The following is a 51,456-nucleotide window of genomic DNA, read 5'->3' as shown; positions in this document are numbered from 1 at the left end:
ATGCATGTCACGCCAGGGACAGCCGGTCCGCAGAACATGCAGCATGCCATTGAGAAACAGGCGGTTGTCTCCGGCTGGACGGGCCCAACGTCCACGCTCAGAAGGCAGAAGCGGGCCAATCACCGCCCATTCATGATCCGTCAGATCGCCTCGTGCCATGCCTGTTCTCTCTGCTCCTGACCCCACAGGCAGGAAGTGAATCAGATCTCAGGCAGATCGTATAGATCTTTTGTCAACTCGACCTAGGTCATGATCTGAGCGAGAGCACGCAGCTGGGAAGCAATAGTTGGGCGGCTTTAAGTTGCCTGCGTAGCCTTAGGCAATGTCTGTTAAGCTATGGGCGGATGCTGCCCCCATACGCATGAAGATTGGGCGGTTAGAAATTATCTGACGCGGATTTGCGGCGGCCGCCCAAGCTGTAACGGTTGCCTGGATAGGTGAAGATCCCCTTCATGACGACGCGGCCTTTGACCCATGTGCGACGTACGAGCTGGAGGCAGGGTTCGTGGGCACCGATGTCCAGCAGCGATTGTAGATCCGGGGTTGGGGAGACGGCGAACACGACGTGTTCGATCTCGTCGGGGCCGGAGATATGGTAAAGGTGCCGGTGAGGATGGGTAAGGGTGAAGTCCTGCTGGAGGTATTCGGGCGCGAATGCCGGAGAGACGAAACGCTCTTCCACCTGAAGCGGGATCTCGTCTTCGAAATGGACGATCACGGAATGGAACAGCTTGCTGCCGGGGCGCATGTCGAAGGAAAATGCGAGATCGATGTCGGCGCGAATGGCTTCCAGTGTGATGACCCGCGCCGTGTGAATATGGCCTGAACTCAGGATGTCATCGGCGATATCATGAAGTTCCAGCAGGTCGGCTTTCGGTGAAGGGCGGGATACGAAAGTTCCCACACCCTGCGCACGGACCACGACTCCTTCGGTCATCAGTTCGCGAAGCGCCCGGTGAACCGTCATGCGGGAGACGCCGAGGAGTTCGACCAGTTCGCTCTCGGAAGGAAGTTTCTGGCCTTCTTTCCACTCGCCGTCCTGAATGCGCTCGGTAATGTAGAGTTTGACCTGTTCGTACCGAGCGGGAGAGCGTTCCCGGGAGACGTCCATTTTCATGTCGCGGGCTGTCCTTCAGCTGGGAAGCGGCAATCCAAAAAACATCCTGGCGAAACGGTTATTTAGACAAGAGGTTGTATGGATGAGAATATGCAACTTTATACCACAGGACGTCATTTACCGTCAAAAATTCGCTGAACTGGCCTTTTGCCGCCGATCCAGTACGAAAGTTCGTGTGGGCCGGCGATGTCCCACAGAAGCATGTCCGCGGCCTGTCCGGCTGTCAGGCTGCCGGTTACGTTCTGAAGCCCCAGAGCTTGGGCCCCGATCCGGGTTGTGGCCGAGAAGGTTTCTTCGGGAGTCATGCGGAACAGGGTGCAGGCCATGTTCATGATGCCCGTAAGGCTCACGCTTGGGGAGGTTCCGGGATTGCAGTCTGTGGCAAGTCCCATGGGAACATTGTGTTTTCGGAACAGGTCTACGGGCGGTATGCGCGTTTCACGGATGAAATAGAAGGCTCCCGGAAGCAGCATAGCGACTGTGCCGGCATGGGCCAGGTCAATGACGTCGTCTTCCACGACATATTCCAGGTGGTCGGTCGAGAGGGCGCCGTAACGGGCGGCCAGCTTGGTGCCGCCGCTGTTCGAGAGCTGCTCGGAATGGAGGCGGACAGGGATTTTCAGGTCGTTTGCCGCAATGAATAGATGTTCGATCTGATCAGGGGTGAAAGCAATGTTTTCACAGAAGCCGTCAATGCTGTCGATCAGCTTTTCTTCCACGGCCTGAGGGAGAATGTCAGCGATGAGGTGGGAGACATAATCGTCCTGCCGGTCTTTGAATTCCGGCGGCAGGGCGTGGGCGCCTAGAAAGGTTGCGTGAACGCGCACAGGCAGGGCGGTGTCGATGGCTCGGGCTACGCGGAGCTGCTTGAGTTCGTCCTGCAGGGTCAGGCCGTAGCCGGACTTCATCTCGAGGGTCGTCGTGCCCTCGGCGATCATGCGGTGCACGCGTCGGGCCGTGACGTCAAAGAGTTCGTCTTCGGAAACGTTGCGGGTGGCATTGACCGTGGAGATGATGCCGCCACCCTTACGTGCGATTTCCGCATAGGAGACGCCATTGAGGCGTTCCGCGAATTCCAGGCTGCGGTCGCCGGCGTAAATGACATGGGTGTGCGCGTCCACGAGGCCTGGCGTCATCCAGAGGCCGTTTCCCGAGTGAATTTTATGCGCTAGGTTTTGCGGAGCATCTGGAAGGTCACGGGCCGCTCCGATCCAGCTGATCCGTCCGTTTTTAATGCCGATAGCGGCATTGTGGATGCAGCCATAGCCGTCCTGGTCCGAAATGAGCGCCGGGTCGGCAGTCGCGACATGAATGTCTGTCCAGAGCGTATCCCACATTCGCGTTCTTCCTTGCGCCATCAAATCTGTCGTGGTGGTATATACAAGTCTTACAATTCCATTATCATCATGCAACCAACGGGAAAAGCAAAGACTTTCCGCGTGATGAGGGAAGGAATGTCGAGGTTATGGAACTGTTTGCAGAGCAGGCCCTGCTGCCGGACGGTTGGCACCGGAATGTGCGGATTACCGTTTCTTCTGACGGCCGTTTCGAATCGATTGTCCCGGATGCCCGGATATCTGCGGGTGTCGAGCGGAAAACGGTTGTTGTTCCGTCGCAGCTGAGTCTGCATTCCCATGCTTTTCAGCGGGGTATGGCGGGACTGGCGGAGAGCCGTCAGAATCCGGCGGATACGTTCTGGACCTGGCGGCGGCTGATGTATCAGCTCGCGCATCGCATTTCGCCCGAACAGATGCAGGATATTGCAAGCTACCTGTATATGGAAATGCTGACGGCCGGATATACGCAGGTCGCGGAATTTCATTACCTGCATCATGCACCGGGTGGAGCGACTTACGGGCAGGTGGCGGAGATGTCCCTGAGGGTTGGTGAGGCAGCTCAGGCGGTCGGCATTGGTCTGACGCTTTTGCCAACGCTTTACGAGCGTGGGGGCTTTGACGGGCGTCCTCTTCAGGAAGCGCAGGAGCGGTTCGCGACGACGCCGGAACTCATCGGCAGGATCATCAGCGAGACACGATTGGCCTGGGCAGAAACGCCGCTGCTCTCCGTTGGGCTGGGTTTGCATTCGCTGCGGGCGGTTGATCTGAAGACGGTTCCGGATCTTCTGGCTGCGCAGACAGCCCCCGTGCATATCCACGTGGCCGAGCAGCAGAAAGAAGTGGAGGAGTGCGTCGCCTTCGTGGGGGCACGGCCTGTGGAATATCTGCTGTCTGAGGCGGATGTTGATGAGCGGTGGTGTCTGGTACATGCGACCCATCTTTCCGATTCCGAAATTGCGGGGATGGCGCGTTCCGGAGCTGTGGCGGGGCTTTGTCCGATCACGGAAGCCAATCTGGGAGACGGACTTTTCCCGCTTGCCCCCTATGTGAATGACGGGGGACGCTTCGGGATTGGAAGCGACAGCAATGTGCTGATCAGCCCGTGGGAAGAGCTGCGCACTCTGGAATACGGGCAGAGGCTTTTTACGCAGACGCGATGTGCGGCTCTGCCGGCGGAGACGCTGGGGTCCACGGGAGGATGGCTGTACCGGCAGGCTCTGGATGGCGGGCGGTGGGCCTGCGGGCTTGAGTCCTGGGGGCTGGTTGCTGGAGCACGGGCTGATCTGTGTGTGTTGGACGAGGATCTGCTGCCGCTGCCGTATCTGCAGGATGATGCCGTTCTTGATGCGGCCATTTTCGGATCACGCCAGCCTCCCGTGAAGGATGTGCTGTGTGGTGGTCAGTGGCGCGTGCGCGATGGACGGCACCTCAATCATGACGCTGTGACGGCTGCGTTCCGGCGCACCGTGCGCACGCTTCTTGATCTCTGATCTCAAAAGGAAACCCTGATCATGACGGATGTTTTTTCCTTTGTTCGCGGGACGATGCCCGTGCTTGTGACCCTTCCTCATTCCGGCTGTCATCTGGCGCCCGGGATGGAAAGGCGGATGACGGAACGCGGGCATCAGTTGCCTGATACCGACTGGTATATGGAACATCTCTATGCCGGTGCGTTGGCGAGAGGCATGGGAGTGCTGAAGGCCAATCATTCCCGTTACGTGGTGGATCTGAACCGTGGCGCTGATGATGCGGCGCTTTATCCGGGGCGGCCCAGCACGGGACTTGTACCGTCACTGACGTTTGACGGGCAGCCCATTTACCATGAGGGGCAGGCACCGGACGAAAGCGAGATCGCCGAGCGGCGGGAGGCTTACTGGCGTCCCTATCATGAAGCTGTTGCGGAAGAGCTGGAGCGGCTTCGTCAGAAATGGGGATGGGCGGTTCTGTGGGACGGGCATTCCATCAAGTCGACCATTCCCCGACTGTTTGAGGGGACGCTTCCGGACCTGAACCTGGGGACCAATAGCGGACAGTCCTGTGACGGGGAACTGCAGACGCTTCTGGGGCGCCAACTGGCTGGAAACGTGGCCTACAGCCATGTCGTCAATGGTCGTTTCAAGGGCGGATACACGACGCGGCATTACGGCCAGCCAGAGCGTGGAATCCATGCCATCCAGCTTGAAATTGCGCAGTCCACCTATTTGAGGCGTGAAGAAGCGCCTTGGCCGATCGATCTGGAGAAGGCGGTGCGTCTGTCCCGGATGATCGATGGCCTGCTTGAGACAGCGCTGTGCTGGCGGCCAGAGGCGGGGTGTTCGGGAAAATAAATCCCGATGTCATTTCATAAATGGATTGACAATTCCGCAGAGCGATTTGAGTATTGGTATATACAAGTTCATACAGGATGAAGCCCATGAGTGATCCCGGCAACCGCCTTTCGAATGATCGTGTCATCCGTGCCCCGACCGGGCCTGAACTCTCGGCGAAGAGCTGGCAGACGGAAGCGCCGCTCCGGATGCTGATGAACAATCTGGATCCTGACGTCGCGGAGAAGCCGTCCGAGCTTGTTGTTTATGGTGGCATCGGTCGCGCAGCGCGGAACTGGGACTGCTATGACAGGATCGTCGAGGCGCTGCGTGATCTGGAAGAGGACCAGACACTTCTGGTACAGTCCGGCAAGCCGGTTGGCGTGTTCCGGACGCATGCCGATGCGCCGCGTGTCCTGATCGCGAACTCCAACCTCGTGCCGCACTGGGCCACCTGGGAGAAGTTCAACGAACTCGATCGGGCCGGGCTCATGATGTACGGGCAGATGACGGCGGGATCGTGGATCTATATCGGCTCGCAGGGCATTGTTCAGGGCACGTATGAGACCTTCGTGGAAATGGGGCGCCAGTATTATGGCGGCAGCCTGAAAGGGCGCTGGATCCTGACGGGGGGTCTGGGCGGCATGAGTGGGGCGCAGCCTCTGGCCGCGGTCATGGCCGGTGCGTCCATGCTGGCCGTCGAATGTGAGCCGTCCCGTATCCGCAAGCGTCTGGAGACGGGGTATCTGGACCGGCAGGTCGAGACGCTCGACGAGGCGCTGGAAATCATTCAGGACGCCTGCGCGAAAGGCGAGGCCGTTTCCGTGGGCCTTCTCGGGAATGCCGCTGAAGTCTTCCCGGAGTTGGTGCGCCGCGGCATCCGTCCGGATGGTGTGACGGATCAGACATCCGCCCATGATCCGCTGAATGGCTATCTGCCGGCGGGATGGTCGCTGGAACAGGCCGAGAAAATGCGCATCACCAATCCTGCGGCGGTCGAGAAGGCGGCGCGGGAGTCCATGCGGCTTCAGGTCGAAGCCATGGTGGCATTCCATCGTCAGGGTATTCCGACCTTCGATTACGGCAATAACATCCGCCAGATGGCCTTTGACGAAGGGCTTGAAGACGCTTTTGCTTTCCCGGGCTTCGTGCCGGCCTATATCCGCCCGCTGTTCTGCCGGGGTATCGGTCCGTTCCGCTGGGCAGCACTTTCGGGAGATCCGGAAGATATCTTCAAGACGGACCAGAAGGTCAAGGAACTGCTGCCGGACGACAAACATCTTCACAACTGGCTCGATATGGCGCGGGAAAAGATCCATTTCCAGGGACTGCCTTCGCGCATCTGCTGGGTTGGTCTGGGGGATCGTCATCGTCTGGGACTGGCGTTCAACGAAATGGTGGCCAGCGGTGAACTCAAGGGGCCGATCGTGATCGGGCGTGATCATCTGGACAGTGGTTCGGTGGCGAGTCCGAACCGTGAGACCGAGAGCATGCGTGACGGTTCGGATGCCGTGTCCGACTGGCCGCTGCTGAATGCGCTTCTGAATACGGCGTCTGGCGCGACCTGGGTGTCGCTGCATCATGGCGGCGGCGTCGGCATGGGCTTTTCCCAGCATTCCGGCATGGTGATCGTGGCGGACGGCACGCCGGATGCGGCGCGGCGTCTGGAGCGGGTGCTGTGGAACGACCCGGCTACAGGAGTCATGCGGCATGCGGATGCCGGTTACGACATTGCCACGAAGTGTGCCCGCGAGAAGGGCCTCGACCTTCCCATGATCACGCGCGGAGCCTGAGACCATCATGACAACCAGCATTTTTACACTCACGCCCGGCACGATCACGCTCAGCGACCTGCGGGAATTCTATTTCGGCCAGCAGGATGTCCGTCTGGACGACGGGACCTTTGAGACCCTTCAGCGTGCGGCAGAGTCCGTGGAGCGTATCGTCGGGCGTGGCGAGCCCGTCTATGGTGTGAATACGGGTTTCGGAAAACTTGCGAAGACCCGGATTCCCGATGACCGTCTGCGCGATCTTCAGCGCAATCTGGTGCTGAGCCATGCTGCGGGGATCGGCCAGCCGATGCCGGAGCGTGTGGTCCGCCTGATCCTGCTGCTCAAGGCCAATGGTCTGGCGCGCGGCTATTCGGGTGTGCGTCCGCAGATCGTGCAGCTTCTGCTGGACATGCTGAACCGGGGCGTCGTGCCCGTTATTCCGGAAAAGGGATCGGTCGGCGCTTCGGGCGATCTGGCTCCGCTGGCCCATATGTCGGCCGTGGTAATCGGTGAGGGCGAGGCATTCTATCAGGGCAAGCGCCTCAAAGGCGACGAGGCCCTGAAGGCGGCCGGGCTTGAGCCTCTGGTTCTGGGCGCCAAGGAGGGCCTGGCCCTTCTGAACGGCACGCAGGCTTCCACGGCGCTGGCGATTGCAGCTCTTCTGGATGCCGAGCGGCTGTTTCATGCAGCCCTTATCACGGGTGGCCTGACGCTTGATGCGGCGCGCGGCACGGATGCGCCGTTCGACCCGCGTCTGCATGAACTGCGTGGTCAGAAAGGGCAGATCGAATGTGCGGCGGTCTATCGTGCGCTGATGCAGGGTTCTGCAATTCGGGCATCGCATCTTGAAGACGACGAGCGGGTTCAGGATCCGTATTGCCTGCGCTGCCAGCCGCAGGTCATGGGCGCCTGTCTGGACAATCTGCGGCAGGCGGCTCGGGTTCTGGTGATCGAGGCGAATGCGGTTTCAGACAACCCGATCCATTTCCCGGACACGGATGAGATGATCTCGGGCGGCAACTTCCATGCGGAACCTGTGGCGATTGCCGCGGATCTCATGGCGATTGCCGTCTCCGAGGTCGGGGCGATTGCGGAGCGGCGTCTGGCGCTGCTGGTCGATGCGCAGATGAGCGGCCTTCCGCCGTTCCTGGTGCAGGACAGCGGGCTGAACTCCGGCTTCATGATCGCGCAGGTTACGGCTGCGGCTCTGGCGTCCGAAAACAAGACGCTGGCCCATCCGGCGAGTGTGGACAGTCTGCCGACTTCGGCCAATCAGGAAGATCACGTCTCAATGGCGACGTTTGCCGCGCGTCGTGTTGGCGATATCGTGGACAATGTCCGGACGATCATTGCGGTTGAATATCTGGCGGCCGTGCAGGGGCTTGATTTCCTGGCGCCACTGGAAACATCCGCTCCGCTGCTTGAAGTCGCGAAGACGTTGCGGAAAACTGTGCCCTTCTTTGCTCAGGACCGGTTGTTCACGCCGGACATGGAAGCCGCCCGCGCGCTCATCATCGACGGCGCTCTGGGAGGCTGTGTCGGGTCGGGCGTTGCCCTGCCTGCTCTTGAGGGCTGATCGGGACGGGAGAAGAACGGGGAATGAACCATCACGGCATCGCGGCTCTGCATCGGCGGGCTGACAGGGCTCTTCCCCATATTTTCCGCGATTATGTAAACGGTGGCTCCCATTCGGAGCGCACCATCCGGGCCAATCGCCGGGCCTTTGACCGCTGGGCGGTTGTTCCGAAATGTCTGGTGGATGTTTCGGAGTGCGATCTGTCCGGCTCTTTTCTGGGAGCCACGCATCGGCTCCCGTTCATGTTTGCGCCGCTGGGTTTTGGTGGCCTGATGTGCCCGGACGGCGAAATCCGGGCTGCGCGGGTTGCGGCTGCGGCGGGTCTGCCGATGGCGGTGTCCACTTTCGCCATTCAGTCGCTGGAGACGCTCTCCCGCGTGCCGGGTGTGACGCTTGCGGCGCAGATCTATGTCTTCCGCGACCGGGGCATCACCCGCGACATGCTGCGCCGGGCGCAGAGCTGTGGCATCCGGAATATCATTCTGACGGTTGATACGCCGATTACGCCGCTCCGGCTGCGCGATGTGCGCAACGGCTTTCGCAATCTGACGCGCCCGTCTTTGCGGCATGTGCTTTCCATGGCCGCACATCCACGCTGGACGGCAGGGATGCTGCGGAACGGGATGCCGAAAATCGGCAATCTGGCGCCTTATGGCATGGGCGGAAATCTGATGGAGCAGGCCAGAAATGCGGCGTCCCAGATCGATCCGACGCTGACCTGGAAAGATCTGGACTGGCTGCGCTCCGTCTGGCCGGGGCAGCTTGCCGTTAAGGGAATCATGGACGCGGGGGACGCGCTGGCCTGCCAGAAAGCGGGGGCACAGACGGTGATCGTTTCCAATCATGGGGGGCGGCAGATGGACCCGGCCCCGTCGTCGCTTTCCGTCCTGCCAGACATCGTTGAGGCTCTGAAGGGCGAAACAGACGTCATTCTTGACGGCGGTGTCCGCTGGGGCGGGGACGTCGTGACCGCGCTGGCGCTGGGCGCGAAGGCTGTGGGGATCGGGCGTCCCTGGGCCTGGGCTCTGGCGGCGGGTGGCGAGAGAGGCGTTCGCAGTCTGGTGGACGGGCTGGGTGGTGAGATCCGCGATGTGTTGCGTCTGGGCGGTATGGTGGATCTTGCGTCGCTGCGGGCGCAGGGAGCGGCAGCGCTCCGGCCTGTCAGTTGACGGCGTAGGCGATCTGACCCGCTTTCAGAATGGTGAGTTCAAAGGGGATTTCACTCAGAAGGATGTCTCCCGCTGCGAGCGTGTAATGCTGTTGTCCTGTCATGACGTCCCAGTGCCCGTCTACGGCGATAAAACCCAGCAAAGCACCTGAAGGAAGATTTTCGGGCGTGATGGCGGTCAGGTTCGGGCCTGTCCTGTTCGCGGGGCGCATCAGGTTCAGGACTTCGAGCAGGCCGTCCAGAGGTACGCCTGTCAGGGGCAGGTCGCCACTGAACCGGATCACGCCGCCGGGCTGATCCAGCAGGAGAGGCGGAGCGCCCGAAACGGGAAGAAGCCGGACGCCATTTCCCGCCAGAAGCCCCATCTGTCTGAACAGACCCGCAAAGCTGGAGAACGGTGCGGGCCTGGTGATGCTGGCGACACTGAGACGCCATTCCGGCTGTTCGGTCAGCAGACGGGTGGTGCCGGCGCCATTTTTCCATGGGCTTGCCAGCACGCTATGCAGACGGATGTGCCGGAGGGTCATTGGGCGTCTGCGGGAACGAGTTTTCCGGGGTTCAGGATGTTCTTCGGGTCCAGTGCGGTCTTGATGGCGCGCATGACGGACAGGGCGGCAGGCTCGTGTTCTTCGGTCATGAAGATCTGTTTTGCGAGGCCGATCCCGTGTTCGCCACTCGCAGAGCCACCGAGCGAGAGGGCGCGTCGGATGATTTTATGGTCCAGTTCGAGGGCGCGCTTTTCGGCATCCGCGTCATTGGGGGGGATCAGGATGACGGTGTGGAAATTGCCGTCGCCGACATGGCCGACAATGGGGGCCAGCAGACCCGAAGCGTCGATATCGGCCCTGGCGCCGGTCATGAGTTCCGTCAGTGCGGCGATGGGAACGATGGCATCGGTGGTGATGCCCCTGTAGCCGGGGCGATAGGCCATGCAGGCCCAGAAGGCGTCATGGCGCGCCTTCCAGAGCGTGTTTCGTTCTTCGGTTGCGGTAGCCCAGCGGAAGGACTGCCCGCCCTGACCTTCCACGAGATCGCGCAGCACCGTTTCCTGTTCCGCGACACTGGTGGGGGAACCTGTCAGTTCGAAGAACATGGTGGGGAGGGCTTCGTAGCCCGTGAGATGGGAGTACTGGATGCAGGCGTCCATCTGGATGTCGTCGAGCAGTTCCATCCGGCCGACCGTCAGGCCGCACTGGATCACGAGGACGGCTGTCTCCACGGCGCTGGCCAGCGTGGGGAACTGGCAGACTGCGGCGCCGACGGCCTCGGGGATGGGATGGAGCTGGGCCTGCACTTCCGTGATGACGGCCAGCGTGCCTTCCGAACCGATGAGCAGTCCTGTCAGATCGTAGCCTGTGGCGGCCTTGCGGACGGCGCCACCCGTATGAAGAATGCGTCCGTCGGCCAGAACGGCCGTGAGGCCCAGCACATTGGCGCGCATGGTGCCGTAGCGCATGGCTCCGGTGCCGGATGCCCGGGTGGCGCACATTCCGCCAAACGTCGCCTCGCCGCCGGGATCGACCGGGAAGAACAGGCCCTGTGTCCGCAGATGGAGGTTCAGGTCCTGCCGCGTCACGCCAGCCTGCACGCGGCAGGTCAGGTTCTCGGGCGAGACGTCGAGAATGTCCGTCATCATGGAAAGATCGAGGCTGATGCAGTCCGGAACGGGCGTCAGCTGGCCTTCAAGGGAGGTGCCACCACCGAAGGGAATGACGGGAACATTTTCCTCGTGGCAGATCCGCAGGGCGTCGGACACGTCCTGTGTGGTGCGGGCGAACAGGACATAGGCCGGCAGCAGGCTCTGATCCGGGTGGCGCCATCCTTCGCCATGTGCGTGATGATCACGGACCGTCTCATTGGCGGTCAGGCGATCTCCGAAAAGAGGAGCGAGACGCCGGGCGGCGCGTTCGGCGGCAGAGGGGCCGGTCATGGCGCGTTCCTTCTCAGGCTGCGGAGGAGTGTGAGGGCTGACGGACGCGATTAAGGGCGGCAAGGAAGGCCTGGCTGTCTTCGGGGCGCGCAATGCTGACGCGGATCCATGTCTCGTAGCCTTTTTCCTTCCAGGGTTTGACGATGACGCCCTGTTCGAGAAGACGCTCGGCGAGAGCTGACGCGGATTCTCGGGCGTTGAAGAACAGGAAATTGGCGAAGGACTGTGCGACGAAATAGCCGCGTTCTTCCAGAGCCGCTTTCAGCGCTTTGCCTTCGGTCAGGGTTGCGTCCACCGTCCTGTGCATGTGCTTCTGGTCGAGCAGGCTCAGCCGGGCCATTTCCAGCGCGGCGCTGTTGCTGTTGAACGGATCGCGGACGCGGGTCATGACGGCGGTGAGGCCGGGATCAGACGTCAGTGCGTAGCCGACCCGCAGCCCGGCCAGACCGTAGGCTTTCGAGAAGGTTCTCAGGACCATCCAGGGACGTGACTGGTTTTTGAGGATGGCGAGACTGTCGGCATAGTCCGGGCTGGAGCGTGCATATTCCCAGTAGGCTTCGTCGATGACGATCAGCGTGTCTTCCGGGGAGGCGTCGACCAGGCTCTGCATGGCGTCGCCTGTCATCATGCAGCCGACGGGATTGGACGGGTTCGAAAACATCAGCACCTTGAGGGGACCGGATGTTACAGCCTGATGCAGCTGCGGCAGGTCGAAACGGGCATCTGCTGTCATGGGAATGGCTTCTGCCTTGGCGCCCATCATCTGGGGCCAGATCAGATGCAGCCCGAAGGACGGCAGAACCGTGACGAGGCGGTCTCCCGCGGACAGGAAGGCTTCACAGATCATGCGGATGATCTGTTCGGAGCCGTTTCCGATAACAATCCGGTCCGTGTCGATTCCGGTCTGACGGGACAGCTCTTCCCGAAGCCCCTCGGCGGAAGCATCCGGATAGCGGAACAGGCTTGAGGCTATTTCGGTCCAGTGCTCCAGAGCCGTAGGAGATGGTCCGTAAGGGTTTTCATTGCTGCCCAGCTTGGTGATCCGCGGAATGCCGTATTTTGCCCGCACGGCGTCTTCTGACAGGCCCGCATTATAGACCGGTAACTGACGGACTTCAGCCCGGGCCAGGGAGAGGGGAGAGGTCCGGCATTCGGGGGCGGTATTCATGCGATGGCTCCACGGGAAGAAGGGGCTGGGGCTGTGTGGGGAGAGAGTTATTCAGCTTGTAAATACAACCATAGATTCTTTGGGATATCCAGAGGCTGAAGGGGCTCTGGAGGTGTTTTTCAGGCCTTTTCATACGCTTTTTTCAGGGGTGTTTTCCTTTCCGGTCAAGGGCGCGATCGGAGAGAGAAGGATATTGATAGAAGGGGATATTTTCAGGAGTTCCGGGCGAAAAGTGATGCCGGTATGGTGTCTGCCAAGGGGGGAGAATTCCCAAAAAACCAGTTCGATATCAGAATAGATATAGACAACCTTTTTCCGGAATGACATGGTCTATCCCGAAAAGGCCGCATGCCTTTCGGTTTCCTCTGTAGCCTGTCAGTGACTGATGGTGTCTCCTTCAAACGACTGCTTTGGGAAAGTACGGGAATATGATGTCCAAGAATAACATTCCATCACCGGATCAGGATGCCTGTTGTTTTCCCGTCTCAGGAAGCAGATCTCAGCCGGATCTGAAGCGAAAAGGTGCATCCCCGTTTCTGGTCTGGGTCCTTGCAACGACTGCATTTTCCTGCTGCGCGGCGCAGGCCGCAGATCCCAGGAAGCAGACCCGTCCCGTCGTCCATCACAATACTGGCAAGGCTGCTCCGGGAGCACCTGTCCGCTCGAAAGCTGCTCGGCCCCGTCGTGCAACGGCGCGTGAGGCGCTGGAAAGCGAGAGCATGCAGGTGACAGCCCATCATGTTCCTCATGGTGCCGTTACGACCGTATCCTCTGAAGCACTGGCGGACGCGGTGCCGGGCACCAATCCGCTCAAGGTTCTGGCGCGTCAGCCGGGTGTCATGTTCCAGTCCGATGATCCGCAGGGCATGGATACCTGGTCGACCCAGTTCTATATGCACGGCTTCCTGCAGAACCAGATCGGCATGACGCTGGATGGTATTCCGCTGGGTGATCAGGAATTCCATACCTTCAATGGTCTGAACTCCGTCAATGCGATCTCGGCCGAGAATGTCGGGCGGATGGATGTCTCCATGGGGGCCGGGGCTGAATCCGTTGCCAGCACCAGCAATCTGGGTGGTGCTGTCGAGTATGTTTCTTCCGATCCCAAGCACAAGGCTGGCGGTCTCGCATCGCAGACATTCGGCTCAAACAGCGGATTTCATACGTTTCTGCGGATGGATAGTGGCGATCTGAACAAGAGCGGCACGCGGTTCTACGTCTCCTACATGCGCAATTCACAGGACAAGTGGAAAGGAGGCGGGGACCAGTTCGGTCAGCAGGTCAACGCCAAATTCGTGCAGCCGATTGGTGAGCGCAGCAGTATTTCTTCTTTCTTCGATTACAACCTGACGCAGAGCTATCTGTATCAGGACATGTCCTTCGACATGCTCAAGAATGGCGGATACGGGATCGACAATTTTTACGGTACGCCCAACGCCTACAAAAAAGCCTATCTGTCCGCGCTTTCGGCAAATGGTCTTCCAGGTGGCGCCCTGCCAGCGGGTTATTCCAAGATGTCCGATCCGTGGGACGCGTCCTATTACGATGGCGCACTGGTCGAGCGTGATTATCTGGGCGGTCTGAAAGCCAATCTGGCCCTGACGGATCGACTGCGGTGGGAAAGCGTGGTGTACGGGCATGGGCAGTATCTGCGCGGAACCTGGGCGAACCCGTATGTTTCCTCTCCCAATGGTGCGCCGTTGATCGATCAGGCGACCGTGACGCATTCCCAGCGCTTTGGCTTCACGTCCGCTCTTCATTACCAGATCGCACATAATGATATCAGCGGTGGCGTCTGGTATGAGAACTTCCATACGGATGTGGGACGTTTCGGTTATGAGGAGCCCCTGCTTTCGGATGTGGAATCCGGGAAGGCCAAGCCTGTCAATTCGGTCGGGGAACTTCCCGATCCTTACGCCACGCTGTGGGGGCAGAACCTTAATTCCAACAGCTTTACGGCTTTTGTGCAGGACACGTATCACGTTCTGCCCAACCTTTCCCTGCATTTCGGCTTCAAGTCGCTTCTGCAGACGGTGCGGGGCGGGCAGTATGCCAACGACGAGAGCTATACGGGCGTTGGTCAGATCGCAGGTGGCAGCATCACGACGGCCAAGGCGTTCCTGCCGCATTTCAGCGGAGACTGGCATTTCCTGAAGCATCACGAACTGTATTTCGATATCGCGGAGAACGTGAAGTCCTATCCTGTTCAGGCCTTCAAGGAAGGGGCGTCGCCTTTTTCCGTCTCGCAGTCCGCATATAACCAGTTGTTGCAGAATGGTGGTCTGAAGCCTGAGACGGACTGGAATTTTGCGGTCGGCTATCGTTTCACGCACAAATATGCTCTGGCGTCCGTGCATGCTTACAGAACGAATTTCCACAACCGCCTGCAGCAGGTGACGTCGGGCTCGATCGTCAATCCGGTTTCCACGGTTGCGAACGTAGGTGGCGTGACCATGAACGGGGTGGATGCCGGTCTGACGCTGATGCCCGTCAAGGGACTCTCGCTGTATAACAGCATCAGTTACAACCACGCGACCTATGACAATAACGTTACGGAATCCGGAACGACCTATCATACCAAGGGTCAGCAGATCGTTGCTTACCCGCGCTTCATGTACAAGGCGAGCCTTGCGTATGAGTGGCGGAACTTCTCCGCGCATCTCGATACCCAGTTCCTTGGCACGCGCAATTACAGCTATACAGGGGACATGAAAATTCCCTCTTACTGGATCGAGACGCTGGGTGCGCGGTATCGCTTTGGCAGCCTTGGGAAATATTCCAGAAGCCTGGGTTTCGTGCAGAACCTGACCTTTGAGTTCAATGTCTATAACCTGACGAACACGAAATATATTTCTACGATGGGTGAAAACGGTGTGCCGATGTCGGGTGACTATCAGTCCTTCCTCGTGGGTGCGCCGCGTCAGTACTATGGCACGCTCAAGGCGGAATTCTGATGACGGAACAGGTGCGCAGGGCTGAATTCCATCAGTCCGTCGAGGTTCATACGATCTATCGGATCCCGACGGAACACCGGCATGGACGTGTCCGCGACCTGTTTACGGTCTGGTTCAGTACGAACATGACGCTCCTGACGATCGTAACCGGGGCGCTGGGACCAAAGATTTTCGATCTGTCCCTGATCTGGGCGATTGTCGCCGTGATTGCCGGCAATCTGGTGGGCGCGATTTTCATGGCGCTCCATGCCGCGCAGGGGCCGGTTCTGGGTGTGCCGCAGATGGTGCAGAGCCGCGGTCAGTTCGGCGTCTGGGGTGCGGTTCCGATCATTGTTCTGGTCGTGTTGATGTATATCGGGTTCGCGGCTTCGAACTGTGTCGTAGGTGGTGAGGCGCTGGACGATGCCCTGCCTGTGCTGGGGCGGGTTCCGGCGGTTCTGCTGCTGGCCTTCATCAGTCTCGTTCCCTGTATTCTGGGATATGGGGCGATACATGCGTGTTCAAAGGCCGTGACATGGCTCTCGGGAATTGCGGTCATGTACTGTCTGGTGGTCGGGTTCTGGCACATGCCGGTTACGCTTCTTACGGAACTGCATGGTTCGATTGCTGGTTTCTGCGGCATGTTTTCGATCGCGGCACTCTGGCAGATTGCCTATGCGCCGTATGTTTCCGACTCATCCCGCTATCTGCCCGAGGACAGTCTGTCCGTCCGGAACACGTTCTGGGCGAGTTATGGGGGGACTGTACTTGGCACGATCCTGCCGATGGTTCTGGGGGCCTTTCTGGTCCTGCAGTGGCCTGGCGAAAGCGTGGTGCAGTCGCTGGGTCATCTGGCAGGAGCGTGGGGGGCGCCGGTTCTGGTTGTCCTGTCCCTGTCCATTGCTCTGGCCAATGCCATGAGTGTCTATTGCGGGGCACTATCGAGCATCACGATTATCCAGACCTTTCTTCCCGAGTGGCGTGCGGCGTTAAGAAGCCGCGTTGTTCTGACATGTGCGCTACTGGGGCTATCGCTGTTTTTTGCGCTGGGAATGGCGGATACCTTCATGAAATCCTATGCGGCTTTTCTGGACATCCTGATGGCTGTCATGGTGCCGTGGACTGCAATCAATCTGTACGATTACTATGTTCTGCGTCATGGCGACTATGATGTTGATTCGTTCTTCCGGAAGGATGGCGGCATATACGGGTATGTAAACTGGGCTGCGGTCGGAAGTTATGTTCTGGGTGTTCTTGTCGAAATCCCTTTTCTGAAAAATGAATTCTTTACGGGATTTTTTGTCCCTTATCTTCACAAGGTGGATGTTTCCTGGCTGGTCAGTCTGGTTGTGACCAGCCTGTTCTATGCGGCCGTATCCCGAAGGAGCCGTGTCGGTGATGTCTCCCGTCCGTCTTCCTGCTGATATGTGGGGGCGTGTGTGGCGTCAGTGGTGCCAAACCGGCCTGCTTGCTGTCGGGGTGGCAGGAAGTCTGCAGTTTGCGTCGGCGCAGACCGTGCAGCGCTATTCCGATCCGAAGGATGATTTTCCGATCTCGGCGGCGGTTCAGGTCCCGGCAGGAGCGGAGACGGTTTATGTCTCCGGTCTAGGGCCTGCGCCGGGCAGGGCGTCCGGCACCACAACCGCGGAGCAGACGCGGAGTGCGCTGGACCAGATATCGGAGGCACTCGGGCATTTCGGGATGACGCTTCAGGATATCGTACAGATGCATGTCTATCTGGTGGCTGATCCACGGCTGGGTCACATGGATTTCGACGGCATGATGCAGGCTTATCGGGCCAGGTTCAGGAGCGGTTTTCCAGCACGGACCGTTATTGAAGTCCCACATCTGACGAACCCGCACTGGCTCGTCGAAATCGATGTCGTGGCATCGGGGAACGATGTGAACAAAAAACGTTTTCCTGCGAAATGATGTTCTCGCCGGGAGTATGAAGGCGGCGTCTGATCGTGGTTTCGTCTCTGGATTTTCAGGGCATCAAAAGGGGTAAGGCATGAACGTATTCAAGCAGACGCGGCTTTCTCGGAAGCAGATGGGCAGGCTCTTGCTGAAAAGCGGCTTTCTGCTGCTGGCTGGTGATCTGATGGTGGCCCAGGCGTTTAGTGCTCCGGCGGATCATCAGGCTGCAGCGGAACAGGCTCTGGATCTGGCTGAAAAATCCATCGCACTGCGCTCGGTCGCGGGGCCGGGAAACCAGACTCCGCAAGTAGCCGCGTTATTCCGCGATGCGCTGGTCAAGGGAGGTTTCGCCCCGTCCGATATTACGATCACGCCTTACAAGGACACGGCCTATCTGATCGCCCGCTGGCCGGGGCAGGACCCGTCCCTCAAGCCGCTGGTCATTTCAGGGCACATGGATGTTGTGGAAGCCAAGGCGTCGGACTGGACGCATGATCCGTTCAAACCGCAGATCGAGAACGGGTATCTTCTGGGGCGTGGCTCCACGGATATGAAGCTGGATGACACGCTGGCGATTGCTGCTCTTCTGGAGCTCAAACGCGAAGGGTACAGGCCGCAGCGCGATATCATCATCGAATTTTCGGGGGATGAGGAGACCACGATGGCCACGGGCGCCATCATCGCGGACAAGCTCTCCAATGCCGAACTGGTGCTGAACATGGACGGCGCGAATGGGACGCTCGATGAGAAGACGGGAAAGCCGGATTATTTCACCTGGGAAGGTGCGGAAAAGAATTATGCCGATTTCCGCCTGACCGTGACCAATCCGGGGGGACATTCCTCCGAGCCGCGTCCGGTGAATGCGATCGACGAGCTTGCGGCTGATCTCCTGCGGATCCAGCAGCACCGTTTTAAACCGGAAGTCAACGAGCTCAGCCGCAGCTATTTCCTGAATGCCGCGCGCTGGCAGAAGCCGGAGATGGCTGCGGCCATGAAGGCTTTTGCGAAAAACCCTGCGGATGAAAAGGCCATTCGTACGCTTTCTTCAGACCCGTCCTACATTGGTCGCATCGGAACGACGTGCGTCGTGACCATGATCGAGGGTGGTCATGCGCTGAATGCCCTGCCGCAGAAGGTGACGGCCGATATCAACTGCCGGATTTTCCCGGGCCATCCCCGGACAGCCATCATGGAAGAACTGCGTCAGGCTGCGCAGGATCCGTCCATGAAGATCGAGGATGTGACGGAAGGATCGGTTCAGACTGCCGCGTCTCCGATGCGTCCGGATGTGGTCAAGGCGATCGAGCATGGGATGCAGGTCGCCTATCCGGGCGTTGCCGTTTTCCCGGCGCTGTCTTCAGGGGCGAGTGACAGCATGTGGTTCCGATCCCATGATGTGCCGAGCTATGGGATCAGCCCGATTTTCATCAAGAACTCGGATTCCTTCATGCACGGCCTGAACGAGCGCACGCCTGTGGCCAGCATCGCGCCTGCCATCGAGGACCTGCTGGTGCTGTTTTCGGACCTGTCTCACTGAGGACAGTCCGGCTGTCATGAAAGGGGGACGCACGTGTTTGATCTCGTGATCCGTAACGGTCTGCTGGTTGATCCTGAAACGGGGCTGGAGCAGATCGGTGATGTGGCGGTGCAGGGTGGGATCATCCAGCGTGTCGGCTCTTTTTCTGGCGGTGCGCAATGTGAAATCGATGCGACGGGGCTCGTGGTGGCACCCGGCTTTATTGATCTTCATGCCCATGGACAATGTGTGGCCTCCGATCGCATGCAGGCCTTTGACGGGGTAACGACGTCTCTGGAACTGGAAGTCGGGATTCTGCCGGTTTCTGACTGGTATGCTCGCCAGCAGGAACGTGGCCGGGTTCTGAATTACGGGGCGTCGGTTGCGTGGGCCTTCGCACGGATCAGCGCGATGATCGGCCGGCCGGTGGAGCCGTCTCTTTCGTTCATGGGAAAATGTTACGATGATCCCCGCTGGAGCGAGAATACGGCGAGTTCTTCGGAACTGCGGGATATTCTGTCGCTGGTCGGGCAGGGATTGTCGGAAGGGGGGCTGGGGATCGGTATTCCCCACGCCTATGTTCCTGGCGTCGGCGCGAAGGAACTTGTGGATCTCTGTATGTTGGCGAAGCGTCATGAGGTGCCGACCTATACGCATATCGCCTACTCCTCGAATATCGATCCGCGCAGTTCCATTGAGGCCTATACCCGTCTGATCGGGTATGCGGGGGCGACCGGTGCGCACATGCATATCTGTCATTTCAACAGCACGAGCCTGCTGGATATCCGGCAGGCGGCGGAGCTTGTGTCCACGGCACAGAAGCAGGGTCTGAACATCACGGTCGAGGCCTATCCGTACGGAACGGGTTCCACGGTGATCGGATCGCCGCTTTTTGGCGAAGCGGCATTCAGGGAGCGGACAGGCAGTCCCTATACGGCTATCCAGCGGGTCGATGACGGGCATCGGTTTGAAAGCCGTGAAGAAGTTCTGGACGTGCAGCGGGAGCGGCCCGATACGCTCGTGCTCTGGCATTTTCTGGATGTGGAGAGTGACCCGTCAGCCCAGGAACTGCTGAATGTGTCCGTTCTTTATCCGGGCGGGGTCATCGCCTCGGATGCCATGCCCTGGACGCTTCCGGATGGCTCAGTTTACGAGGGGCTGGACTGGCCTCTGCCGGAGACGGCGGTGGCCCATCCCCGTTCATCGGGGACTTTTTCGCGGTTTTTGCGGGAATATCTGCGTGAACGCCGCAAAGTTTCGTTATGCGAAGCCATGCGGCGCTGTTCGTTTGGTCCTGCAAAAATCCTGGAGACGGTATCTCCGCAGATGCGCCGGAAGGGGCGGCTTCAGGAAGGGTGTGATGCCGATATTGTCGTGTTCGATCCCGGCACGATGACGGATCGTGCGGATTTCGCGGCCATGAACCGTCCGTCGGAGGGGGTTCGTCATCTTCTGGTTAATGGTCAGCCCGTGATTTCCGGGGGCGAACTTAACCGGGATGCTTTTCCGGGGCAGCCCGTCCGTGGGCATTGCGGGGTGGCGTGAGTCGGGAAGCAGGTCTGGGAGAGGCTGCGGCCGTTCCGGTGCATGTGGTGGGCGGTTTTCTGGGGGCCGGGAAAACCACACTGCTCAACCGGCTGCTCAGGGCGCAGCAACACCGGCGTCTTGCCATTCTCGTCAATGATTTCGGGGCGATTGATATCGACGGGTTGCTGGTGGAGCGGCGGAACGAGGATGTTCTGGCGCTGAGGAACGGGTGCATCTGCTGTTCCCTGCAGGCTGATCTGTTCTCCACCCTGAGAATGCTTCTGTCCCGTCGGCCGTTGCCCGAGGCCATTTTTATCGAATGCAGTGGGGTTTCGAAGCTGCAGGAAATGCGCAGGGCGCTGGCAGATCCCGTTCTCTGGCAGTATGCGGCCCTTGAAGGGGTGATCTGTGTCGTTAATGCTGCCGATGTGGTCGCGCAGGTCAGGATGACTGAAGATCCCCTATGGAAGGAGCAGATCCTGTCTTCGGACATGATCGTTCTTTCCCATACGGATGAGCTCGGAAAGACTGGTGTCCGGGATGCGGAAGACCGGCTCCGGGAGATCGGGCGGGGGATACCGGTTCTGCCTTTTTCAGACAGCCTGCTGACGCATGAGGGGCTCTTTCGTCCTCTGGAACAGAAAACGGAAAAATCCCTTTTCCGGACTGAAGGGGAGAGCATTGATGATGATTTCGTCAGCCTTGAGTGGCGACGGGAATCTCCGCTGGACCTGACGGGTTTTCGCGCGGTGATCGAACGCCATGCTCCGGTGTTGCTTCGGGCAAAAGGCATCCTCTATCTCGCGAACGCTCCGTGGCGTGCGTTGCTGCTTCAGATGACAGGATCCCGGATTACCATCGGGCGGGCACCGGAGAAGGTCCTGTCTGATCCCGCCACCCGCCTTGTGTTCATTGGTCGGAAAGGGATGCTTGATCCGCAGACGCTGAAGGCGGATCTTGATGCCATTAGAGAGAGCAGGCCTCCCGAAACACGGGACTAAATCCTTATCGATGGTCGAATGGGCGTTCGTCGCTGCCGACCTGACGGATGTAGAGATGGCGGAAATCCGGTTTCGTGTTGACGAAGACCGGCAATGTCATCCCGCCGATTACGGGACCGTCCGTGAGGAGGGTCGCTGTGATGAGGCGCGGTAATTCGCGATCCCGGGTTGCACTCAGCGATGGCAGAAGGGGGTAGGCCCGTTCAACCAGGGCCGAGAGAACCGATTCCGGAAATCCGCCACTCAGAAAGATCGTTTCGGGATCGAACGCGGTTTCTATGATTGCCACGAGGAATCGGAGGGTCCGTGTTGCTGTTTCCATCCAGTGCATGAGGGTGCTGTCACGGCTGGCGTGCATGTCGCCGATCGCTTCAGGGGTCAGTTCCGCCACCGGACAGTGCAGCATGCGGGCAATGGCATGGAGCGAAAGCTGGTCATCGATCACGCCGCCGGGACTGTCGGGGAGGCAGAGAGGCAGAGGGAGAAGGCCGAGTTCGCCTGCGTTCCCGCGGGCGCCTTTCATGGGCATTCCGTCCACGACGATGCCTGCTCCGGTGCCATATCCGATATAGACCAGAACGGCATTGCGGGGCGGGGTTCCGGAATGGGAGAACAGTTCGGCCATGGCGGCTGCGGTGGCGTCGTTTTCCATCAGGACGGGCAGGTCCAGAAGGGCTCCGAGCTTCCCGGCCACGTCAAAGCCGCGCCACAGATCCCATCCGGGCATGGTCATTTCGGCTTCGTAGGTATCCGCGTTGAGTGTTGGGAGGACGAGGCCGATCCCCCAGATCTTCTGTTTTTCGATCCCGCTTTCGAGAATCATGGTTTCTGCAAGCTGTGCCATGACAGTCGTCGTGGCTGCGGGATCGGTCGTCTCGCCTACCCATTCGATCCGTTGCCGGATGTTCAGCAGAAGATCGCCGAGGACAATCGAGATCCGTCCCTGATCGACATGCATGCCCAGCGAATATCCGGCGTCGGGATTGGGGGCGAGATAGGTCTGGGGCTGTCCGCGCTGGCCAACGGATTTGCCGACCTCGTGAATGAGGCCCTGTGTCAGGAGTTCACGGGTGATGCCGGAAATTGTCTGCGGCTTGAGGCCGATACGGTCCGCGATATCCACCCGGCTCAGCGGTCCGGCCTGATGGAGGAGTTCGAAGATCAGGCGACGGTTGTAGATCCGGGAATATGCCTGCCCGGCGCCGTCGGATCGGGTGTTTTCGTTCATTTGACAGCCCCCGCAGTCAGGCCGGAGGCAATGCGGTTCTGGAAGAACAGGACGAGCAGGATCGGGGGAAGGGTTGCGAGAAGGGATGCGGCCATGATGGTCCCGAAAGGAAGTTCAAACCGGCCTGGAGCGGAAATCAGTCCGATACCGACTGGAAGGGTACGGGCTGAGTCGTTGAGTGTGAAGGTCAGGGCAAAAAGAAACTCGTTCCAGCACGTCATGATATTCAGCAGTCCTGTGGCGGCAATTCCCGGCCAGACCAGGGGCAGGTGAATGCTGAAGATCCGGCGCATCAGGCTGCAGCCGTCCAGTTTTGCCGCGTCGTCCAGTTCGGGGGGGAGGTCTCGGAAAAAACCCGTCAATAACCAGATCGTGAAGGGAAGGGCAAAGAACAGGTCGGCGAAAATAATGCTTTCGACGTGATCATACAGCCCCAGCGCCGATATCAGTTCGAACAGGCCGGACAGGATGGCGATCTGAGGCAGCATCGAGCAGAGCAGCAGGAGACCAAGCACCAGCCGGCGCCCGGGAAAACTCATCTGGCCGAGGGCATAGGCTGCCGGAATGCCGAGGATGAGCGAGATGAGCGTCACGGAACCCGCGCACAGGACCGAGTTGAGCGTCTCCCGCCACAGTTCGGGGCCACCGAGGACTTTCCTGTAGTTTTCCAGGTCGGGGAACGTGAAGAGGGCTGTGGAAAAAAGTGTGGTTCCGTGGCGGAATGACGTAACCAGCGCCCAGTAGAGTGGAAACAGCGTGTGCAGGATGATGAAGGCCATCGCGACCAGACGTCCTGTGACCAGCATCTCTGTTGTGAGTCTCACGATGAGCGTATCCAACCCGGGATCTTCAGGCACACACCATAGAGCACCGCTGCAAGAGCAATGATGCCCAGGGTTCCAAGCGCCGACGCTGCGCCGTAGCCCGGTGCTCCGAACTGGACGATCTGGCTCTGCACGAATGCAGAGAGGGTCATGCCGCTCATATCCGTTCCGTACAGCACACTGGCCAGATCGAACATCCGCAGGGCATCCAGCAGACGGAACAGCACGGCCACGGACAGGACGGGCGCGACGAGCGGCAGGGTGATGGAGATGAAGCGCTGCCAGGGTGAGGCGCCATCAAGTTGTGCGGCTTCGAAAACATCCGTGGGGATGGACTGTAAACCGGCAAGTGAAAGCAGCGCCATGAAAGGGGTCGCCTGCCAGACATCTATGACGATCATGACGGCGACCATGCTGTGCGGATGGGTGGTCCATGCAACGCCCTGATGCAGCAGGCCTAGCCGGACGAGCAATGCGTTGATGATGCCGTACTGGTCATTGAGCATCCAGTTCCACAAACGGGCGGCCACAACAGAGGGAACGGCCCAGGGTAGAAGGATGACTGCCAGCAGGATCCCTCGGAGTTTCAGACTGTAGCCCTGAAGAAGCATGGCAATCGCCAGACCGGCGCAGGTTTCGCTGATGACGGCTCCGGCTGCGAAAAGCAGCGTCGTGCTGACGGCGGTCCACCAGGCCCTGTCCTGAAGCAGAACCCGGAAATTGGTCAGGCTCCATCCCGGCTGTGCCGGCATGAAACCGTGTGGGTCATCATGGAAGGCAAGCCAGATCGTTCGGGCGAACGGAATTGCGGTGACCGCCATCAGCACGAGCATTGCCGGCGCGACAAGAGCCCAGGGCCGCCAGTCAAACCGTTTTGGAGCCGGGACAGTCAGCATGGGAGATTGTCAGTCCGCCGCCAGCGCGCTCAATGCCGCACCGATGATGCCGGACTGTTCCCCCAATCCGGCGATGAGGATGGGAATATCCGCACAGGATCGTTCCCAGATATTGGCGCGGACATGCTCCTCCAGTTTCTGGCGGTAAAATCCTTCGGAGCATCCAAGACCTCCGCCCAGAACGATCTTCTCAGGGTCAAGCATGTTGACGGCCTGTGCGATGAGGCGGCCGGTAATGCCGGCGGCGTCCCCGATGACGCCTTTTGCCCGGCTGTCTCCGGCGGCAGCAAGGATTTCGAGCGTGTGGACTCCCTCTTTCAGTTTTCCGCCGCCCCGCGCGGCCCACAGACGCTCCATCCCCAGCCCGGATGCAAAATCCTCGGGGATGGCGATGCTGAGACGGGAGCGGTCTTCCGTGGGGACCGCAAGGCTGGAGCTGGCGAAATGGATGGCGAAACCATGTGTGCCCGTGTAGGGGCGCCCGTTCAGGCACAGCGTATAGCTGATCCCGGAGCCGAGGGAGAAATAGGCGAAGCTGTCGCAGGACTGGCCGGACCCGAAACGTGCTTCCGCAAAAGCTCCCGCACGGACATCGCTTTCCAGCCGGACGGAGAGGCCGGTCTGTTCGTGGATGGTGCGGGTGAGATCGGGGAGCGGGAAGTTCCAGGCGCTCCGGATCTGTCCTGTGATGTCCACCAGTTCCGGAACGGCAATGCCTGCGGCCTGGGGCATGTCATCGGGATTGTGGGCATCCCGCCGGGCCGCGTCCATGACCTGTGCCACGATAGCGGTGATGTCAGAGACGATTTCTTCGGGTGCGACGTGACGCCGTGTGGGAATGCGGGTGAGGAAGCATATTTCTCCCGTACACGGATTGACCATGCCCGCAGCGATTTTGGTGGCGCCAACGTCAATTCCGAGAATGGGAGACCGGGACAGGGAAGGGGTCACAGGCCGAGCCGTTTCAGCACGTTTCTGTTGTGGCGTGCGATGGGAAGAGGTTTGTCAGGGGGGCAGGGATACATATCCTGCTCGACGACGACGAAGCCGTCGAAGTCCTGTTTTTTCAGGAAATCCACGACCTCGGTGAAGTCCAGAATACCTTTGTCCAGTTCACACATCACACCATTCTGGAAGACGTCCATGAAAGGTGTTCCCGCAGCCATGGCCCGGGCATGTATGGCTCCGTCCAGATTCTTGAAATGATAATACGGGATGCGTGATGCGTGCTGGCGCATGAAAGCGAGTGCGTCCGCTCCGGTATAGGCGTGGTGGCCGAAGTCGAAGCAGAGCTCGACCTGATCGGCAGGGGTGTCGTTCAGCAGGCGCAGGATTTCCGTTTCGGTTTCGACAGCGGTGCCGACATGGGGATGGAACAGGAGGTGCAGACCATGCTCATGCCGGATTTCCCGGGCAAGCGTCGTGATGACATGCATCATGCGTCTCCAAACCTCCGGGGTGGCGATCCGGGCTTCAGGGGTGAGATAGGCGTCTGAATCATCCATCAGCAGAAGCCAGGGCGTGTTGGTAGCGACCAGGGTCCAGCACAGGGGGCGCAGTCTGTCCCGCAGGGTTTCCAGGGCATCCGGTGCGGTCAGGGGATGAACGACCGCTGCGCCGCAGAGGCCGAGGCCATGGCTGGAAAGCGCGTCCTGCAGCTGTGCGGGATCAGTCGGAAGGTAGCCCCACGGACCAAGTTCGGTCCAGCTGTAACCGGAGGCTGCGACCTCATCGAGGTAACGCTCCCATGGGGTCTGTTTCGGGTCACTGGCGTACCAGACACCCCATGCATCAGGGGCCGTGGCGGTTCGGATGGTCATGGTGTGTGTTTCTCGATTGTTGAGTTGGAAAGCGTCCACTGACCAAGCATTGCAAGCTGCTTCAGTGAGGAGACGAGAGAAGTGAGCGTCTGCCGCGACGACTGTGTGCTGCGCAGGGCGTCCTTGAAGTGGTTCGCCATGATCCACGAGACGCGGGGATAGTCGATTCCCGTCTGTGCGACCGGCCGGAGCCCGAGGGATGCGAGGGCCGGGCGAATGGTGTCCAGAATGGGAATGGCGCTGCGGATTTCAGGATCATCAAGAAGGGATGTCCGGGCAGGGATATAGCCTCCTGCAAGCGCCTGGTGGCGTTCAGCGGTCTCGCTGGTCAGATAATGCAGCAGGGAGAGGGCTTCGGCAGGGTGTGCCGTGTTGCGGGGGATCCCCAGATAGACTGTGCCGTCTATGCCGCTCGGGGCATCCTGCGTGTCGCGGGGCACGGGAGCGACGCCGATTTTTCCGGAAACGGGGCTATCGGGGCTGTTGGCCAGTGCCCAGGCATAAACCCAGTTTCGCATGAACACGGCATGACCGGACTGGAAAATGCCGCGGGCATTTTCCTCGTCGTAGTTGAGAACTCCGGGGGGAGAGGCTGTGCCGATCCAGCGGGCGGCACGCTCCAGGGCGCGCTGCAGGCCGGGCAGGCTGGTTCTGACCGTACCGTCGGTTCCGACGGGATTTTCCGCACCGTCCCATTCCAGGGCGTTGCAGACGAGACTTTCCGAGGTCCGGCCCTGCCAGACATAGCCCCAGACCGGATGCCCCCTCTGATATTCGGCATTCTGGATCAGTGTGGCGGTTCGTTCGAGATCGTTCCAGCGTGTCGGGACGGGCAGGTGGTAGCGCTCAAGCAGATCGCGACGGTAGAACAGCAGCCCGATGTCCCGGTACCACGGCAGTGCGACGTGTCGGCCCTCAACCTGAAAGGGGGGCGGCCGGGTGGCCGCGTCATCGTCGGTCGGAGGAATGTCGAGAAGGAGCGGGGCCAGAGCTCCGATCCAGGTGCTGTCAAGGATCAGGACATCGGCGACGGGATGATGTGCTGAGAGCAGTTGACGGTAGAGCGGGAGGACTGTTCCCCAGTCGGAGGGGAGGGCTATGACCCGGACTTTATGGCCCGTTTTTTCCATCCAGCTTTGGATAGCGTGATGGCACAGGGACAGTTCGGTTCCGCTGGATGAGCAGAAAGCGGTCAGCGTGGCGGCCGTGGCAGGACATGCAGCGGCTGTTCCGGCAAGAAGGAGCCCGCAGAGAGCCCATGCACGTGTACTTTTCCCACGTACGGGGTGCTCGACATGTCCTCTCCTGCTCACGGCGTTTCTGTTCCCCGGGAAAGGGCGGTGGCCATGAAGAGAGACGCTGCGGTGATCTGTCCCTGCGCTGAGGCGTGAAAGGGATGGTCGTTCCAGGTGTCACTTATGAGGGCGTCAGGTTTTCTGCTGTTCCAGGCGGACCGGGCCTGCTGTGACAGCCAGTCCGCAATTCCGGTGCGCGTCGTATTGTCGACTTCTGAAGCTCCAACGTGGCCGAGTGCCCGGACAAAGAGGCCACGGAAAATTCTTGCATCCGTGTTCATGGGGCCGCCGGGCTCCTGGAATGTTCCGGCAGAAGGCGTGAAGGCTCTGATGGCGGCCAATGCAATTCGCGATGCCGTCTGTTGTGGCGCGCCATCTTCTGTCAGGGCCGATATTTCCAGCAATCCGTCAAGGATTACACCCTGATTGTAGCTGTATGCCGGGCCACCATTATTGCGGCATTGGTTGTCCAGCCCGTCATTGATCAGGTTGTCGGGGGTAATCATTCCGCTGCTACGGAACCAGGACCAGCTTTTCAGGGCCCAGTCTCTGTAGGCTGGCTCATGCGTGAAGCGATAAAGTCGGGCTGCCGTGCTCAGGAACAGTTCGTTTGTAATGGCATTCTTGTAGGTTCGTGCATGGTCCCACCATACGCCGCCACCGCAATGCCCATCCCAGTATTTCGAGGCGATGGTATCGAAAATATTGCGTGCGTCCTGAATCTGGGTCGGGCTGTGTGTAAGGCGTGCCATGTCGAGATCCGCCTGTGCGACCCACAGGTCATCGTCGTTTCCGTCCAGACCTTGACGGTTCTGGAGCGCACGGAGGGCGCTGTCGTGAAACCGGGTATTTCCCGACATGCCTTCATAATCTGACAGCGTACTGACCGTCACGAAACGCTGCCACGCGTGCAGATCCCGCCAGTCTGAATGGCTGGCAGTTTCATAGCGGTTCATGAGGGGCTGGAGTGTCAGGGCAGTCTGGTCTTGCAGAGACACAATGGCGTTGCGCTGTTTTTCCGGATTTTTTGCGCAGGCCCTGGGGGCAGGAAGAGATGAGCCTAGCGCAAAGACTGTGAGGGCCGTCATGGTCCTGATCGCCTGTTTATAGGAACGCATTGCAGACCATGTGCGTGCCATCGGGGTTTCAGGCCTTGAGCTTATGGGAGCAGAGCGTGGTGAGGACCGGGCTGGCATGACGCATCCGTAGTTTCATCGTGAAAACTGACATTCAGAATGGAATAAATCCGGGGAAAGGTTTTTTGCGATGCAGGAAGGCTGAAACTGTCTCCGGAATGGTGTGGGTAGGTGGATAAAAGCAGGATTCTTGAAAATTATTTAATCATATAAAGAGATTTAATAGGTAAAATTGAAGATTATTCCTGAAATTTCACGCCTTTTATGTGTTTTCTGGTGCGGGTTTCGTTCCTGAAACGGACGTTCCGTTCGCAATCAGGCTTTGATGTTGTCTGGGTAAAAGTAAAGTGAAACTTTCGCGAAAAAAGCTACCATTTCATAGGGTATTTGATAATAAATTATTGAAAATAAATTGTTTTCTTCAGCTCTGGGCGGCAGGCGGTAGGTATTTTCCTGGCATGTCCGAATAGGGTTTTCGGGTGTCATGATAGTTTCATCAAGTTACCGTTGCTAAACGGGTGCCCTCTCAAATAAATCAATTTCAGGAAATTAATTCGCGGCAAGGATCATTCATCATGGTGAGACGGCTTACCCTCGGGCTGATTGGTGCTGGCGAAGTGGCCCAGCTCATTCACCTCCCGATTCTTCACCAGCTGTCGGATCGGTTTGATGTCGTTTCGATTTATGATCCATCCCCTTCAGTGGCGCAGGCTGTGGGGCGTCACTGGGGGGTGCCGCATATCCATACGGATATTGAGAATTTTTTTGCGGATCGGGTGTTCGATGCCGTCATGATCCTCAGTCCGGACCAGTATCATGCGGAACATGCACGGAAGGCCTTTGCTGCAGGGCTGCATGTTTTTCTCGAAAAGCCGGCATGTCTGACAGAAGCGGAATTCAGGCCTCTGAACGAGGATTTCGAACGTACGGACCGCGTAGGGATGGTGGGTTACATGCGCTGTTACGCTCCGGCGTTCCACAAGGCGCGTGCGCTTCTGCCTGAACTCGGACCGGTCCGTCATGTCCGTATCCGGGATGTCATCTGTGAGGGGCCGTGGTTTTTCGGGCAGGTGACGTCGGTTGCCGTGCCGGATGGCGACATTCCGGACGATCTGCTGACCGCTGGGCGGCAGGCGCGAAGAGACGCAATTCTTTCCATCTGTGGGGCCGATGCTCCTCCCTCGCTTCTGCGGGGGTACGAGGTTCTGACCGGGCTGGGAATTCATGCGTTTTCGGCCATGCGTGTCCTGCTGGGCAGCCCGGAACGTGTTCTCGCGGCGCATTTTGGCGCTACGGGAACGGAAATCAGTATCTGGTTTGATTATGGAAGCTTCATTGCCTCCTATGAATGCCTGATCGACGATGTCGCGCGGTTTGAATCATCCATCGAGGTGCTTTCGAATACGCAGCGGCTTCACGTCCGTTACGACACCCCTTACATCCGGAATCTTCCGGCGTGTGTCACCTTTCAGGAAACCGTCGGTTCCGGGAACCGCGTTACGGAATATGGTCCTTATTATCAGGATCCGTTCAATGCGGAGCTGGTCGCTTTTCATGACGCGGTCGTGACGGGTGCGCCGCTTGCCGATCCCTTTTCCAATGCCCTCGCTGATCTGACCCTGTGCCGGCAGATCATCGAGGTCGCAAAAGCCAGCATGTCGCCCGTCTGAGGGCGCTTACCCCTAGCAGAAATCAATGTGTGAACAGGATCTCCGGATGGGGAAGCTGTTCGCGCGCTCCATGGAGAAGTCCTGATGTCCAAATCGTACCGGCAGCAGTCGCCCTGGAAGGCGTTCAGTTGTCTTATTCCTGTGGTGATCGTGGGAGTCCAGCTTGGGCAGCCGGCTGGCGCTGAGACGAAGTCGCTCAAGAAAACCCATACCCGCAAGGCAGTGAAAACGCATCAGGCGCCTGTCGCTGTGCAGGCAAAGTCTGCTGTCGCTCCGCCTGCTGCCACGGCTGCTCATGTTCCGCCCAGTGATCTGGTGAGCCATGATCAGGAACAGGTGCATGTCACGGGGTTCGGGACGTCTTCGGGGCGACAGCTCAAGGCGCAGAATGAAATGATGAGCCTGAGTGCGAAAGATCTTGCGCGGCTACCGGCCCAGAATGTGACGGAAGCGCTGGCCAGATTGCCGGGTGTGACCGTCATGCCGACCAGCATGCAGGGTAATTTTGGCGGTATTGATACGGCTGCCCGCGGCACGGGAGCCACGGTGTCGCTGCGCGGGATGAACGGGCAGTACAATATCAACCAGATCAACGGCATCGATGTCGCGGAAGCTGCGCCATTCAGCCGGACGGTTTCTCTGGATCTGCTGCCGCCTACTGGATTTTTCAGGATTGATGCCAACAAGACGTTGACCCCTGGCATGGATGGAGATGCCATTGGCGGTATTGTCAATTTTKAAATGCCAAATGCGTTTGATTACGGACACGGAACGCATGGTTCTCTCCAGCTTGGGGGGCAGTATAACGAAAAGGCCGCTGATTATGGCGCGAGTGCCATTGGCGGAAATGGTGCAGCTGAAATTTCCTCCGTTTTCGGAAAATCCGACCAGTTCGGTTTTTACATGAGCGGATATTACAATCAGCGCTATTTCGCGGCCGGCGAGCAGACCTATTCGGGTGGTGAATGGGGGGTGTCGCGTGCCATGGATGCCCAGGGTGATCTTTATCCGGGGCAGGATCCGGTCAAGAGTCTTCAGCTGTTCGGCGTTGATCCGCAAGCCAGTATCGGTGTGACGAAGCGCTATGGCGGTACTGCGGGTTTTGAATGGCGTCCGGACAGTTCGACGCGGGTCTATCTTCAGGGCACGGAATCCTATTCCGACACGCAGCAGGACATCTATCAGGTCGCGATTCACGGAAATGACAGTGGTGCGTCCAGCGCTGGCATGATTTCCTATGTCGAGCAGGCGGACGGATCCTATGCGCCGTCGATCACCCGGACCAATGTCCATTACTGGTACGAAACAAACCCGACGCTTGAACAGCTTGGTACCATGAAGCTGGGCATGGACAAGAAGCTCGGACGGTTTTCCATTTCGCCTTCGGCTTTCCTGAGCTGGGGCACCATCAGCCGCGATCATATCGAGACATCGGCCTGGCAGTCGGGCGTTGCGGCTTTCGATGGTGCGCCGAATTTCGTTTACAAGGACGGTATGCCGACTGTCGGGCTGACGTCTGCCCAGGCGGCGGTTGCGAACGGAACCCTGGATTTTCCGACGCATAACCGCGGCGAATATGTCCAGTCGGATGCCTGGCAGCTTCGTACGGGAACGTCGCTCGATATGAGCTACCGTCTCGACAGGTTCCATATCGACACGATTTCTGCGGGCTTCAAGTATCAGACGAGCTGGCGGAATTACATCAACCGTGACACGGAAGGTCAGGATAACGGGGGCTCTGGTGCCTATCCTGCCGGTGGCACGCTGTCGCAGACCGGACTCGTGGATGGAAGCCTCTCTTCGCTGATCCCGGGGGCGTATAATTTCTATACGCCGACCATCAGCCGTTCCGCGCTGCTCGGCAACTATCTGGCAGATCCCTATAACTGGAAATACATGGACAAGGACGCCTGGAACGGGAACACGATCGGGGGGACCGAAACCGTCTATGCCGGGTATGTTTCCGCCCAGATGCATTTCGGTAAGCTGCAGGTCGTTCCCGGGATCCGGTTCGAGCAGTCAGATCTGCATAATACCTACTGGGCCAGTGGCAATGAAGGCGTATCGACTGCGGATGCCCATTACGGCTGGTCTGCGACCAACAGTCATTACTTCAAGGCGCTGCCGAGTATTCACCTGACCTATCGTCCCCGGCAGGATACGGTCTATCGTGCCTCGGTGTGGACAAGCTACACGCGGCCGTCCTTCTTCCAGCTCAGTGGCGGTTCGCAGATTACCCGCAATGATGACGGAACGCTGAGCATTACGACGGGTAATCCGAACCTCAAGGCGACGACGGCCGTCAATTATGATCTGTCCTGGCAGTGGATGCCGAGTTCGACGACGAGCTTCTCGCTGGCTGGGTTCTACAAACAGCTTTCCAATTACATCTATGACAATGGTGGTTCGTATAATAATGAGACTACCACAGCGGGAATTGCCAATAGCGTTTCCCATCCTGAAAACGGTGGCAGTGCGACGCTGTTTGGTGTCGAATTCGCGTTCGAGCATCAGTTCAAGGGGCTGCCTGCGCCGTTTGATGGGCTGGGAGTGCGCGGGACGGCGACATGGGAAATGTCGCGTGCCCATCTGAACAATGCCTATCTCAGTTCGACGGAAAACATGCAGGATGCGCCGCGCTGGATGACCAATGCGGGTGCGTTTTACAACAAGGGGCCGTTCCAGTTCGATCTGAACTGGCGTTTCGTAGATGCCTATCTGTACGAATATGGTCTGTGGGGAACGCCGAACAACTTCAAGACGAACCTGAACAGCAGTTCACTTGATGCCTGGGTGCAGCCGAGCCTGAATCTGGATGCGCATCTGGGATATGCGGTGACCAAGCGGCTGCATGTGGATTTCTCGGCCCAGAACCTGGGTGTGAACCGTTTCTACCGTCTGACGATCGGGCGGCACAGCAATGCGGTTCCGCAGAATATCCTGACATCGCGGACCTTCTTCCTGAACGCCGGTTATCGCTTCTGATTTTCGGGACATGACACGCGCCGTCCGGATCCCGGGATCCGGACGGTTGCCTTTATTCTGTTGCGGCGGGTGCCGTGACGATCATTTGTCCGGAGGATGTTGCCGTCCGGACTGTATTGCGGAACAGAGCCATGATTTCTCTCCCCGTTGCTTCGCGTCTGGCTATTGCTCTCATGGCTGCGGGGGGTGTCTCGATAGCGGCAGGGGCCATGGCGGAAACGCCACATGACGGGCTGCGTCTGGATCAGATACAGGTCATCGGATCCCATAACAGCTATCATGCCGGTCTTGATCCTGCGATCATGTCCCGGCTTCTGGCATCCGAACCGAACCTCGTTCGGGAGCTTGACTATCAGCATCCGTCCTTGGCTGCCCAGCTTGATGGGGGTGTCCGGCAGCTTGAACTGGATATTTATGCGGACACGGCGGGGGGGCGCTTTGCTCATCCGCATCGGCCCGGTGTTTCGGAAGATGTGTGGCCACTTTCGCCTTCCGATCAGGCGATCATGCGTCAGCCCGGTTTCAAGGTCATGCACATTCCGGACATTGATCAGCATGCGACGTGCCAGCCGTTGCGGCAGTGTCTGAGCCAGATCCGCGACTGGTCGGTCGCGCATCCGGGGCATGTGCCGGTTTTCGTTATTCTCGAAGTTGAGCAGCACAACGATATTCCCGGCGGGACGGAAGCTGAGCCCTTTGATGCGGCGACATTCGATGCGCTTGATTCGGTCATTCGCAGTGTATTTTTGCCGTCCCAACTCCTGACGCCGGATGATGTGCGGGGAGATGCTTCCGATCTGCGTAGCGCGATCGTCACGAGGGGCTGGTCTACGATGGGGCAGGCGCGGGGGAAGGTCGTGTTTCTGCTGGATCAGCGCAGTGACCGGGCCTTGTATCTGAGGGGACATCCCTCGCTGCGCGGCCGTGTGGCCTTTACGAATGCTGATCCGGGTGCGCCTGATGCGGCGTTCACCGAGATGAATGACGGGCCGGCGGGCGATATCGCAATGCTGGTACGCCGTCATCTTCTGGTGCGGACACGGTCTGATGCCGACACCGTTGAGGGGCGTTCGGGAGATGTGGGGCGTCGGGACGCGATGCTGGCCAGTGGGGCGCAGATTGTCAGTACGGATTACCCCGATGCCGAACCTGCGCGATGGAGCGGTTATCATGTTGGATTTCTCGATAACGTCGCTGTTCGCTGCAATCCGGTGTCCGCACTGGCCGATTGTCAGTCCCGTTTGATCGAGACACCTGCGAAAGGCGATTTTCACCTCGAGCGGATGATCATGGTGATGCGGCATGGAGTCCGCTCTCCGCTTGTCGGGCAGGTCCCTGCAGGGGTTGGGATTGCAGGTGGATGGCCGCAATGGAGTGGTGCTCCGGGGGTTCTGACGCCTCATGGGGCGCTGGGCATGACGGCGCTTGGAACATTTGACCGGATCTGGATGGCAGAAGCGGGGCTGATGCCAGCGAAAGCCTGTCCGCCTGCAGGCGCTGTGGCGATCCGCGCCAATTCCTCCCCGCGGACTATCGCCAGTGCTGAGGCATTTGTGCGTGGCTTCATGCCGGGCTGTTCAATGACGGTCATGCACAAGCCGCTTGGTCAGCCGGATGTTCTTTTTTCTCCGCTGGATGCGGATCCGGCGCGTTTCGATATGTCTGCGATTATTCCGGAACTGCCTGATGCGGATCGTATTTTCCGTGCGAAAGGCGAGGCTCTCAAACTGCTGGGTCGTGTGCTGGATTGTGGTCCTGCATCCTGTGGATTTCTGAGCGCATCTGCGCATGTTGGTGCGGATGCGACGGGGCACCAGCTTGTTCTCACGGGGCCGGTCGCGCAGGCGTCTTCCCTGTCCGAAGCGCTCATGCTGTCCTATCTGGATGGAAAGCCGCTGGTTCGGACACCGTCAGGTGTGCTGGATGTGGGCGGTCTTGGCACATTAAGCGCCCTGCACGCCGGCATGCTGGAAGCGGTGGTGCGTCCCCGTGCTCTGGCCGAACCGCTCTCCCGCGAGATGAGGGCGCGGCTGCTTCAGGACCTCAGGGATGAGGGTGGTCCTGCGTTCAGGCTTTATATGGGGCATGACGACACGATCGGCCCCCTGCTGACCATGCTGGGTTTTCATTTTCGTGTTCCCGGCTATGCCGAGGATGAGATTCCCATCGGATCTGCCCTGGGATTTGCGGTGTATGGAAATGGAACCGGGGAACGTCGCATTCGTGTCTTCATCCAGTCCCAGACACCGCGGGCTCTGCGTGATCTGGATGGGGCAGAGCTGCCTGTCGTGCTCTATCCTCAGGTTCCGGGCTGTACTGAAGCTGGTGGGCTGTGTGCTCCGGAGGTTCTGGCTCAGGATTTTTCTGAAGCGCAGAGTGCGGGGCGCTGAAGTCCTGCTTCCTCGTCAGTCAGCGGAAACAGGGTCTGTTCGCGACTTAGGGGTGAGCTGCATGGTCTGATTCCGGATTTTGAGGACGGGGAATGTAGGGAATATGATTTTCCTTTGTTCTCAGTGTTCGATATCTTCACTTTTTTTTCGGAGAGTCTGGGACCATGGCTATCAAAGATCCTGTTGTGATCGAGCATCTTAACACGCAGCTCACGAATGAGCTGACGGCGATCAACCAGTATTTCCTCCATGCCCGGACACTCCGGCACTGGGGTGTGACCCATCTGGGGAAGAAGGAATATGACGAGTCCATTGAGGAAATGCGTCATGCGGACTGGCTGATCGAGCGGATCCTGTTCCTTGGTGGTTTGCCGAATGTTCAGCGTCTGAACCCGATTCTGATTGGTCAGACGGTTCAGGAAGTCTTGGAATGCGATCTGAAGCTTGAAGAGAAGGCCATTCAGGATCTGCGGGAAGGGATCGCTTATTGTGAAAGTGTTCGGGACTATGTCTCGCGCGATCTGCTGCTGAAAATCCTCGTCAACGAAGAAGAGCACGAGGACTTCATTGATCGCCAGTTCGACCTGATCAAGCAGGTTGGGATCGAGCGTTACATCCAGAAGAACTCTGCTTCGGCACCCGATCAGGACTGAAGCAGCGTCAGCGCGGTATCTTCGAACAGCCCGGCATTGTCCGGGTTGTTTTTTTATGCGGCGTTGAGATGTGTCTGTTCGGATTGGGCTTTCTGAAGGGCCGAGCGCAGCAGGCAGACGATGCCGGGGACACAGTTGCCGCACTTGGCCTTGCATTTCCGGGCTGAGTAGATTTCCGCCGGTCGGGATGCTCCGTTGTGGATTGCGATTTCGATGTCCTGATGGGACAGCGCGTTGCACGAGCAGACGATCATGGAGAAGCAGGCTTTCCGTTCACGGGGACCGATGGAACGAGCCTAGTTCAAATGCAAATGGTTCGCAAATGCATTTTTGGTTTTTGGCGAATCAGGGAGAATCCTGGCTGATCCAGCGCTGGACGACGGGGCGGATTGCGAAATTGCTCTGGATGCGGACGACGCCGGGAAGGCGGGAGAGCTCTTCCTTGTGGATGCGTTCGTAATCCGCCAGATCGCGTGCGGCGACGTGGAGCAGGTAATCGGCCTCACCCGTCATGAGATAACACTCCCGGACATCGGGACATTCGCGGATACGGGCCTCGAATCGGCGGAGCGTTTCATCCGTCAGGCGTTCGAGGGTGATCTGGACGATAACGGTGGTGAGTTTGTGGGCCGAGCGTTCGTCAATGACGGCTCGGTAACCCCGGATGACGCCCTGTTCTTCAAGCAGGCGGACGCGTCGGAGGCAGGCCGACGGAGAGAGGCCCACGCGCTGTGCCAGCTCGGCATTGGTGAGGCGTCCGTCGTGCTGGAGGATGCGCAGGATGGATTCGGTGATGCGGTCGAAGATCATGATGGAATTATCGGTCTATTTTCGCATTTTCGATCATAGATTTTTTGTTAACTGAAAGATTATGCGGTTGTCCGGCAGGATATTCTGATCAGGAAGAGGATAGTCTCATCTTTCATGATGAGTGCATGTCCTGATCCTCTGTGGCCTTCCTATCGTGCCGGTGCCCGCCTGACGGTGGATCTGGACGCGATTGCTTCCAATTACCGGTATCTCCAGACGTTGGCCGCGGGGGCTTCCTGTGCCGCGGTCGTCAAGGCAGATGCCTATGGGCTGGGAATCGAACGGGTTGCTCCGGTTTTGGAGAATGCCGGGGCCACGGATTTCTTTGTCGCGCATGTCGATGAAGGCATCAGGCTGCGGTCCGTTGTGTCGGAAAAGGCCCGGATTACGGTGCTGCATGGACCGCGCCCCAGGGCGTCCGGAGACTGCGTGCGCTATGGTCTGCGGCCTGTCCTGAACAGTCTTGAGCAGATTGCGCTGTGGCGCGACGAGGGTTCGCAGACAGACGTGCTCCCGGAAGCGGTGCTTCAGGTTGACAGCGGGATGTCACGGTTCGGTCTCTCCGACGCTGATCTTGAAACCCTGCAGGCGGATAAGGGACTTGTGGAGGGGTTGAAGGTTGGTCTTGTCATGAGTCATCTGGCCTGTGCCGATACGCCGGATCATCCCGCCAATCAGGCCCAGAAAGATCGGATGTTGCAGATGTCCGCGCGACTGCCGCCTGCGCCGCTCAGCCTGTCGGCGTCGTCGGGGATTTTCCTAGGGGCGGACTATCATCTGGATGTCGTGCGACCGGGGGCCGCACTGTATGGAATTGCGCCTAACCGGACTGGCCCCAATCCGCTGTCGCCGGTGGTCCGGCTTCAGGCCCATGTTCTGCAGATCCGTGAGATTTTGCCGGGGGAGGGGGTTGGCTACGGCCTGACCTATCAGCCTGACGGGCCGCGCCGGATTGCGACGGTGGCGGTCGGGTATGCGGATGGTTTTTCCAGGCATGGCGCCGGGCAGGGCTGTGCGTGGTTCGAGGATATCCGTCTGCCGATCCTGGGGCGGGTCTCGATGGATTCCCTGATCGTGGATATTTCAGATGTGCCGGAAGGAAAACTTGGTCCCGACATGATGGTGGATCTGATCGGGCCCAGACGCAGTGTGGATGATGTCGCGGAGGCGGCGGGAACGATCGGATACGAGGTCCTGACGTCTCTGGGGCACCGTTTTCATCGAGAATATGTTGGAAATCAGGAGAACCCCTCAAAGGGCGATTGACATTCCAGCATGGAAAACAAGATAGACGAACTGAAATCGGACTATGTCATGATGATATCGTCTGTCGCAGCAAATCGGAATTCTCATGTATCTCCGCCGTGATAGAGCTTTGACCGCCATATCCATCATGCTGGATGTCGCTTTCCATGCGGGCCGATCCGGGGTCGTGAGTGGTGCGGATATTGCCAGACGCGGTGACATGCTGCGGCGGGGGATCGAGCCCGTGCTGCAGGCGTTGTCCCGGGCCGGGCTGCTTTCCAGTGTTCGTGGGCCCAAGGGCGGCTATCGCCTGGGGCGGCCGCCACGGACCATCACGCTGAACGAGATTGTCCGGACTGTGACGGAAGATCCTGAAATGCCCGGGGATGGGGTCAATCTTCTGCGGACCAAGGTTCTGGAGCCGTTCTGGCAGTCGGTGGATCAGGAAGTTTCAGAAAAGATGGCGTCCGTCACGCTGGAACATCTGCTGCAGAATGCGGAAGAGGCTGGAATGCAGCGCCCAAGCCGGGCACCGATTTCCTTCTCCATATAACCAGAAAAAAAAGTATTTTGTAAAAACCACGAAATGGGTTTTACAGGGCTGGATATCTTACCATGGTGGATCAAGATTTGATCCGCTGTGGTGAATTCCCTGTCCTTGATATGCCTGTGCTCTGCTGTTCAGGCGCGGGAGCAGGGGCGGATTCATGATGGGTCCGGTCTGAAGGTCAGGTCGGGATTCATCAGGAAGGTGAGCGCTGATGAAACGTCCTGTCCGACTTGAACCTGGCCAGAAGCTGGTTCTGACTGCCAACCGCCTTCTGGATGGTCGCACCGTCTGGTGGGGGGCTGACGGGACGTGGGATTCTCACATTGGACGTGCCGCTATTCTGGATGCGGATGAGGCGGAAGTCGCACTCTTGCGTGCAACGGAGCAGGCGCAGCGTGATGGCGTTGTGGGAGTTTATGATACGGCGGTGCAGGATGTCGTTCCTCCTGAACCCGTTACCGTTCGTGAGAAGATCCGGGCGCATGGCCCGACAGTTCATCCCGAATTTGCAGTGGAGACCGAACAGTGAGCATTCCTGTCGGCCATTACCAGTATGACCGGATAGACCGGGATTTCCTTCAGGCGCGGATTGCCGAGTTTGAAGGGCAGGTGAACCGTCGTCTGGATGGGACGCTGAGCGAAGACGAGTTCAAGCCGCTGCGGCTGATGAACGGGCTCTATCTGCAGCTTCATGCCTATATGCTGCGGGTCGCCATTCCCTATGGGATTCTGGACAGCCGGCAGTTGCGTAAGCTGGGCGAAATCGCCCGGCGCTATGATCGTGATTATGGGCATTTCACGACGCGGCAGAACATCCAGTTCAACTGGATTAGGCTTGAGGATACGCCAGCTATTCTGCGTGAGCTGGCTGAGGTGGACATGCATGCCATCCAGACCAGCGGAAACTGCATCCGCAATGTGACGGCGGATGAGTATGCGGGAGCGGCGGCGGATGAGCTGGTGGATCCGCGGGTTCATGCGGAGATCCTGCGTCAGTGGTCCACGCTGCATCCCGAGTTCACGTTCCTGCCGCGCAAGTTCAAGATCGCGATTTCGGGCAGTCCGAATGACCGGGTGGCGGCACGCTTCCATGATATCGGGATTCTGGCCCGTCCGGGTGAGGCTGGGGCGCCGGTGTTCCGGATTTTCGTGGGTGGCGGTCTGGGGCGGACCCCGGTCATTGGTGAAGAGCTGTTCGACAGCGTACGGGAAGAGCATCTTCTGGCGACGCTTGAAGCCATTCTGCGCGTCTATAATGCGCATGGACGGCGGGACAATATCTACAAGGCGCGGATCAAGATTCTGGTGCAGGCGATCGGGGTCGAGGCGTATCGTGAGGCTGTGGAGGCAGAACTCGCCCAGATGGATCTGGAGCGGTATCGGCTGACGCCCGAGGCGGTGGCTGCGATCAGAGCGCGGTTTGCGGTGCCTCTGCTTGAGGCGCCGGCTGATGCGGATGCTGTTCTGGCGCAGCAGCGGCGGGATGATCCGCTCTTTGACCGCTGGGTGCGGAGCAACACGCATGTTCACCGGGACCCGGGGCATATCATTGCCACGATTTCACTGAAGCCGGGGGGGGGGATTCCGGGCGATGCGACATCGGCTCAGATCGCGCGTCTGGCGGATCTGGCGGATGCGTATTCGTTCGGGGAGATCCGGATCACGCATCTGCAGAATGTGGTTCTGGGGCATGTGCGCAAAGACCGGCTGCGGGATTTGTGGCTGGGGTTGGCCGAAGTTGGGCTGGCGGAAGCGAATATTGGTCTGATTGGCGATATCGTGGCGTGCCCGGGGCTGGATTACTGTGCGCTGGCGAATGCGCGCTCCATTCCGATTGCGCAGAAGTTGGGCGCGCGGTTTGCGGATACGGCGCTTCAGGCGGAAATCGGGGCGCTCCGGATTAACATCTCGGGCTGCATCAATGCCTGTGGGCATCATCACGCCGGGCATATCGGGCTTCTGGGTGTGGACAAGCGCGGGGAAGAGTTCTTCCAGCTGACGGTTGGTGGCCGGGCCGAGAATGGCGCGGCGATCGGGACGATTCTGGGGGCAGCTCTGCCGGAAGACGAAACGGTGGATGCGATTGCGCGGCTTGTAGACTGCTATCTCGGGCGCCGGGAGAGCGGGGAGACATTCCTCGATACACTGACACGTCTGGGGCATGAGCCTTTCAGGGAGGCGGCTTATGAGACTGTTTGAACTCGGCGAGCGTTCGGCACAGGTTCATGATGTGCTGGTGACGCTTGCAGAACTGGCGGAGCGGGATGATGCGCGGGCGGTTCTGCTGGAAAGTGCGGATGATCCTGCGCTTCTGAAGCCTTATCTGAACCGGCTGGATCTTGTGGTGCTGCGGTTTCCGGTTTTCCGGGATGGGCGCGGGTTCACGCAGGCGCGGGAGCTTCGGGAATATCTGCGGTTTTCGGGCGAGATCCGGGCGGAAGGTCATATCCTGCCGGATCAGGCGGCATTTCTGCGTCGCTGCGGGGTGGACAGTGTTGTTCTGCCGAAGGACGGCAATGGTGATCCGGCTTTGTGGGAAAAGCAGCTCCGGCAGTTTCCGGTCGCGTATCAGCGTTCGGTTCTGCCGGAGCGTTCCGTGGGGCCCGGGCTGCGGGTGGAAGAGGCGTCCTAACGGGCGCCGAACCAGCCGCGGCGCCAGAACCAGAACAGGGGCAGGACGACCGAAAGGACCATGAGGGTTAGGCCGTAGGGGTAGCCATATTTCCATGACAGTTCGGGCATGTTGTGGAAGTTCATGCCGTAGATGCCGGCGATCAGGGTCGGCAGGATACCGATCGCGCTGACGACCGTCAGGACCTTCATGCCGTCATTCTGTTCGATGCTGATGAAGCCGAGTGTGGCGTCGAGCAGGAACTGGACCTTGTTGACGGTCTGGGCATCGAAGTCGTTGAGGGAGGCGATGTCGCGTCCTGCGACCTTGATGCGGGTTCTCAGGGCCTGGGGATCCTTTTCGGTTCTGTCGCCGATATAGATCAGGATCCGGTCCAGACCGAGCAGGCTGTCGCGGGTCATGGAGGCAAGGTCGCCGCCATGGCCGAGGCGCCGCAGGGTTTCACGCAGCATTTCACCGGCCCGGGCGGGATCACGGGGGCGGTCGGTGTTGAAGACCCGTTTGGAGATGGCATCGAGGTCGCGGCCCAGACCTTCCAGAATGTCTGCCAGACGGTTGATGACTTCCTCGATGATCTCGATGAGGATTTCGTTGGCGGAGGGCTCGCCTTTGGCGGGGTCGCGTTCGGCCTGACGGCGTCCGACGATGTCAAACCCATAATAGTCGGCATAACGGACGGTGATAAGGCGTCTGTCGGTCAGGACGAAGCCGATCGGCAGGGAAAATGCCGTGTCTTCTGCCCGTCTGACGAGGGGGGTTGAAAGATAGAGGACCCCACCTTCTTCGTGATGGCGGGACGAGCTTTCGATTTCCTCAAGTTCTTCCCGGCGGGGGATATGGGTGCCAAGGGCCTTTTCAGCACGGTCGATTTCGTCCGTGGTCGGATTGATGAGATCGAGCCAGACCGCTTTCGAAATATCGACATCCGGTCCGATTTCCCGGGCCGGAACGCCAGCGGGGCGCACGAGGAACATCAGGCAGATCCTTGGGACAAATGAAATGGCTGTGAGGCTCTCTCATGTCCTGACTGCAGCGGGACCGCAAGGTCCTGTCCCGGAATTGTTTCAGGAAGCGTCAGAAAACAGCGAGATGGATGGACGGCGGGAGCTGCCCTTGGTATCGCATTGGGGCCCTGAAGTGGAGCCGAGCGCGGTATGACGAACACACCTTCCCCCCTGTCCTCTCCTTTGGCCAATTCCCTCCGTTCCGGTCCGGATGACCGGGGGCGGTTCGGGATTTTCGGTGGCCGCTTCGTTGCGGAAACGCTGATGCCGCTGCTGTTTGAGCTGGATGAGGCTTATCGCGCCGCGCAGGCCGATCCGGAATTCCGCAGGGAACTGGACTATTACCTGAAGGATTATGTCGGCCGTCCGAGCCCGCTGTGGTTTGCGCAGCATCTGACGGAGGAGCTTGGGGGGGCGAAGGTCTACTTCAAGCGTGAAGAGCTGAATCACACCGGCTCGCACAAGCTCAACAACGTCATGGGTCAGATTCTTGTCGCCCGGCGGATGGGCAAGACGCGCATCGTCGCGGAGACCGGCGCGGGGCAGCACGGTGTGGCGACGGCGACGGTCTGTGCGCTTTTCGGGCTGAAATGCACCATCTACATGGGCGCGACGGATGTCGAGCGGCAGAAGCCCAATGTGTTCCGCATGCATCTGCTGGGCGCGGAAGTGAAGCCGGTGACGGCCGGGGCGGGGACGCTCAAGGATGCGATGAACGAGGCCATGCGTGACTGGGTGGCCAATGTCGCCGACACGTATTTCCTCGTCGGTACGGTCGCGGGGCCGCATCCGTATCCGGAGATGGTCCGTGACTTCCAGTCCGTCATCGGGGTTGAGGTCAAGGAACAGATTACCCAGGCCGAAGGGCGCCTGCCGGATGTGATTGTGGCGGCCATCGGGGGCGGCTCGAATGCGATGGGGATTTTCCATCCGTTCCTGGATGATGCGTCCGTCAGGCTGATTGGTGTCGAGGCGGCGGGGCATGGGCTGGATTCCGGGAAGACGGCGGCATCCATTTCCCGTGGTCGGCCAGGTGTGCTGCATGGCAACCGGACGTACCTGCTTCAGGACAAACACGGGCAGATCGAGGAGGCGCATTCGATCAGTGCGGGGCTGGATTATCCGGGGATCGGGCCGGAGCATTCCTGGCTGAATGATATCGGTCGGGCCGAATATGTCGGCGTGACGGATGAGGAGGCGCTTGAGGCGTTCCAGGTCTGCACGCGGACGGAGGGCATTATCCCGGCGCTCGAATGTGCGCATGGGCTGGCGCATGTCATGAAGATCGCGCCCGCCATGGCGAAGGACCGGATCATCGTCCTGAATGTCTCCGGGCGTGGGGACAAGGATATCTTTACTGTGGCGCATCATCTGGGAGTGAAGCTGTGAGCCGTATCCAGACACGTTTTGCGGCCCTGAAGAAGGAAGGGCGCGGTGCGCTGATCCCGTATCTTCAGGCCTGCGACCCGGATTATGACACGTCGCTGGAACTGCTGCGGGCGATGCCGGCGGCTGGGGCGGACCTGATCGAGATCGGGGTGCCGTTTTCCGATCCCTCGGCGGATGGGCCGACGATTCAGGCGGCAGCACTGCGTGGCCTCAAGGCCGGTGCGACGCTGGGGCGTGTGCTGGAAATGGTCCGGGCGTTCCGCGAGACCGACAATGAAACGCCGATCGTGTTGATGGGGTATCTGAACCCGATCGACAGCTATGGTCCGGCCGAGTTCTGCTTTGATTCGGCTCAGGCGGGTGTGGACGGGATTATTGTCGTCGATATGCCGACTGAAGAGGCGGATCTGCTGGATGCGCATGCGCGGGAAGCAGGCCTCGATATCATCTCGCTGGTGGCGCCGACGACGTCGAACTCCCGTCTGTTTCACGTCCTGCGGGACGCAAGCGGGTTTGTCTATTATGTGAGCATTACCGGGATTACCGGGACGAACAGTGCGAGTGCGGCGGATCTGGAGAAGGCGCTGCCGCGGATCCGGGAAGCGACCAGCCTGCCTGTGGCTGTTGGCTTCGGGATTTCCACGCCGGAGCAGGCTCGGACGGCGTCGCGGATCGGGGATGCGGCTGTTGTGGCTTCGGCCCTGATCAAGACCATGGCCTCAACGTTGGAGAATGGTCAGGCGACGGAGCGGACCATCCCGTCTGTTCTGAAGCAGCTTGAAGGTCTGGCGGCAGCCGTGCGGGCCTGATGTGTGATGTTCCGGCAGGCTGCTACCTGCCGGAACAGGATACTCAGACGCCGTCGTTACGCAGGGACAGTCCGAAGAGGACGGTGGCGACGCCTGCCATCAGCAGTTCCACGGCGATGAACATGCCTATCAGCCACAGGCCGGACCAGGGCAGTGTCATGTAGAGCATGATGCCGATGAGCAGTGTGACGAGGCCGCTGATGGCGAGGGCGAGCCAGCTTCTGTTGGTGCGGTGGCCGCCGGCCCAGAAAGTACGGGCGAGGCCTGCAAAGATCAGGCAGCCTGCGAGGATGGCGGTCAGGAAGATCGAGCCGGTGGCGGGTTCTTCGATCAGGAGCAGGCCGCCGAGAATGTAGAGGCCGCCGATCAGGCCGGAGAGCCACTGGTTCGGGACGGGCAGTCCGCGATGGGCGAAGCTCTGCATGACCTGGGCGACGCCGCCGATGATCATCAGGACGCCGAGGATGACCATGCTGGTCAGGGTGGTGGTGATGGCATCCAGGGCGGCCAGGATGCCGAGAATGATCAGGAAAGCTCCAAAGCCGATGAACCAGCCGGGTTTGAGGCTCTGGGGGCTGGGGAAGCGGATGGTGTTGAAACTGTCGGACATGGTCTTCTCCGTTCGGGAACGTGGTCTGCCGGGATCCGGCCCTTTTCGGGAAAGGGGCCGGATCCCGGACATGACGTCCGCTGTGATGGGTCGTGTGGGGGAAGATGGCATGATTTGTGATGCAGGCGGGAGAGATAAGACGGCCCCGCTGATGTTGGGCTGGCATATTTGGCCTCCGGGCGTTAAAACGCGCCAGAGAATGCAGCCCTTCGCCGGGCTTTAACCCCCACTCCGTCCTTTGTCCTGAAGGCGGGCAGAAAGTAACGAGACGACATGAGCTGGATGACCGACTACGTCCGACCCAAGCTGCGTGGCCTGCTTCAGCGGGACGTGCCGGACAATCTGTGGACCAACTGCGAATCCTGCGGGCAGATGATGCTCACCAAGGAGCTGGAGCGGTCCGAGAAGGTCTGTCCGCATTGTGGGCATCACATGCGGGCGACGGCGAAGGAGCGTCTGGGCTGGACGTTTGATGGCGGGGAATACACCACCATCGAGCTGCCGAAGATGCCGGTCGATCCGCTGGGGTTCAAGGATTCCAAGCGTTATACGGACCGCCTGAAGGATGCGCGGAACAAGTCGCATCTCGATGAGGCGCTGGTCGTTGCCCATGGCATGATCAAGGGCCAGAAGGCTGTTGTGGCCGTCATGGCGCCGGAGTTTTTTCTGGGGACGATGGGGGCTGCGCTGGGCGAGGCTTTTGTGGCGGCCTGTCGTCTGGCTGTCCTGCAGAAAGCGCCGCTGGTGGTCTATACGGCTTCAGGTGGGGCGCGGATGCAGGAAGGCGTTGTCAGCCTGATGCAGATGCCGCGGACGACGATCGGTGTGCAGATGCTTCAGGAGGCGGGTCTGCCGTATGTTGTCGTGTTTACGAACCCGACGACGGGGGGGGTCACTGCGTCCTTTGGGATGCTAGGGGACGTTCATATCGCGGAGCCCAATGCGCTGATCGCGTTCGCCGGGCCGCGCGTCATTCAGGATACCGTTCGCGAGAAGCTGCCGGAAGGCTTCCAGCGCTCGGAGTATCTGCGTGAGCATGGCATGGTCGATATCGTGGCCAAGCGGTCTGAGCTTCCGGAACTTCTGGGGCGGATTCTGGGCATCATGATGCGCCAGAAAACCGTTTCCGACGCAGCAGCCTGATGACTGCGGAGCGTGGGGCGCCGGTTCGGCTGTCCGGCGAATATCAGGGGCGGCCGGGTGCCGTTCTTGCGCGGTTGCAGGAACTCTATCCGGCGCTGATTGATCTTTCGCTGGGGCGGCTTGAGGCGCTTCTGGCGAAGCTGGGCAATCCCGAGCGTCATCTGCCGCCGGTCATTCATGTGGCCGGGACGAACGGCAAGGGCAGCACCTGCGCCAATCTGCGGGCCATTGCCGAGGCGGGTGGTCTGCGCGTTCATGTCATGAGCAGCCCGCATCTGGTGAGCGTGACCGAGCGCTTCCGGCTGGCGGGGCGACTTGTGGACGAGGATGTTCTGGTTGCTGCGCTCGAAAAGGTCGAGCAGGTCAATGCAGGCGCTCCGATTACGGTTTTCGAGGTTCTGACGGCGGCGGGTTTCCTGCTGTTTTCTCAGGTTCCTGCGGATTTGGTGGTGTTGGAAGTCGGGCTTGGGGGGCGGCTGGATGCGACCAATGTCGTGCCGAAGCCTGCTGTCTGCGTGATTACGCCGGTCAGTCTGGATCATGAAGCGTTTCTGGGCAGTACGGTCGCGGCGATTGCCGGGGAAAAGGCCGGGATCATCAAGAAGGGTGTGCCGGTTGTTTCGGCGGCCCAGGCACCGGAGGCGCTGGATGTCATTCGCCGTCGGGCCGCAGAACTGGATGCGCCGCTTCGGGTGATCGGAGAGGATGTTTTCTTCACCGAGCACGCGGATGGTCTGGAGTATCGGGATGCGGATGGTGCGCTCTCGCTGCCGCTGCCGGCTCTGAAGGGGCAGCATCAGGCCGGGAATGCGGTGCTGGCGGTTGCGGCCCTCAGGGTTTCGGGTGTGGCACTGCCGCTTTCGGCTTATCAGGGTATTGCTCGGACTTCTTGGCCTGCGCGTTTGCAGAAGTTGGATGGAACCCTTGCGCGGATGCTTCCTGGGGGATGGGAGCTTTATCTGGATGGTGGTCATAATCCGGACGCCGGTCAGGTGCTGGGAACGGTTCTGGATGGCTGGAAAGACCGGCCTGTCCATGTGATTGCCGGTGTGAAGCAGACCAAGGACGCATCGGGGTTTCTGAGACCGATCGTCGAGCGTGCGGCTTCGGTTCAGGCGGTGGCGGAGCCGGGGCAGCATCTGGCGATGCCGGTCGAAGAGATCATTGCGGCTTCGGGGGGGCGGGCGATTGCCGGTACGACTGTCAGGGAAGCTCTGGAGCGTCTTGTGGCGGAAGGGGAAGGGGGAGCGCCTGCGCGCGTGTTGATCTGTGGCAGTCTTTATCTGGCGGGTGTGGTTCTGGCAGAGGATGGCTGGGTTTCGCGGTAATCCGTTTCTGGTCGCGATGCAGGATGGTAGAAGGGCAGCGTGAACATGATCGAATCGCATTCCTCTCCGACCGTCTCTGATGCTTCCTCGAACGACGGAGATCTGGGTGTCCTGCTGAGGCGCAGTCCGCCGTCCAGCACGGCGGCCGAGCAGGCGCTTTTGGGCGCCATTCTGACCAACAACAAGGCGTATGAGCGGGTTTCGGACTTTCTGGAGCCGGCTCATTTTTCCGATCCGCTCAATGGACGGATCTATGAGGCCATTGCCCGGCGGATCGAGCGGGGGCAGCTGGCCGATCCCGTGACCATGCGGGCGGAATTCGAGCATACCGGTGTTCTGGATGCTGCGGGTGGCCCTGCTTATCTGGCGAAGCTGCTGACGGCGATGGTGGGTATCGTCAATGCGGGTGATTATGGGCGGGTAATCCATGATGCCTGGGTCCGCCGGCAGCTGATCGATATTGGTGAAACTGTCGTCAACAATGCCTTTGGGGCGCGGCCTGATCTGGATGGATCCGATCAGATTGCGGCGTCTGAGGAAGCGTTGTTCAAGCTGGCGACGGAGCGGGGCCAGGAAGGCGGGTTTGTTTCGTTTACCAAGGCGCTGACGGAAGCGGTCAGTGTTGCGACGAAGGCTTATCAGCGCACTGGCGACGTAGTCGGTTTGACGTCGGGTCTGCGGGACTTCGACAAGCGGACGGGTGGGCTTCATCCGTCGGATCTGATCATCCTTGCCGGGCGTCCTGCGATGGGCAAGACGGCGCTGGCGACCAAGATCGCGTTCTCGGCGGCACGTTCGATCTTGCGGGATGCCGAAGACAGCGGCGAGAAACCCAAGGGATCGGTTGCGATTTTCTCGCTGGAAATGTCATCCGAGCAGCTGGCGACCCGTATTCTTTCGGGAGAGGCCGAGGTTTCGGGCGAGAAGATCCGTCGTGGTGATATCGGGCAGAAGGAATTTGACCGGTTTGTCCGGGTGGCCCGCGAGCTGCAGCGACTGCCGCTCTATATCGACGATACGCCGGCGATTTCCCTGTCTGCCATGCGGACGCGATGCCGCCGTCTGGCGCGGACGCAGGGGTTAAGCCTGGTGGTGGTGGATTATCTGCAGTTGATGCGGCCGGCCATCGGGACGAAGCCTGACAGTCGTGTTCTGGAAATCTCGATGATTACGCAGGGGCTCAAGGCGATTGCGAAAGAGCTTTCTGTTCCAGTGATTGCTTTGTCCCAGCTTTCGCGTCAGGTCGAATCGCGTGAGGACAAGCGGCCGATGCTGTCGGATCTGCGCGAATCGGGTTCGATCGAGCAGGATGCGGATGCGGTCATGTTCGTTTATCGCGACGAATATTATCTGCAGCAGCGTCAGCCCAAGGACAGTGCCTACGACAGCAATGACAAGTTTCAGGCTGCGACAGAAGAGTGGCAGCGCAAGATGGCTCTGGTGCACAACAAGGCAGAGTTGATTCTTGAGAAACAGCGGCATGGCCCCACCGGAATGATCCAGCTGTATTTCGAAGGGGAATATACCCGGTTCGGAGATCTGGACGTCATTCACGAGTAGCTCTGCGGACAGGGCGAGTACTTTGAATGATGCGGATACCCCTTAGACGATCCTGTCTGAGGGGAGGGGCCGTCCGGCGGTTCTGATCGTGAAAAAACCGTTGGGGCTTTTTTTTTGGAAAAGCCTCCACGTGGGCGGACATGGAATGTCTCGATAATTGAATCAGTACTTCAAAAGTACAGATTTCATCAAAATATATAGTCAGAAAAAAGCTGTAATATGAAACTCTTCAGCGTGATTTCTCTGTGAAATGCGGTTGAAGATGGCTGTCCGCTGTTCTGGATTGTGGCTGCAATGCGGAAAATTGGCGGCAGCCAAAACCTGTCTTAATGGCTCAAAGCCATATTTGTTCCTTGACCCAATGGCACAGTGCCATTAATTTATCGTTAATCGGTGGTTGTCATGGGGGCGATCAACGGGGAAGGAAGGGAACCGGTCAATGAATTCAGATGCTCTGATGACCGGGGATGTTTCCGATTTGTTCATTCCATCGATGAGGCGAGCTTATCGTGTCGTATCGAATGGGGGGCGCCTGAATGCGTATGGAAACCGGTGAAACAGTCACTAATGGATCTCCTCATCTGGTCTCTTGGGCGGATCAGGTGTGTCGGAAGATGTGTTTCTGTCCGTGTTCGGAGCCATGTCTTGCCGCTGGAGCACCAGTTCTGGGTGCAGGGCAGCCAGCCGCAGGGCCAGTTCTTCGTCGGTACGACCGTTCAGGACGCCTTTCAGAAGAAAATCTGTCGAGACGCGCAGGCGGTTCGACAGTGCCGCAATGAGGAAGACGCTGGGCGCGCGGTCACCGCGTTCGATCTTGTTGAGGGTCGAAGCGTCAACGCCCAGAAGCCGGGCGCATTCGCTCTGATTGGGCATGACGAGTTCACGAGCCCAGGAAATGCGAGTTCCGATGGCTCGTTGGAGTGCAGTCAGAGAGTCCGGGCGCTTGTGTTTGGCCATGAGGCCTTTTTAGCAATGGCTTTATGCCAAATCCAGAAGAAGTTTTTTTTATCACACACTGTGGCATTTTGCCAAAGTTGGTAACGGTTCTGTACTGGTGAAGGATGTTGAGATGAGGCAGGTCAAGTCAGGTTCCGCACCCCGGCGGGTGTCCGCAAGTGCTCTTGCAGCTATGCTGGCGTCCGATGGTTGGCTACCTGAGCAGGGAAGTGCACGCAAGGGGCGGGGACGTTCTGCCAGAAAAACATCTGAGGCGTCGGCTTCATGTGTGCGGACGGTGACGGACCGGGAGACGGCCGAGGCATTGCCGGCGGGTCATCCAGTAAGCTGGAATGCGCTGTGGGGGGCGGATCTGGTGCCGGTCTTTCCGGGATTGCAGCCGATGGGTGGCCGTGAAGCCGGACTGGAGATCAACTGATGCTCGAGATGGTGCGGGAAATACCGGTCGCTGCTGCGGGACTGCCTGATAGTGTGGTCAGGCCGACTGGGGAGCGATACCGTCATTCGGAGATCCGTGAGGTTGGAAACACGTTCCGGGTCGTGAACGCGGTGCAGTCCATGTATGACGCCGGCGATATCGGGGACGATGAACTGGCTGCGGCGGATCGGTGGTATCGCGAATATGTCTTTGCATCTCTGGGGGTAGTGGAAAATCCGCCTTCTGATGGTCGTGTCAGGGAGCGGGGAGACATTCACACCTGGATGATGGGGCGCGGGCAGTGTTCTGCGCGGATTACGCAGATTCGTGACATGCTGGGGCTGTGTGCGCATGTTCGTCTCGAGATGCTTCTGGCGCGGGAGATGTCATTTTCGGCCATGGCACGCCATCTCTATCCGGCTCTGTCGGAAGGGCGTGCGCGGATGAAGGTGTCGGCTCAGTGTGCACTGCTTCTGGAGCAGCTGGCGCATGTCTATGAAACGCTGTCCAAAAAGAAAAGCAGGAAAAAATCTGGTTAACGATAAATTACCGCTTGATATCTGAACGCAGTTTTGATACAAAAAATACATACTGAAGAATTACGACATGAAAATCTGAAGCCGGCCTTTTGAAAGAGGGCCGGCTTTTATTTTGGAAGTTTCCTGACTTATGGAAAAGTGTGAAATTTCTTCTGGTAGCGTTGTGTTGTCCGGCAGGCAGACATTCATTGTTCTTCAGAAAAATTCCGGTTCATTTGTCGGATGCCCTCTCGTTTATGAAGGCGAGCCGGTTCATCGGGCGGATGTTGTTCTGGAATGGCACGAACTGGTGGACGC

At 59.3% G+C, this 51,456-nt stretch carries 46 protein-coding genes; 27 read left to right on the top strand and 19 right to left on the bottom strand.

The genetic code is table 11. The features are described from left to right. The 3 genes from KP701_RS06045 to hutI form a co-directional block, all read right to left on the bottom strand. Positions 1-159: transposase (locus KP701_RS06045; RefSeq protein WP_215746342.1), on the bottom strand; the 159-nt coding region annotated here is incomplete at its 3' end. Positions 160-376: 217 nt separating this feature from the next. Beyond that, on the bottom strand, positions 377-1,117 hold the full coding sequence (gene hutC / locus KP701_RS06040) for a histidine utilization repressor (protein WP_215746332.1): 741 nt from the start codon (positions 1,115-1,117) through the stop codon (positions 377-379). Positions 1,118-1,230: 113 nt separating this feature from the next. Then, on the bottom strand, positions 1,231-2,454 hold the full coding sequence (hutI, locus tag KP701_RS06035) for an imidazolonepropionase (protein ID WP_215746331.1): 1,224 nt from the start codon (positions 2,452-2,454) through the stop codon (positions 1,231-1,233). Positions 2,455-2,582: 128 nt separating this feature from the next. Here hutI and KP701_RS06030 point away from each other — a divergent pair, with 128 nt between their 5' ends. The 5 genes from KP701_RS06030 to KP701_RS06010 all read left to right on the top strand — a co-directional run bounded on the left by KP701_RS06030 (position 2,583) and on the right by KP701_RS06010 (position 9,277). Further along, positions 2,583-3,944 (top strand): formimidoylglutamate deiminase, encoded by a 1,362-nt coding sequence (locus KP701_RS06030; RefSeq protein WP_215746330.1) that lies wholly within the window; start codon positions 2,583-2,585, stop codon positions 3,942-3,944. Between the two features lie 21 nt (positions 3,945-3,965). After that, on the top strand, positions 3,966-4,781 hold the full coding sequence (gene hutG, locus KP701_RS06025; protein WP_215746329.1) for an N-formylglutamate deformylase: 816 nt from the start codon (positions 3,966-3,968) through the stop codon (positions 4,779-4,781). A gap of 86 nt (positions 4,782-4,867) precedes the next feature. Beyond that, positions 4,868-6,553, top strand: coding sequence for a urocanate hydratase (gene hutU / locus KP701_RS06020; protein WP_215746328.1), 1,686 nt, complete (start codon positions 4,868-4,870; stop codon positions 6,551-6,553). Between the two features lie 7 nt (positions 6,554-6,560). Next, the gene (gene hutH / locus KP701_RS06015) at positions 6,561-8,108 is read left to right on the top strand and encodes a histidine ammonia-lyase (protein ID WP_215746327.1); all 1,548 of its coding nucleotides are present in this window, start codon (positions 6,561-6,563) and stop codon (positions 8,106-8,108) included. Between the two features lie 23 nt (positions 8,109-8,131). Further along, complete coding sequence (locus tag KP701_RS06010; RefSeq protein ID WP_215746326.1) at positions 8,132-9,277, top strand: alpha-hydroxy acid oxidase; 1,146 nt, start codon at positions 8,132-8,134, stop codon at positions 9,275-9,277. Here KP701_RS06010 and KP701_RS06005 read toward each other — a convergent pair. From KP701_RS06005 to KP701_RS05990, 4 genes are all read right to left on the bottom strand, one after another. Beyond that, complete coding sequence (locus tag KP701_RS06005; protein WP_215746325.1) at positions 9,270-9,803, bottom strand: HutD family protein; 534 nt, start codon at positions 9,801-9,803, stop codon at positions 9,270-9,272. The genes KP701_RS06010 and KP701_RS06005 overlap by 8 nt on opposite strands. Further along, positions 9,800-11,206 carry an FAD-binding oxidoreductase gene (locus KP701_RS06000; protein ID WP_215746324.1) on the bottom strand — a complete coding sequence of 469 codons (1,407 nt, stop codon included), beginning with the start codon at positions 11,204-11,206 and terminating at the stop codon, positions 9,800-9,802. Before KP701_RS06000 ends, KP701_RS06005 begins: the two co-directional genes overlap by 4 nt. A gap of 13 nt (positions 11,207-11,219) precedes the next feature. After that, a complete protein-coding gene (locus tag KP701_RS05995) occupies positions 11,220-12,374 on the bottom strand; it encodes a histidinol-phosphate transaminase (RefSeq protein ID WP_215746323.1) in 1,155 nt (384 codons plus the stop codon). A gap of 129 nt (positions 12,375-12,503) precedes the next feature. Next, positions 12,504-12,701: a hypothetical protein gene (locus tag KP701_RS05990; RefSeq protein ID WP_215746322.1), complete on the bottom strand. Its 198-nt coding sequence runs from the start codon at positions 12,699-12,701 to the stop codon at positions 12,504-12,506. A 101-nt stretch (positions 12,702-12,802) separates the two neighbouring features. On the opposite strand from KP701_RS05990, the gene KP701_RS05985 reads away from it, so the two are divergent. From KP701_RS05985 to KP701_RS05960, 6 genes are all read left to right on the top strand, one after another. Continuing rightward, positions 12,803-15,328: a TonB-dependent receptor gene (locus KP701_RS05985; RefSeq protein WP_215746321.1), complete on the top strand. Its 2,526-nt coding sequence runs from the start codon at positions 12,803-12,805 to the stop codon at positions 15,326-15,328. After that, positions 15,328-16,731, top strand: a complete 1,404-nt coding sequence (locus tag KP701_RS05980) for a cytosine permease (RefSeq protein ID WP_215746320.1) — start codon at positions 15,328-15,330, stop codon at positions 16,729-16,731. The genes KP701_RS05985 and KP701_RS05980 overlap by 1 nt, the downstream gene beginning before the upstream one ends. Continuing rightward, positions 16,706-17,239, top strand: a complete 534-nt coding sequence (locus tag KP701_RS05975) for a RidA family protein (protein WP_215746341.1) — start codon at positions 16,706-16,708, stop codon at positions 17,237-17,239. Before KP701_RS05980 ends, KP701_RS05975 begins: the two co-directional genes overlap by 26 nt. 79 nt (positions 17,240-17,318) lie before the next feature. Further along, positions 17,319-18,761: a M20/M25/M40 family metallo-hydrolase gene (locus tag KP701_RS05970; protein ID WP_256445005.1), complete on the top strand. Its 1,443-nt coding sequence runs from the start codon at positions 17,319-17,321 to the stop codon at positions 18,759-18,761. Between the two features lie 33 nt (positions 18,762-18,794). Further along, on the top strand, positions 18,795-20,285 hold the full coding sequence (locus KP701_RS05965) for an amidohydrolase family protein (protein WP_215746319.1): 1,491 nt from the start codon (positions 18,795-18,797) through the stop codon (positions 20,283-20,285). Continuing rightward, a complete protein-coding gene (locus KP701_RS05960; protein WP_215746318.1) occupies positions 20,282-21,268 on the top strand; it encodes a GTP-binding protein in 987 nt (328 codons plus the stop codon). Before KP701_RS05965 ends, KP701_RS05960 begins: the two co-directional genes overlap by 4 nt. 4 nt (positions 21,269-21,272) lie before the next feature. On the opposite strand, the gene KP701_RS05955 is transcribed toward KP701_RS05960, so the two are convergent. The 7 genes from KP701_RS05955 to KP701_RS05925 form a co-directional block, all read right to left on the bottom strand. Beyond that, entirely contained in the window at positions 21,273-22,496 is a 1,224-nt protein-coding gene (locus KP701_RS05955; protein ID WP_215746317.1) for an ROK family transcriptional regulator, read from the bottom strand. Further along, positions 22,493-23,320: a carbohydrate ABC transporter permease gene (locus KP701_RS05950; protein WP_371818902.1), complete on the bottom strand. Its 828-nt coding sequence runs from the start codon at positions 23,318-23,320 to the stop codon at positions 22,493-22,495. Before KP701_RS05950 ends, KP701_RS05955 begins: the two co-directional genes overlap by 4 nt. After that, positions 23,317-24,216, bottom strand: a complete 900-nt coding sequence (locus tag KP701_RS05945; protein ID WP_215746315.1) for a carbohydrate ABC transporter permease — start codon at positions 24,214-24,216, stop codon at positions 23,317-23,319. Before KP701_RS05945 ends, KP701_RS05950 begins: the two co-directional genes overlap by 4 nt. A 9-nt stretch (positions 24,217-24,225) precedes the next feature. Further along, positions 24,226-25,167, bottom strand: coding sequence for an ROK family protein (locus tag KP701_RS05940; RefSeq protein WP_215746314.1), 942 nt, complete (start codon positions 25,165-25,167; stop codon positions 24,226-24,228). Continuing rightward, entirely contained in the window at positions 25,164-26,036 is an 873-nt protein-coding gene (locus tag KP701_RS05935; RefSeq protein ID WP_215746313.1) for a sugar phosphate isomerase/epimerase, read from the bottom strand. The genes KP701_RS05940 and KP701_RS05935 overlap by 4 nt, the downstream gene beginning before the upstream one ends. Next, positions 26,033-27,166, bottom strand: coding sequence for an extracellular solute-binding protein (locus tag KP701_RS05930; RefSeq protein ID WP_252345429.1), 1,134 nt, complete (start codon positions 27,164-27,166; stop codon positions 26,033-26,035). Before KP701_RS05930 ends, KP701_RS05935 begins: the two co-directional genes overlap by 4 nt. A gap of 179 nt (positions 27,167-27,345) precedes the next feature. Beyond that, positions 27,346-28,419, bottom strand: coding sequence for a glycoside hydrolase family 76 protein (locus KP701_RS05925; protein WP_252345428.1), 1,074 nt, complete (start codon positions 28,417-28,419; stop codon positions 27,346-27,348). 623 nt (positions 28,420-29,042) lie between these two features. Between KP701_RS05925 and KP701_RS05920 the strand changes: the two genes are divergently transcribed. From KP701_RS05920 to bfr, 4 genes are all read left to right on the top strand, one after another. After that, complete coding sequence (locus KP701_RS05920) at positions 29,043-30,137, top strand: Gfo/Idh/MocA family protein (RefSeq protein WP_215746310.1); 1,095 nt, start codon at positions 29,043-29,045, stop codon at positions 30,135-30,137. Between the two features lie 84 nt (positions 30,138-30,221). Continuing rightward, the gene (locus KP701_RS05915) at positions 30,222-33,122 is read left to right on the top strand and encodes a TonB-dependent receptor (protein ID WP_215746309.1); all 2,901 of its coding nucleotides are present in this window, start codon (positions 30,222-30,224) and stop codon (positions 33,120-33,122) included. Positions 33,123-33,253: 131 nt separating this feature from the next. Then, on the top strand, positions 33,254-35,512 hold the full coding sequence (locus tag KP701_RS05910) for a Ca2+-dependent phosphoinositide-specific phospholipase C (RefSeq protein WP_215746308.1): 2,259 nt from the start codon (positions 33,254-33,256) through the stop codon (positions 35,510-35,512). Between the two features lie 164 nt (positions 35,513-35,676). Further along, positions 35,677-36,165, top strand: a complete 489-nt coding sequence (gene bfr, locus KP701_RS05905) for a bacterioferritin (RefSeq protein WP_024717020.1) — start codon at positions 35,677-35,679, stop codon at positions 36,163-36,165. Positions 36,166-36,218: 53 nt separating this feature from the next. Here the strand turns inward: bfr and KP701_RS05900 are convergent, their stop codons facing one another. Together KP701_RS05900 and KP701_RS05895 are read right to left on the bottom strand one after the other, a co-directional pair. Continuing rightward, positions 36,219-36,419, bottom strand: a complete 201-nt coding sequence (locus KP701_RS05900) for a bacterioferritin-associated ferredoxin (protein ID WP_024717021.1) — start codon at positions 36,417-36,419, stop codon at positions 36,219-36,221. A 91-nt stretch (positions 36,420-36,510) separates the two neighbouring features. Next, entirely contained in the window at positions 36,511-36,975 is a 465-nt protein-coding gene (locus KP701_RS05895; RefSeq protein ID WP_215746307.1) for an Lrp/AsnC family transcriptional regulator, read from the bottom strand. A 114-nt stretch (positions 36,976-37,089) separates the two neighbouring features. Between KP701_RS05895 and alr the strand changes: the two genes are divergently transcribed. From alr to KP701_RS05870, 5 genes are all read left to right on the top strand, one after another. Continuing rightward, a complete protein-coding gene (gene alr, locus KP701_RS05890) occupies positions 37,090-38,241 on the top strand; it encodes an alanine racemase (protein ID WP_371818901.1) in 1,152 nt (383 codons plus the stop codon). An 85-nt stretch (positions 38,242-38,326) separates the two neighbouring features. Continuing rightward, positions 38,327-38,773: an Rrf2 family transcriptional regulator gene (locus KP701_RS05885; protein WP_215746306.1), complete on the top strand. Its 447-nt coding sequence runs from the start codon at positions 38,327-38,329 to the stop codon at positions 38,771-38,773. A gap of 208 nt (positions 38,774-38,981) precedes the next feature. Further along, positions 38,982-39,299 carry a DUF2849 domain-containing protein gene (locus KP701_RS05880; protein WP_215746305.1) on the top strand — a complete coding sequence of 106 codons (318 nt, stop codon included), beginning with the start codon at positions 38,982-38,984 and terminating at the stop codon, positions 39,297-39,299. Beyond that, a complete protein-coding gene (locus KP701_RS05875) occupies positions 39,296-40,969 on the top strand; it encodes a nitrite/sulfite reductase (RefSeq protein WP_215746304.1) in 1,674 nt (557 codons plus the stop codon). Before KP701_RS05880 ends, KP701_RS05875 begins: the two co-directional genes overlap by 4 nt. Beyond that, positions 40,956-41,402 carry a DUF934 domain-containing protein gene (locus KP701_RS05870; RefSeq protein WP_215746303.1) on the top strand — a complete coding sequence of 149 codons (447 nt, stop codon included), beginning with the start codon at positions 40,956-40,958 and terminating at the stop codon, positions 41,400-41,402. The genes KP701_RS05875 and KP701_RS05870 overlap by 14 nt, the downstream gene beginning before the upstream one ends. Here KP701_RS05870 and KP701_RS05865 read toward each other — a convergent pair. Next, positions 41,399-42,376: a magnesium transporter CorA family protein gene (locus KP701_RS05865; protein ID WP_215746302.1), complete on the bottom strand. Its 978-nt coding sequence runs from the start codon at positions 42,374-42,376 to the stop codon at positions 41,399-41,401. The genes KP701_RS05870 and KP701_RS05865 overlap by 4 nt on opposite strands. A 180-nt stretch (positions 42,377-42,556) precedes the next feature. On the opposite strand from KP701_RS05865, the gene trpB reads away from it, so the two are divergent. Both trpB and trpA read left to right on the top strand, forming a co-directional pair. Then, positions 42,557-43,795: a tryptophan synthase subunit beta gene (trpB, locus tag KP701_RS05860; RefSeq protein WP_215746301.1), complete on the top strand. Its 1,239-nt coding sequence runs from the start codon at positions 42,557-42,559 to the stop codon at positions 43,793-43,795. Further along, positions 43,792-44,604, top strand: a complete 813-nt coding sequence (trpA, locus tag KP701_RS05855; protein ID WP_215746300.1) for a tryptophan synthase subunit alpha — start codon at positions 43,792-43,794, stop codon at positions 44,602-44,604. The genes trpB and trpA overlap by 4 nt, the downstream gene beginning before the upstream one ends. A gap of 43 nt (positions 44,605-44,647) precedes the next feature. Here the strand turns inward: trpA and KP701_RS05850 are convergent, their stop codons facing one another. Beyond that, positions 44,648-45,214 carry an HdeD family acid-resistance protein gene (locus KP701_RS05850; protein ID WP_215746299.1) on the bottom strand — a complete coding sequence of 189 codons (567 nt, stop codon included), beginning with the start codon at positions 45,212-45,214 and terminating at the stop codon, positions 44,648-44,650. A gap of 273 nt (positions 45,215-45,487) precedes the next feature. On the opposite strand from KP701_RS05850, the gene accD reads away from it, so the two are divergent. Genes accD through KP701_RS05835 form a run of 3 tightly spaced genes read left to right on the top strand, consistent with a single transcriptional unit; the run spans position 45,488 to position 49,245 of the window. Continuing rightward, positions 45,488-46,357, top strand: a complete 870-nt coding sequence (gene accD / locus KP701_RS05845; protein WP_215746298.1) for an acetyl-CoA carboxylase, carboxyltransferase subunit beta — start codon at positions 45,488-45,490, stop codon at positions 46,355-46,357. After that, positions 46,357-47,685 (top strand): folylpolyglutamate synthase/dihydrofolate synthase family protein, encoded by a 1,329-nt coding sequence (locus KP701_RS05840; RefSeq protein WP_215746297.1) that lies wholly within the window; start codon positions 46,357-46,359, stop codon positions 47,683-47,685. The genes accD and KP701_RS05840 overlap by 1 nt, the downstream gene beginning before the upstream one ends. Before the next feature lie 45 nt (positions 47,686-47,730). Next, complete coding sequence (locus KP701_RS05835; RefSeq protein ID WP_062455970.1) at positions 47,731-49,245, top strand: replicative DNA helicase; 1,515 nt, start codon at positions 47,731-47,733, stop codon at positions 49,243-49,245. Between the two features lie 564 nt (positions 49,246-49,809). Here the strand turns inward: KP701_RS05835 and KP701_RS05830 are convergent. Next, the gene (locus tag KP701_RS05830) at positions 49,810-50,118 is read right to left on the bottom strand and encodes a helix-turn-helix domain-containing protein (RefSeq protein WP_011252760.1); all 309 of its coding nucleotides are present in this window, start codon (positions 50,116-50,118) and stop codon (positions 49,810-49,812) included. 352 nt (positions 50,119-50,470) lie between these two features. On the opposite strand from KP701_RS05830, the gene KP701_RS16250 reads away from it, so the two are divergent. Both KP701_RS16250 and KP701_RS05820 read left to right on the top strand, forming a co-directional pair. Further along, entirely contained in the window at positions 50,471-50,620 is a 150-nt protein-coding gene (locus tag KP701_RS16250) for a hypothetical protein (RefSeq protein ID WP_252345427.1), read from the top strand. Beyond that, on the top strand, positions 50,620-51,159 hold the full coding sequence (locus KP701_RS05820) for a hypothetical protein (RefSeq protein ID WP_215746295.1): 540 nt from the start codon (positions 50,620-50,622) through the stop codon (positions 51,157-51,159). Before KP701_RS16250 ends, KP701_RS05820 begins: the two co-directional genes overlap by 1 nt. The last annotated feature ends 297 nt before the right edge of the window (positions 51,160-51,456 follow it).

The organism is Gluconobacter sp. P1C6_b (assembly GCF_018811945.1).
Classification (GTDB): Bacteria; Pseudomonadota; Alphaproteobacteria; order Acetobacterales; family Acetobacteraceae; genus Gluconobacter.
This window is presented reverse-complemented; position numbering and strand designations above follow the sequence as displayed.

Excerpts from the sequence above, each read along its gene's own strand:
- hutC (WP_215746332.1), bottom strand. The coding sequence starts at position 1,117 with ATGAAAATGGACGTCTCCCGGGAACGCTCTCCCGCTCGGTACGAACAG.
- hutI (WP_215746331.1), bottom strand. The coding sequence starts at position 2,454 with ATGTGGGATACGCTCTGGACAGACATTCATGTCGCGACTGCCGACCCG.
- KP701_RS06030 (WP_215746330.1), top strand. The coding sequence starts at position 2,583 with ATGGAACTGTTTGCAGAGCAGGCCCTGCTGCCGGACGGTTGGCACCGG.
- hutG (WP_215746329.1), top strand. The coding sequence starts at position 3,966 with ATGACGGATGTTTTTTCCTTTGTTCGCGGGACGATGCCCGTGCTTGTG.
- hutU (WP_215746328.1), top strand. The coding sequence starts at position 4,868 with ATGAGTGATCCCGGCAACCGCCTTTCGAATGATCGTGTCATCCGTGCC.
- hutH (WP_215746327.1), top strand. The coding sequence starts at position 6,561 with ATGACAACCAGCATTTTTACACTCACGCCCGGCACGATCACGCTCAGC.
- KP701_RS06010 (WP_215746326.1), top strand. The coding sequence starts at position 8,132 with ATGAACCATCACGGCATCGCGGCTCTGCATCGGCGGGCTGACAGGGCT.
- KP701_RS06005 (WP_215746325.1), bottom strand. The coding sequence starts at position 9,803 with ATGACCCTCCGGCACATCCGTCTGCATAGCGTGCTGGCAAGCCCATGG.
- KP701_RS06000 (WP_215746324.1), bottom strand. The coding sequence starts at position 11,206 with ATGACCGGCCCCTCTGCCGCCGAACGCGCCGCCCGGCGTCTCGCTCCT.
- KP701_RS05995 (WP_215746323.1), bottom strand. The coding sequence starts at position 12,374 with ATGAATACCGCCCCCGAATGCCGGACCTCTCCCCTCTCCCTGGCCCGG.
- KP701_RS05990 (WP_215746322.1), bottom strand. The coding sequence starts at position 12,701 with ATGTCATTCCGGAAAAAGGTTGTCTATATCTATTCTGATATCGAACTG.
- KP701_RS05985 (WP_215746321.1), top strand. The coding sequence starts at position 12,803 with ATGATGTCCAAGAATAACATTCCATCACCGGATCAGGATGCCTGTTGT.
- KP701_RS05980 (WP_215746320.1), top strand. The coding sequence starts at position 15,328 with ATGACGGAACAGGTGCGCAGGGCTGAATTCCATCAGTCCGTCGAGGTT.
- KP701_RS05975 (WP_215746341.1), top strand. The coding sequence starts at position 16,706 with ATGTCTCCCGTCCGTCTTCCTGCTGATATGTGGGGGCGTGTGTGGCGT.
- KP701_RS05970 (WP_256445005.1), top strand. The coding sequence starts at position 17,319 with ATGAACGTATTCAAGCAGACGCGGCTTTCTCGGAAGCAGATGGGCAGG.
- KP701_RS05955 (WP_215746317.1), bottom strand. The coding sequence starts at position 22,496 with ATGAACGAAAACACCCGATCCGACGGCGCCGGGCAGGCATATTCCCGG.
- KP701_RS05945 (WP_215746315.1), bottom strand. The coding sequence starts at position 24,216 with ATGCTGACTGTCCCGGCTCCAAAACGGTTTGACTGGCGGCCCTGGGCT.
- KP701_RS05935 (WP_215746313.1), bottom strand. The coding sequence starts at position 26,036 with ATGACCATCCGAACCGCCACGGCCCCTGATGCATGGGGTGTCTGGTAC.
- KP701_RS05930 (WP_252345429.1), bottom strand. The coding sequence starts at position 27,166 with ATGGAAAAAACGGGCCATAAAGTCCGGGTCATAGCCCTCCCCTCCGAC.
- KP701_RS05925 (WP_252345428.1), bottom strand. The coding sequence starts at position 28,419 with ATGACGGCCCTCACAGTCTTTGCGCTAGGCTCATCTCTTCCTGCCCCC.
- KP701_RS05920 (WP_215746310.1), top strand. The coding sequence starts at position 29,043 with ATGGTGAGACGGCTTACCCTCGGGCTGATTGGTGCTGGCGAAGTGGCC.
- KP701_RS05910 (WP_215746308.1), top strand. The coding sequence starts at position 33,254 with ATGATTTCTCTCCCCGTTGCTTCGCGTCTGGCTATTGCTCTCATGGCT.
- bfr (WP_024717020.1), top strand. The coding sequence starts at position 35,677 with ATGGCTATCAAAGATCCTGTTGTGATCGAGCATCTTAACACGCAGCTC.
- KP701_RS05900 (WP_024717021.1), bottom strand. The coding sequence starts at position 36,419 with ATGATCGTCTGCTCGTGCAACGCGCTGTCCCATCAGGACATCGAAATC.
- KP701_RS05895 (WP_215746307.1), bottom strand. The coding sequence starts at position 36,975 with ATGATCTTCGACCGCATCACCGAATCCATCCTGCGCATCCTCCAGCAC.
- alr (WP_371818901.1), top strand. The coding sequence starts at position 37,090 with ATGATGAGTGCATGTCCTGATCCTCTGTGGCCTTCCTATCGTGCCGGT.
- KP701_RS05885 (WP_215746306.1), top strand. The coding sequence starts at position 38,327 with ATGTATCTCCGCCGTGATAGAGCTTTGACCGCCATATCCATCATGCTG.
- KP701_RS05880 (WP_215746305.1), top strand. The coding sequence starts at position 38,982 with ATGAAACGTCCTGTCCGACTTGAACCTGGCCAGAAGCTGGTTCTGACT.
- KP701_RS05870 (WP_215746303.1), top strand. The coding sequence starts at position 40,956 with ATGAGACTGTTTGAACTCGGCGAGCGTTCGGCACAGGTTCATGATGTG.
- KP701_RS05865 (WP_215746302.1), bottom strand. The coding sequence starts at position 42,376 with ATGTTCCTCGTGCGCCCCGCTGGCGTTCCGGCCCGGGAAATCGGACCG.
- trpB (WP_215746301.1), top strand. The coding sequence starts at position 42,557 with ATGACGAACACACCTTCCCCCCTGTCCTCTCCTTTGGCCAATTCCCTC.
- KP701_RS05850 (WP_215746299.1), bottom strand. The coding sequence starts at position 45,214 with ATGTCCGACAGTTTCAACACCATCCGCTTCCCCAGCCCCCAGAGCCTC.
- accD (WP_215746298.1), top strand. The coding sequence starts at position 45,488 with ATGAGCTGGATGACCGACTACGTCCGACCCAAGCTGCGTGGCCTGCTT.
- KP701_RS05840 (WP_215746297.1), top strand. The coding sequence starts at position 46,357 with ATGACTGCGGAGCGTGGGGCGCCGGTTCGGCTGTCCGGCGAATATCAG.
- KP701_RS05835 (WP_062455970.1), top strand. The coding sequence starts at position 47,731 with ATGATCGAATCGCATTCCTCTCCGACCGTCTCTGATGCTTCCTCGAAC.
- KP701_RS05830 (WP_011252760.1), bottom strand. The coding sequence starts at position 50,118 with ATGCCCAATCAGAGCGAATGCGCCCGGCTTCTGGGCGTTGACGCTTCG.
- KP701_RS05820 (WP_215746295.1), top strand. The coding sequence starts at position 50,620 with ATGCTCGAGATGGTGCGGGAAATACCGGTCGCTGCTGCGGGACTGCCT.